The sequence below is a fragment of the Bradyrhizobium sp. SZCCHNRI1009 genome (assembly GCF_032487575.1).
GTDB lineage: Bacteria > Pseudomonadota > Alphaproteobacteria > Rhizobiales > Xanthobacteraceae > Bradyrhizobium.
The window spans coordinates 114,568-169,964 of sequence record NZ_JAUEUL010000007.1 but is presented as its reverse complement, the minus strand read 5'-3'; the positions used below and the strand labels follow the sequence as shown (position 1 = coordinate 169,964).

Here is a 55,397-nt window from a genome sequence, read left to right as displayed (position 1 = left end):
GAGGACTGCGCGATGTCGAGCGCCTTGCCCTGTGGAACGCCTTCGGCAATGTCGAACATCACGACGTCGCCGAGCTCCTTGAGGCCGACGAGGTGAGCCAGCGTTCCGCCGATCTGACCGGAGCCAATCAAAGCAATCTTGTCGCGCGCCATGGCAAATTTTCCTTTGAACCCGAAGGGGTGAGGGAGGTTGAAAAGTCGAGTGGGTGGTTATCCCTTTCGCCCGGGCCGTTCAAGTCACGCTATGGCCAATTGGCGGGCGTGCCTTGATTTCGATCAGGACCGGGCGACGGCCGCTGATGATCCTTTCAGCATGATTGGCGTGGCCTTTTCGCGGCTGTGTGCCCGGCGGCAGGCGCTCGCCAAAACTCCGGTATTTGTCAGGTTTCGACCAACCCCGTGGAAGTCCCGGATGCCGCCGAGTCCTTCCGCCCGTGCGGCAGGGCCAGGTAGGAGTCCGAGCCCATCTCGATCAGGCGCGAGGTGGTCCGCTTGAACTCCATGGCCTCGATGCCCTCGGTCGCGACGTAGAGCGAAATCGGGTCGGCTTCGGCGGAGGCGATCAGCTTCACGGCGTTGTCGTAGAGCGTATCGATCAGGGTGATGAACCGCTTGGCGGCATTACGCTCGGCCAGATCCATGACCGGAACGTGATCGATCAGGATCGTATGATAGTCGTGCGCGAGCCGCAGATAGTCCGAGGCTGCCAGCGGCTTCTCGCAGAGATCGGTAAAACCGAAGCGGGCGACGCCGTTGGCGGAGCACGGGACATGCAGGATACGCCCCTTGATCGTCATGTCGCGCGGCTTGCACTTGGCATGCCCCGTGAGCCGCGCCCAGGCCTCGTCGAGCGCCGCTCGCGCGTCGACATCGGCCGGCACCAGCCACATCTTCACGCCGGCCAGCTTCTCCAGCCGGAAATCGGTGCGCGCATCCAGCCGCATCACGTCCATATGGTCGGCGATCTGCTTGATGAAGGGCAGGAACAGCGCGCGGTTGAGGCCGCCTTTGTAGAGGTCTTCGGGCGCGACGTTCGAGGTCGCCACCACCACGGTGCCGAGCTCGAACAGCCTGGCGAACAGACGTCCCAGGATCATCGCGTCGGCGATGTCGGTGACATGGAATTCGTCGAAGCAGAGCAGCCAGGCCTGATCGAAGATCGCCTGTGCCGTGAGCCCGATCACGTCGGCATCGGCGAGCTCGCCGCGCGCGATGTTCTGGCGGTAGCCGTAGATGCGCTCGTGCACCTCGGCCATGAATTCGTGAAAATGGGCGCGGCGCTTGTGCTCGACGGGACAGTTCTGGAAGAACAGGTCCATCAGCATGGTCTTGCCGCGCCCGACCTCGCCGTGGACATAGAGGCCGTTCGGCGGCTCGCTCTTGTCGGCAAAAAGGCGGCCGAACAAGCCTTGCTTGCGCGTCGGCTTGTAGGTCGAGAGGCGGCGCTCCAGCGCCGCCAGGGCGTCGGCGACCTCGGCCTGGGCGAGGTCGGCCTCGATCGCACCGGTATCGACCAAAGACTGATATTGCGCGCGGAACGCGTCTGACGGAGTGGACAGCATGAGCCCACTCTAGGTCACGAGACTTACGGAAAATGCAATCCGCAAATGGTGGAAGCCGCCATGCGTCGGAGCCGTGAGGTCGTGGTATATGGCACGCAAACGCCGCCGTGACCGTTAGTCCGGGGCTAACGACGTTAGTCTTCGCTCCCGACCTCAGCGAGCGGCTGGCTTGAACGACCGCGCTCCAGACCTCACCCCGGGGAAAGGTCGTAGGCGTCCTCGACCACGTAGGGGCCACCGCCGGTCGAGGCGCGCGACGAGAACAGCACGAAGCGCTCGGCCGTGAACACGCGGCTCGGGAAATAGCCGCGGACGGAGAGATAGTCGGCGACGTCCTGGCTCGACGCATCGTGCAGCCGCGCCAGCGTGACGTGGGGCACGAATTTACGACCTTCCGGATCGAGCCCGATCCGCTGCATGAGCCGCTCGAGCTCGGCCTGCAGCTCGATCAGGGGGCGGCTCGGCGCGACGTTGGCAACGACGGCGCGCGGCTTGCGGCCGCCGAAGCTGGAGAGACCCTGCACCGTCACTTCGAACGGCTTGCGGTTCACCCGCCACAGCATCGAGGCGATCTCGTTGGCGGAGGCGCCGTCGATGTCACCTATGAAGCGCAACGTCACATGGTAATTTTCGGGATCGATCCAGCGGGCGCCGGGGAGGCCACCCCGCAAACCGGAAAGCGTGTGGCCAACCTCGGCCGGGATTTCCAGTCCAGTAAACAGACGCGGCATCGTTTCAGGACTCCCGATGCTGGAGGCTGATCTCGAAAATTGACGAGATCATGCCTTCGAGAAATGATCGACGACGAATCGCCAATGCATCATTCCTACCGAACTTATATGACTCCGCGACGGAAGGCGGGTTAACGCCGGTAAAAGCTGCGGAAAACCCGGCCCTTAAGGTTATCGCAAATGATCGACGCGGCGCTTCGTTCCGTCATTGCCCACGAAGTGGACGCAGGAATGCTTCCGCCGTAGGCAACATCCGGGACACGATGATGTCGACGCCGGCTGCGGTGGGGTGGATGCCGTCGGCCTGGTTCAGCTTGGGGTCGGCGGCGACACCGTCGAGAAAGAACGGATACAGCGGGACGCCGAATTCCTTGGCCAGATCGGGATAGATCGCGTTGAATTTCGCGGCATAGTCGCTGCCGTAGTTCGGCGGCGCCAGCATGCCGCACAGCATGACGGCGATGCCCCGCGCCTTCAGCCGGGTCACGATCTCGGTCAAGGCCTTGCGCGTCACCGCGGGATCGATGCCGCGCAGCGCATCGTTGGCGCCGAGCTCGACGATGACGGCCTCGGTCCCGTCAGGCACCGACCAGTCGAGCCGATCGCGGCCGCCGGACGAAGTATCCCCGGATACGCCGGCATTGGTGAGGTCGATCGGCAGGCCCTGGGCCTGCAACGCCTTCTGCAGCTTGGCTGGAAACGCATCCGAGGCGGACAGGCCAAGACCCGCGCTCAAGGAATCGCCGAGCACGACCAGCTTGATCGGCTTGACGTCGTCAGCGCCCGCAAACGCGGGGCCGACTGTCATCAAGGCGAGCATCAACACGAGTATGTGCACGAAGATATGTCCGCGCCTCTCGACCCGGCTTGCGGAGTTGCCATATGACCGAGCCATGGACAGTCTCATCGAAACCTCGCGTTTGGCCGGCCTTGCGCCGGACACCATTACCATCTCCAACGTCAACCTCTCGCTCGGCACCGGAGCGGCACGTGTTCATATCCTCAAGGACATCAGCCTGCGGGTGGGACAGGGCGAGACGATCGGCCTGATCGGCCCCTCGGGATCGGGGAAGTCCACGCTGCTGATGGTGATGGCGGGGTTGGAACGTCCTGACAGTGGTGAGGTGGTGGTCGGCGGCACCGCTTTCAATGCCCTGGACGAGGACGCCCTGGCCCGGTTCCGGGGTCGCCAGGTCGGCATCGTCTTCCAGTCCTTCCACCTGATCCCGACCATGACCGCGCTGGAGAATGTGGCAGTGCCGCTCGAGCTGGCCGGCCATGCCGGCGCCGCGGAGCGTGCCGCCCGCGAGCTCGAGCAGGTCGGGCTCGGCCACCGTCTGCATCACTATCCGACGCAGCTCTCCGGCGGTGAGCAGCAGCGCGTGGCATTGGCCCGCGCTCTCGCTCCCGACCCCGCAATTCTCGTGGCCGACGAGCCGACCGGCAATCTCGACGAGACCACCGGCCAGCAGATCGTCGACCTGCTGTTCACCAAGCATGCCGAGCGCGGCATGACGCTGGTGCTGGTGACCCATGACAGCGGCCTCGCGCATCGGTGCGACCGGGTGGTGCGGCTGCGCTCGGGACGGATCGAAGCCGAGAGCGACGCACACGAGCAAGCCGACGCATGAGCACGGTGTCCGAACCGATCGCGGGCGGCCGCATGGCCGCGTTGCCGGTGCGCTACGCGCTGCGCGAGCTGCGCGGCGGCTTGCGCGGCTTCTACGTCTTCATCGCTTGCATCGCGCTCGGCGTGCTCGCCATCGCCGGTGTCGGCTCGGTGGCGGCCAGCCTCAATGACGGGCTGGTCCGCGAGGGCCGGACCTTGCTCGGCGGCGACGTCGCTTTCTCGCTGTTTCAGCGCGAGGCCAAGCCCGAGGAGATCGCCTTCCTGCGGACGCGCGGCCAGGTCTCGCTGGCGGCAACCTTGCGGGCGATGGTGCGCGCCGGTGACGCCAAGCTGGCCTTGGTCGAGCTCAAGGCGGTCGACGGCGCCTATCCGCTGCTGGGCAAGGCCGAGCTGCAGCCCAACCTGCCGCTACCGGACATTCTCGCCGAACGCGACGGCGTGTTCGGCGCGGCGGCCGATCCGGCACTGCTGGCGCGGCTCGACCTCAAGGTCGGCGACACCGTCAGCATCGACACCGTCCGCTTCCAGATCCGCAGCGCGCTCCAGGCCGAGCCAGATAAATTGTCCGGCGGCATCGGCCTTGGGCCGCGTTTCCTGATCAGCGAGGCCGGCCTGCGCGCCACGTCGCTGCTGCAGCCGGGCAGCCTGGTGCGCTGGACCTACCGGGTCCGGCTGCCCGACAATGCCAAGGACGACCACGCCGCAGCGTCCTTCATCGCCGACACCCGCCTGACCTTGCCGTCGGCCGGGTGGGAGATCCGCAGCCGCAGCAATGCCTCGCCGCAGCTCGAGCGGACGATCGGCCGCTTCACCCAGTTCCTCACCCTGGTCGGTCTCGCCGCGCTGCTGGTCGGCGGCGTCGGCGTCGCCAACGCGGTCAAGAGCCATGTCGACCGCCGCACCGAGGTGATCGCGGCGTTCAAGGCCCTCGGCGCCACCAGCCGCGACGTGTTCGGCATCTACCTCGTGCAGGTGATGGTGCTCGCCACGATCGGTTCGATCATCGGACTCTGCGCCGGCGCGGCCCTGCCCTTCGCCATCGTCGGGCTGTTCGGCAACATCCTGCCGCTGCCCGTGATCCCGGCTATTCATTCCGACGAGCTGGCGCTGTCCTTCGTCTATGGCCTGCTCACCGCACTGGCGTTCGGTCTGTGGCCGCTCGGGCGCGTACGCGACGTGCCGGTGGCGGCGTTGTTCCGCGAGGCGGTCATCGCCGAGTGGCACCGGCCGCGCTGGAGCTATCTGGTGCTGATCGCGGGCACCGTCGCGCTGCTGATCGCGGTCGTGATCGGCTTGTCCTACGACAAGCGCATCGCCGCGGTGTTCGTCGTCGCCGCTGCGCTGGTGTTCGTGCTGTTGCGCGGCATTGCCGCCGCGGTGATGGCAATTGCGCGCGCCCTGCCGCGCAGCCGCTTCCCGATGCTGCGGCTGGCGGTCAGCAACATCTACCGCCCGGGCGCGCTGACACCGTCCGTGGTGCTGTCGCTCGGACTGGGTCTCGCGGTGCTGGTCACAATCACCCAGATCGACGGCAATCTGCGGCGCCAATTCCTGGCGCAACTGCCGGAGCAGGCGCCGTCGTTTTTCTTCATCGACGTCCCCTCCGGCGAGGCCGACCGCTTCCGCGGCTTCCTCAAGGACCTCGCCCCTCAATCCGCTGTCGAAGACGTGCCGATGCTGCGCGGGCGCATCGTCGCCGCCCGCGGCGTCCGCGCCGAGGACCTCAAGGCGACGACGGACACCGAATGGGTGCTGCAGAGCGATCGCGGCCTGACCTATACCGCCGAGATTCCCAAGGGCTCGAAGGTGGTCGAGGGCGAGTGGTGGAGCAAGACCTACAGCGGACCGCCGCTGGTCTCGATCGAGAAGCGCATCGCCGACGGCCTCGGCCTCAAGCTCGGTGACGACATCGTCGTCAACGTGCTCGGACGCGATATCACGGCGCGGATCGGCAACATGCGCACCATCGACTGGCAGGGGCTCGGCATCAACTTCGTGCTGGTGTTCTCCCCGAATGCCTTCAAGGGCGCGCCGCACACCCATGTCGCGACCCTGACCGAAGCGCGCTCCGATGCCGCCGAGGATGCCCGTGTCATCCGCAAGGTGGCCGACGCCTTCCCGATGGTGACCAGCGTGCGGGTCCGAGAGGTGATGGAGACCGTGGGCTCGGTGGTCTCCAACCTCGCGCTTGCCATCCGCGGCGCCAGCGCGGTGACCTTGATCTCGGCCATCCTGGTGCTCGGCGGCGCGCTGGCCGCCGGCCACCGCCACCGGGTCTACGACGCGGTCATCCTGAAGACCCTGGGCGCGACGCGGCTGCGGCTGCTCGGCGCCTACGCGCTCGAATATCTGATGATCGGGTTTGCCACCGCCGCGTTCGGCGTCATCGCCGGCTCGGTCTCCGCTTGGCTGATCGTGACCCGGCTGATGACCTTGAGCTTCGCCTGGCAGGCGGGCAGCGCCGCGCTGGTCGTCTTGGCGGCGCTGATCGTGACCGTCGGCCTCGGACTGGCCGGCACCCTGCTCGCGCTGAACCAGAAGCCGGCGACGGTTCTTCGGAATCTCTAGCGGCTTGATCGAGCGGCTTGCGCGCTCATGCCGCACGGTTAACGCGATTTATACGGCTGGGACGCGTTCGGAGCGACATTCAGCCGCGCGTGGAAGCTTGCGGCGGATATGCTAGTTTCCCATGTAGGGAATGGGCTCAGAGACCTGCCAAAGATGGCGAATTTGCCGATGACGCAAATTTAATATCGATGGCAGCGGGTATGAGATAGGGTTTTTCGAGAACCGGCTGAAGGTCCTGCCAGGATCGGGCTGCCGGGCAACCAACGGGAATTCGACCATGTCGGACCTCAACCGCAACTATGCTTCACCCTTTGGCCGGGTGGCCGGGCGCGCCGATGCCGCGACCGTCGACGCCGGTCTGCGCGCCTACATGCTGCGCATCTACAATTACATGAGCATCGGCCTGGCCATCACCGGCCTCGCGGCGCTCGGCGTCTACATGGCGTCGGTGACCGGCGATCCGGCGGCCGGCGTGTTCAAGTTCGGCAACGCCTATCTGACGCAGTTCGGCTACGCGATGTTCGTGAGCCCGCTGAAGTGGCTGTTCATCCTGGCCCCTCTGGTCATGGTGTTCGCGATCTCGGCCGGCATCAACCGCCTCGCGCCGTCGACCGCGCAACTCCTGTTCTGGGTGTTTTCGGCCTTGATGGGCATCTCGCTGTCGTCGATCTTCCTGGTGTACACCCACACCTCGATCGTGCGGGTGTTCTTCATCACCGCGGCGACGTTCGGCGCGCTGAGCCTCTACGGCTACACGACCAAGCGTGACATGACGGGCATGGGCTCGTTCCTGTTCATGGGCCTGATCGGCATCGTGCTGGCGAGCCTGGTGAACCTGTTCCTGGCGAGCTCGATGCTGCAGTTCATCGTCTCGGTGATCGGCGTGTTCGTGTTCGCCGGCCTGACCGCCTGGGATACGCAGCGCCTGAAGAACGAGTACATCTACGGCTACGCCTCCGCGGGCGGCGACATCGCCGAGCGCGCAGCGATCACCGGCGCGCTGTCGCTGTACCTGAACTTCATCAACCTGTTCACGCTGCTGCTGCAGCTGCTCGGACAGCGCGACTGATCCAACCGCTCGAACGAGCGACCTTCGAAGCCCCGGCCTCACCGCCGGGGCTTTTCGTTTTTACAAACCCGATTGCGACCGGCGCAAAGCGGCAGCGACAGCCATGCCGCGAGGCCGGATTGATCGCCGCGTCCGCATGGGTATGCTTGCACCCCATGTCGAACATTGAAATCCGGCCCACCCAGGAGGCCGACCTCCCGGCCATCACCGCCATCTACGGCCAGGCCGTCCGCGAGGGCACGGCCACCTTCGAGCTCGACCCTCCGGATCTGGCGGAGATGACGCGCCGCTTCCGGGCGCTCCGCGACGGCGGCTTCCCCTATTTCGCCGCCCTGCTGGACGGAGAGGTGGTGGGCTATGCCTATGCCGGGCCCTACCGGCCCCGCCCTGCCTATCGCTTCACGGTGGAGAACTCGGTCTATCTCGCTCCCGCCAGCCAGCGTCGCGGCATCGGGATGCGACTGATGCGGCGGCTGATCGACGCCTGTGAGGAGGGAGGCTTTCGCCAGATGATCGCCGTCATCGGCGACTCCGCCAATGCCGGCTCGGTCGGGCTGCATACCGCCTGCGGCTTCCAGATGATCGGCACCCACCCCAGCGTCGGCCTGAAATTCGGCCGCTGGCTCGATACCGTCATGATGCAGCGCCCGCTCGGGGCCGGGAGCAGCGACGTCCCGGCGTAAGCGACGCCGGTCGAAATGTCGTGATCACCCGGCGGGTCGGATCAGACCAGCGCCGGCTTCGGCGCGATCGCCAGCAACACGCGCTCAAGCTCGTGGCCGCGGCGCAGGATCAGCCCGGTGGCCGAGATCACGCTGTACATGCCCTGCTTGCGTGCGAGACGCGGATCCTTCTCGATGCGGTAGATCGGCACCTCGGACGCCCGGCGAAACACGGAGAAGACGGCCCGGTCACGCAGGAAGTCGATCGAATAGTCGCGCCACTCACCGTCGGCGACCATGCGACCGTAGAGGTTCAGGATGCGGTTCAGCTCCAGGCGGTCGAACGTCACCCGGTTCGGCGCTGCGGCCGCACTGCGCGCCGCCGCGCGGTTCTCGCTGGGGTCGGCGTCCTCCGGCGTGAGGTTCATTGGCGTCCTCCTGTCATCTGTGTGACATGATCGCGCCATCCGGCAGAAGCCGCAAGGGGCCGTTTTCGTTGTTGAAGTTCGACCGAGCCTGCGAGGTCATCAGTTCCGCGAACACGCAAGCGTCACGGGATCGTTAGCGGAATCATAATCGCGCCGTCTTTCCGCCCACCGACCGCCCCCGACCTTCGGCATAAGATTCGTGTGCGTTGGCCCGGTCCTTTCGGTTCCGGATTCCTCAGCCCCCAGCCCCCCGGGGTCGTCAGGATCGGGTCTATTCACAAGTAAGGCAAAGGGCCAACGCAAGTTGGTCCTTTTGCTTTTCTGGCGTGAGCTGCCGGAAGATGTCGCGGCGCGCCGTCGCACGGACGTGACGCGCCTCACGCAGGTCAGCGGAAACGAAGATCGGGACGACGGAAGATCAGCGCTCGGGACCACGCGCCGTTGCTGAAGCCCGTCCGCCCAACGGCAACTCGGAAAAGGCGGCGCCGAGCATTGGCCCAGGGCGGTCGCGACTGCCGTCCTGCACATAGACGACGGTGCCATCGACGCCCTCGCGGGCGATCTTCTCCAGCGGCACGCTCCAGCTGACCGGCGACCCGTTCCAGTCACCCAGCTTCTGGAGACCGCGAACGACGTTGTAATAGGTCAGGTCGCGGCCGCTGTTCTCGCCGCGCCCGACCGAGATCGGGACCACCCGCGAGATCGAGCAGACCCAGACCTCGCCGTGCCGGCGCGGCGCATGCTCGCTGGCCGCGGCGACCGAGACGGAGAGCTCCTGGCCGTCGACCGACAGCCTCACCGGCACCGACATCACCGCGCCGCCCTGGACGGTTTCCTCGATCGCGCCTTCGATGGCCTCACGGTCGCTGCCGATCACATGCACAGAGCCGTTGATCACCGCCTGCGGCGTATAGACCTCGCGGTCCCCGCGCGCACGAGAATAGGCCCGCTGCCGGGCCGTGAAGCGGGAGTCGGCCAGCGTGTCCTTCCAGCCGAGATAGTCCCAGTAGTCGATCGGCAGCGACAACGCGATGACCGAAGGATCTCTGGCGAGCTCGCCGAGGATCTTGTCAGCCGGCGGGCAGGACGAACAGCCTTGAGAGGTGAAGAGTTCGATCACCGCACGGGGATCGGACGCGGCTGGCCGGACGAAAGCGATGACCGCACAGACACTCAGCGCTGCGCGCGACCACCACGACATCTGTCCACTCATCGCCACTGTCCCGTCTGGACCACCGTCCGCTGCGCCCTGCGCATCACTGCATCCGCGATGCCGTCCTCGTAGTTAACAAACCGAAAATGCAAAGGAGGCGGCCCTTGTCATAGGCCGCCTCCTTCATCACCCGCTACTCACTTCAGAGTGAGCCAAACTGTCGCATCGCGCTTTGGTTAAGCGGCGAGCTTGCGCAGCACGTAGTGTAGGATGCCGCCGTTGCGGTAGTAGTCGAGCTCGTCGAGCGTATCGATCCGGCAGAGCAGCGGCACCTGCTGCGCCGCACCGTCGGCCGAGACGATCTCGGCGGTCAGGGTTTGGCGCGGCTTCAGGTCGCCCTGCAGGCCCTTGATGGTAACCTTCTCGTCGCCCTTGAGGCCGAGCGAGGACCAGGACGTGCCTTCCTGGAAGGTGAGCGGCAGCACGCCCATACCGACCAGGTTGGAGCGATGGATGCGCTCGAAGCTCTGGCAGATCACGGCGCGGACGCCGAGCAGCCGGGTACCTTTGGCGGCCCAGTCGCGCGATGAGCCGTTGCCGTATTCGGCGCCGGCGAACACCACCAGCGGCACACCCTCTTCCTGATACTTCATCGCGGCGTCGTAGATCGACATCTGCTCGCCGTCGGGCCAATGCTTGGTCAGACCGCCCTCTGGGATGTTGCCGTCGGCGCCCTTGAGCATGAAGTTCTTGATGCGGATGTTGGCGAAGGTGCCGCGCATCATGATCTCGTGATTGCCGCGGCGGGTGCCGTACTGGTTGAAGTCGGCCGGGCGAACCTGGTGCTCGCTGAGGAACTTGCCGGCGGGCGAGGTCAGCTTGATCGAACCGGCCGGCGAGATGTGATCGGTCGTGATCTTGTCGCCGAACAGCGCCAGCACGCGGGCCTCGACGATGTCCTTGATCGGCTCCGGCTCCTTCTTCATGCCTTCGAAATACGGCGGGTTCTGCACGTAGGTCGACGACATGTTCCAGCGATAGGTTTCGCTCTCGACGGTCTTGATCTTGCGCCAGTTGGTGTCGCCCTTGAACACGTCGGCATAGCGCTTCTTGAAGATCGACGCCTTGACGAACTTCTTGACGAAGTCGTTGACCTCCTTCGTCGTCGGCCAGATGTCCTTCAGGTAGACCGGCTTCTTGTCCTTGCCGATACCGATCGGCTCGACGGCGAGGTCCTTGGTCACGGTGCCGGCGAGCGCATAGGCGACGACCAGCGGCGGCGAGGCCAGGTAGTTGGCCTGCACGTCCGGCGAGACGCGGCCTTCGAAGTTGCGGTTGCCCGACAGCACCGCCGCCGCGACGACGCCATTGTCGTTGATCGACTTCGAGATCTCTTCCGGCAGCGGGCCTGAGTTGCCGATGCAGGTGGTGCAGCCGAAGCCGACCAGGTTGAAGCCGACCTTGTCGAGATCCTTCTGCAGGCCGGAGTTCGCGAGGTATTCAGCAACCACCTGACTGCCCGGGGCGAGCGAGGTCTTCACCCACGGCTTGGCCTTGAGGCCCTTGGCGGCGGCGTTGCGGGCCAAGAGGCCGGCGCCGATCAGCACGCTCGGGTTCGAGGTGTTGGTGCAGGAGGTGATGGCGGCGATGACGACGTCGCCATGGCCGATATCGAAGTCTTTGCCCTCGACCGGGAAGCGCTGCTCGGCCGCATCGGGCTTCTTGTACTCGCCGGCCAGCGCGGTCGCGAAGCCTTCGGCGACTGCGGGGAGCGCGATGCGGCCCTCGGGACGCTTCGGACCGGCCATCGACGGCACGACGTCGGCGAGATCGAGCGTCAGCGTCTCCGTGAACACCGGGTCGGCCGACTTGGCGGTGCGGAACAGGCCCTGCGCCTTGGCATAGGCCTCGACCAGCGCGACGCGCGGCGCCTTGCGGCCGGAGGTCTTGAGATAATCGATCGTCGCGGTGTCGACCGGGAAGAAGCCGCAGGTCGCGCCGTATTCTGGAGCCATGTTGGCGATGGTCGACTTGTCGGCGACCGAGAGATGGTCGAGGCCGGGGCCGAAGAACTCGACGAACTTGCCGACCACGCCGAGCTTGCGCAGCATCTGGGTGACGGTCAGCACGAGGTCGGTCGCGGTGACGCCTTCCTTCAGCGCGCCGGTCAGCTTGAAGCCGACGACGTCGGGCAGCAGCATCGACAGCGGCTGGCCGAGCATGCAGGCCTCGGCCTCGATGCCGCCGACGCCCCAGCCGAGCACGGCCAGACCGTTGACCATGGTGGTGTGCGAATCGGTGCCGACCAGCGAATCCGGATAGGCGACCTCGAAGGTGCCCTTGGTGCGGCCGATCGTCATCTTCTCCTTCTTGGTCCAGACCGTCTGCGCCAGATACTCGAGATTGACCTGGTGGCAGATGCCGGTGCCGGGCGGCACGACGGAGAAGTTCGAGAAGGCCTTCTGGCCCCACTTCAGGAATTCGTAGCGCTCCTGGTTCTGCTTGTATTCCTCGGCGACGTTCTTGCCGAACGCCTTGTTGTCACCGAAGTAGTTCACGATCACCGAATGGTCGATGACGAGATCGACAGGCACCAGCGGGTTGATCTTCTCGGCATCGCCGCCGAGCGCCTGCATCGCGTTGCGCATCGCCGCGAGGTCGACGACAGCCGGGACGCCGGTGAAATCCTGCATCAGCACGCGCGCCGGGCGGAAGGCGATCTCGTGCTCCAGCGACTTCTTGCGCAGCCATTTCGATACCGCGACGATGTCGTCCTTGGTGACGGTACGGCCATCCTCGTTGCGCAGCAGATTCTCGAGCAGCACCTTCATCGAGTACGGCAGCTTCGAGATGTCCTTGAGACCGTTCTTCTCGGCTGTGGGCAAGCTGTAATAGATGTAGCTCTTCGTTCCGACCTTGAGGGTCTTGCGACACTTGAAGCTGTCGAGCGAGGTCATGCGTGGAAATCCCAATTGATCTGCATACCCGGAGGGGGTATTTAAGAACCGTCAGCGCGAGGCGCCGGATGGCTTGCAGCGGACGATTGTGTGCTGCATCAAGGTCGGGCTTATAGAAGCTTTCTAACTGCGCCGCCACAGAGACAAGCAAGTCCCGACGTGGCATCACCCACAAATTCTCACGCGCTAGCCATCAATTTCGTAAGGGCGCTCACGACAGGCCATGCAGGCGACTTCAACACTGTCTCCGAAGCTGTTCGGCCGCGACGTCAGATGCGTGCGCGGCGGCCGCGAGGTGTTCGCAGGACTGGCCTTCGAAGCAGTCGCGGGCGAGGCGCTGGCAGTGACCGGACACAATGGTGCGGGCAAGACATCGCTGCTGCGGCTGATTGCCGGCCTGCTGCTCCCGGCGGGCGGCTCCATCGCCATCGAGGGCGGTGAGAGCGAGCTGACGGTGCCCGAGCAGGCGCATTATCTCGGCCACCGCGACGCGCTGAAGCCGTCGCTCAGCGTGCGCGAAAACCTGACCTTCTGGGCCGACTTCCTCGGCGGCGGGGTCACGCGGCCGATCTCCGACTGCCTCGCGGCCGTCGGCATCGCCCACGCCATCGACCTGCCCGCCGCCTATCTGTCGGCCGGCCAGCGCCGCCGTCTGTCGCTGGCCCGCCTGCTCGCGGTGCCCCGCCTGCTGTGGCTGCTCGACGAGCCGACCGCCGCGCTCGACGTCGCCGGACAGGCGATGTTCGCCGGGCTGATGCGGGAGCATCTCGCCGGGGGTGGGCTGATCGTCGCGGCGACGCACGGCCCGCTCGGCATCGACACGCGCGAGTTGCGGATCGGAACGATCGGATGATGCCCCCCTTCTTCACGACGCCCGCCGGCCCCTCCATTCCCTCCCTCCTTGTGGGGGAGGGTCAGGGAGGGGGGTGCCATACGACGTGGCCTATCGAACTGAGCGCAACCCCATCGCTCCACCCATCCTATCGATGCGCGCCCCCCTCCCCCTTGCAGGGAGGGGTCGGGGGTGGGGGTCCCCACGGGCGGTCTCGCCCGGAGCCACCCCCCTCCCCAGCCCTCCCCCACAAGGGGGGAGGGAGCGAAGTGTGCCAGCGGTCGGAGCACGGCTCACTCCCGCGCAATGCGCCATCAGCCCAGGCCCTCCCCGCATGACCGCCCTCGGTGCCCTCATCCGCCGCGACATCCGGATTGCGCTGCGCATCGGCGGCGGCGCGTTGATCGGCGTGCTGTTCTTTCTCACCGTCGTGGTGCTGATGCCGTTCGCGGTAGGGCCCGACCTGGCGCTGCTGACCCGGCTCGGCCCCGCCATCCTCTGGCTCGGCGCCCTGCTCTCCAGCCTGCTCACCCTGGACCGGCTGTTCACCGCCGACCACGAGGACGGCTCGCTCGACCTGGTCGTGATGAGCCGGACACCGCTGGAGCTGGCCTGCGCCGCCAAGGCGCTGGCGCACTGGCTCGCCGCCGGCCTGCCGCTGGTGATCGCGACGCCCGTGCTCGGCCTGCTGCTCAACCTCGACGCCACGGCGACTGGCGCCGTCGCGCTGACGTTATTGGCGGGCACGCCTGCCCTGACCTTCATCGGCATGATCGGTGCCGCGCTGGCGGTGACCATGCACCGCGGCGGGCTGCTGCTGGCGGTCTTGGTGCTGCCACTTTCGATCCCCGTGCTGATCTTCGGCGTCGCGGCGTCGCAGGCGGCCATCGTCGGCCCGCTGCCGTTCGGGGCGCCGTTCTCGATCCTGTGCGCATTGTCGCTGGTGAGTTTCGTGATCGGCCCGTTCGCCGCTGCGACAAGCTTGCGGAACGGGCTGGATTGACCCACCGCCCGCCGGGGTTTGACCATGATCAACTCTTACCTAGCGACGCCGTGCTGATTGCCTGCAACCGCGTCCGCCGTTAACAAGGGTCTCATGTCGCTGATCGACCTCGCCAATCCCACTCGGTTCCTTGCGCTGGCGGCGCGGCTGCTGCCGTGGCTGGCGCTGGTCACGGCCGCGCTGCTGGCTGCCGGCCTGTACCTCTCCGCAGTGGCGCCCGACGACTATCAGCAGGGCGCGACCGTCAAGATCATGTTCATCCACGTGCCCAATGCCTGGCTGTCGATGTTCGTCTGGAGCATCATGAGCATCGCCTCGCTCGGCACCCTGGTGTGGCGGCATCCGCTCGCTGACGTCGCCGCCAAGGCCGCCGCCCCGATCGGCGCCAGCTTCACGTTCCTCGCGCTCCTCACCGGCTCGCTGTGGGGCCGGCCGATGTGGGGCACCTATTGGGAATGGGACGCGCGGCTGACCTCGGTGCTGATCCTGTTCCTGATGTATCTCGGCCTGATGGCGCTGTGGCGCGCGGTCGAGGATCCCACGCGCGCGGCACGCGCCGCCGCGGTGCTGACGCTGGTCGGCGCGATCAATCTGCCGATCATCAAGTTCTCAGTCGACTGGTGGAACACGCTGCATCAACCGGCGTCGGTGATGCGGATGGGCGGTCCGGCGCTCGACAAGGCCTTCCTGATCCCGCTGCTGGTGATGGCCGTCGGCTTCACCTTCCTGTTCGTGACGCTGCACGTCGCCGCGATGCGCAACGAGATCCTGCGCCGGCGTGTCCGCAGCCTGCAGATGATGCAGGCCCGCACCTACACAACGACCGCACCAGCCGACGATGCGGCAGGCCGGATCGCGGGAGCGGCTTGACATGGACCTTGGCCCCTATACCTCCTTCATCGCCACCTCCTATCTTGCGGCGGCGCTGGTCGTGATGCTGCTGATCGGCTGGATCGCCATCGACTACCGCACCCAGAAGGCGCGCCTGCGCGCGCTCGAGGACAGCGGCATCAGCCGCCGTTCCGGCCGCGCCGCGACGGACATCCAATGACCGAACCGACAGAGCCGGCGCCGCGGCGCCGCTCATTCCTCATGCTGCTGCCGCTGGCGGTGTTCCTCGGGCTGGCGGCGCTGTTCTGGTCGCGCCTCGGCAACGGCGATCCGTCGCAGATTCCCTCCGCGCTGATCGGCCGCCCTGCGCCGGCCACACCGCTGCCGGCGCTGCCAGAGCTGGCGAAGGACGGCACGCCGGTGCCCGGCCTCGACCCGGCTGCGCTCAAGGGCAAGGTCAGCATCGTCAATGTCTGGGCATCGTGGTGCGTGCCCTGCCACGACGAGGCGCCGCTGCTGGTCGAACTCGGCCGCGACAAGCGCTTCCAGATCATCGGCATCAACTACAAGGACGGCGCTGACAACGCCCGCCGCTTCCTCGGCCGCTACGGCAACCCTTACGACGTCGTCGGCGTCGACGGCAACGGCCGCGCCGGCATCGAATGGGGCGTCTACGGCGTGCCCGAGACCTTTGTCGTCGGCCGCGAAGGCACCATCGTCTACAAGCTGGTCGGCCCGATCACGGCGCAGAACATCGATGCGGTGCTGAAGCCGGAAATCGAGAAGGCGCTGAAGGCAGGGAGTTAGTTCGCGGTCGGCAAGTCGTTAGTTTCTCGTCGTTGCAAGTGGACGTGACTGCCGAGCTCGCGCAACGACCCACGGTGTCGTCCCGGCCTTGAGCCGGGACCCATACTCCGCGGCCGTCGTGGTGGGCAAGATGTTAACGACGCGCCTGCCCCAAACTCAAGCCTGTGGTTCTGGGTCCCGGCTCAAGGCCGGGACGACAGCAGAGTTTGCCGCAACTACCCCTTGCTCACATCCCCTTCCGCGGCGTCGCTGGCTTCCAACGAGGCCGGGTCGAGGTGGTAGCGCTTGATCAGCGGCATCTGGGCGATGGCGAAGATCATGGTCAGCGGCACGACACCGAACGCCTTGAAGCCGACCCAGAAATCGGTGCTCTGCGTGCGCCAGACGATCTCGTTCAGCACCGCCATCGCGGCGAAGAACAGCGCCCAGCGAAACGTCAGGATGCGCCAGCCCGCGGGTGTCAGATTGAACATCTGATCGAACATGATCGCGATGAAGGAGCGATTGAACAAGAGCCCGCCACCGAGCACGGCCGCGAACAGCCCGTAGATGATGGTCGGCTTGACCTTGATGAAGGTCTCGTCGTGCAGCACCAGGGTCAGCGTGCCGAACACGATGACGACGACGGCGGTCACCAGCGCCATCAGCGGGACGTGCCGCGTCACCACGTAGGACGCGATCAGCGCCGCAATGATCGCGACCATGAACGCGCCGGTCGCCGCGAACAGGTTGAACTTGGCATTGACCACGAAGAAGATGATCAGCGGACCGAGCTCGGTCGCGAGCTTGAACAGCGGGTGCGGCTGGGTCTTGTCCATTCCATATCCTGTTGGCTGCAGCCACGGCAGCGGTTGATCCGGTCGTCTCGATCTGGCGGTGGGCCGGAGCCCGGGCGTGGCGACGTCAATCCTCGATGCCGGCGATCGCCCGCGCAAAATCTCTCGCGGCGAACGGTGAGAGATCCTCGACCCCCTCGCCGACGCCGATGAAGTGCACCGGCAGCTTGAACTTCTCCGACAGCGCCACGAGGATGCCGCCGCGCGCCGTGCCGTCGAGCTTGGTCATCACGAGGCCGGTGACGCCTGCCGTACGATGAAACGCCTCGACCTGCGACAGCGCATTTTGTCCCACCGTCGCGTCGAGCACGAGCAGCACCGCATGCGGCGCCGAGGTGTCGACCTTGCGAATGACACGCACCACCTTCTCGAGCTCGTTCATCAGCTCGGCCTTGTTCTGCAGCCGGCCGGCGGTGTCGATCAGCAGGATGTCGCGGCCCTGCTCCTTGGCCGCGGTGATGGCGTTGAACGCCAGGCTCGCGGAATCAGAGCCTTGCGCGCCGGCGACGACCGGCGCCCTGGTGCGCTCGCCCCACACCTTGAGCTGCTCGATCGCGGCGGCGCGGAAGGTATCGCCCGCGGCCAGCATCACCTGCTTGCCTTCGGAGGCAAATTTCTGCGCCAGCTTGCCGATCGTGGTCGTCTTGCCGGAGCCGTTGACGCCGACGACGAGAATGACGAACGGCTTGTGGCCAGCGTCGATCGTGAGCGGCTTCGCCACCGGCGACAGCACCTTCTCGACCTCGGTCGCGACCACCGCCTTGACCTCGTCGGCACTGATCGCCTTGTCGTAGCGGCCGTGGCCTACGGCTTCGGCGATCCGCGCCGCCACCTGGGTGCCGAGATCGGCGCGCAGCAGCACGTCCTCGATGTCGTCGAGCATCGCGCGGTCGAGCTTGCGCTTGGTGACGAGATCGGCGACGGCGGTGCCGAGCGCGCCGGAGGTGCGCTTCAGGCCGGCCGACAGACGCCGCCACCACGACAGCTTGGGTGTTTCGGAGGTGGTATCGTTCATGGCGTGGTGTTAGCCCTTTCCATTCGCAAACGAAAGCTCACACCCGCGTTACGGTTTCCATGGACATTAACCAACCCACCGACGAGGAGATGCTCGCCCGCGTGCTCCACCGCGACGGGCTGATGCTGGTGATCGACAAGCCGGCCGGCATTCCCGTGCACAAGGGGCCGAAGGGCGGGCCGAACCTCGAAGCCTCGTTCGACGCGCTGCGCTTCGGCCTGCCGCGCCCGCCGGTGCTCGCGCATCGGCTCGACAAGGAAACCTCCGGATGTCTGGTGCTCGGCCGTCATCGCAAGGCAACGGCGTCGCTCGGGCTTTTGTTCAAGCATGGCAAGATTTCGAAAACCTATTGGGCTGTCGTCGAAGGCGGGCCCGACGCTGACGAGGGCGTGATCGAGCTCCCGCTCGGCAAGCTCAACGCCGAACGCGGCTGGTGGCAGAAACCGGATCCGCAGGGGCAGCCGGCGGTGACGAAATGGCGGGTGTTGGGGAGGTCATATTCTCTCACTCCCCCACCTCAGATCTCGATCTCGACTTGCGACACCGACTCCCCACCCCCTCGCGGGGAGGGGTCGGGGGCGGGGGTCCCCACGGGCAGTGTCGCCCGGAGCCACCCCCCTCCCCAACCCTCCCCCACAAGGGGGGAGGGAGCGCAGGGTGCCGGGGGAGAGAGCGAACCTCAATCCACCAAGACACCCAAGCTCACTTGGCTCGCCATGGAACCGGTCACCGGCCGCACGCATCAACTGCGCGTGCACTCCGCCGCATCCGGCTGGCCGATCGTCGGCGACAACATCTACGGCAACGGGCCGCGCTTCGGCGAGCCGCGGCTGCATCTGCATGCGCGGGAGATTTCGATCCCGCTGTCGAAGAACAAGCCCCCGGTGCAGGTCGTCGCACCAGCGCCGCTGCACATGCATGAGCGGCTGCGGCTGTGCGGGTGGAACGGGGAGTGAGCCCGTCTCTCTCCACTCGTCATGGCCGGGCTTGTCCCGGCCATCCACGTCTCAGTTGCCCAAGGCGGCGTGGATGTCCGGGCCTTCGCCGCCCCCGAAGCGGCTACGGCCGCGCAGGCGGGTCAAGCCCGGGCATGACGGAGTCCTGGACTAACAGCCTCGCGCCATCATGCGCGGCGATCATCAACCGCTGCACCGTCCCCGGCACAGCGCCGCGGACGGCCGCCGGCAGATAGTGCTCCGTCCGCCCCAGCGTCTCGCTCTCGATCAGCACCTCGCGCTCGCTGCCGATCTCGGCATCCAGACGCCGCAGCAACGCCGCCTCTCCCGCGGCCCGCAGCCTCTTGGCGCGATCGCGGATGACGGCGCCATCCACCTGCGGCATGCGCGCCGCCGGCGTGCCCGGGCGCAGCGAATACGGAAACACGTGCAGAAACGTCAGGCCGCATTCCTCGACCAGGTCGATCGAGCGCGAGAACATCTCCTCGGTCTCGGTCGGAAATCCCGCAATCAGATCGGCGCCGAGCGAGATATCCGGACGCAGCCGCCGCACTTGGTCACAGAACGCGATCGCGTCGGCGCGCGAATGTCGCCGCTTCATGCGCTTCAGGAGCAGATCGTCGCCGGCCTGCAGCGACAGATGCAGATGCGGCATCAGCCTGGCATCATCCGCGAGCGCATCGAGCAGGTCGGCATCGGCCTCGATCGAATCGATCGAGGAGATGCGTAGACGCTGCAGCTCCGGAACGTGGCGCAAGATCTGCTTGACCAATCTGCCGAGCTTCGGCGTCGCCGGCAGATCCGCGCCGTAGCTCGTCAGGTCGACGCCGGTGAGCACGATCTCGGCATGGCCGCGCTCGACAAGCGTCCGCACCTGATCCACCACGGCGCCCATCGGCACCGAGCGCGAATTGCCGCGGCCGAACGGGATGATGCAGAAGGTGCAGCGATGGTCGCAGCCGTTCTGCACCTGGACGAACACCCGCGGCAGGCCGCGCTGGAAGCCGTCGACCAGATGCGGCGCCATCTCCGTCACCGCCATGATGTCGGAGACAGCGACCTTCTCGAAAGCCTCGATGCCGAATCGTGGCGAGGCCAGCGCCTGCGCCGTCGCGCGCCACGCATCGGGCCGCAGCTTGTCGTCATTGCCGATGACGCGGTCGACCTCGGGCATGGCAGCGAACATGCCAGCCTGCGTCTGCGCCGCACAGCCGGTCACGACGATGCGCGCCGCGGGGCGCTCGCGCTTCAGCTTGCGGATCGATTGTCGCGCCTGCGCCACGGCTTCGTTGGTGACGGCGCAGCTGTTGACGACGATGGTGTCGTCGGCGCCGGCCGCTTCGGCATGCTTCGCGATCAGCTCGGATTCGAACGCGTTGAGCCGGCAGCCGAAGGTGACGACATCGACGCTCATGCGACGCTGGCGAACAGCTCTGGCTCGAACCGCCCCTCATATTCGAAGGTCGCGGTCCCGGTCATCAGCACGTGATCGTCGCGCTCGCGCCACTCGATCGTCAGCTCGCCGCCGGGCAGCGTCATCTGCACGATCCGGTTGGCGCGCTTCAGACGGGCCGCCGCGACCGCGGTCGCGCACGCCGCCGAGCCGCAGGCCCTGGTCAGCCCGGCGCCACGCTCCCAGGTCCGCATCGTGATGTGGTCGCGGTCGACGATGTGGGCCAGCGTGATGTTGGCGCGCTCGGGGAAGATCGGGTGGTTTTCCAGCAGCGGCCCGAAGCGCTCCAGATCATAGGCGTTGATGTCCTCGACCCAGAACACCGCGTGCGGGTTGCCCATGTTGACGACCGACGGCGAATGCAGGATCGGGGCGTCGATCGGGCCGATCTGCAGCTCGATGTAGCGGGTGTCGCGGAATTCCTCGGCGAGAGGAATCTCCTGCCAGCCGAACTTCGGCACGCCCATGTCGACGGTGTAGAGGTCGGGCGCCGGGCCCTGCCAGCAGTTCAGCAGTCCGGCGCGGGTCTCGAACGTCGCACTGGTCTGGCCGGTCTTGCCGAACACCTGGCGTACCACGCAGCGCATGCCGTTGCCGCAGGCGCCGGACTCCGAGCCGTCATTGTTGTAGATGCGGATGAACGCTTCGGTGCCGTCGAGCCGCGGCGGCTGCAGCACCATCAGCTGATCGTACGGCACCCGGGATGCCACCGCCCGCGCCTCGTCCGGCGTGACGACATGCTTCACGTCGCGCAGATCGACCACGACGATCTCGTTGCCGATCCCGTTCATCTTGACGAAGCTGCGGTTGGCCAGCGCGCTCATGAAAATATCCAAATTGTGTCCGCCTTATATGGCGAATGGCGCGGCATTGACCAGCCTGCAGAGCGACATGACGCATCTGTCATGGGACGCCGCGCCGCCGAGCATGTTAGGACCGGTTCATTCGCCGGCACGAACCGGGCAAAGCAGCACGGCCACTGGAGAATAGTCGAATGAATCTCAGCACTTTCCGCCTCGTTCTGGCCGTGAGCTCGGTCGCGCTCCTGCTCGGCGGCACGCCCGCCCGGGCCCAGGCGCCGTCGGCCTCGCCGGCTCCGGCGGCATCGGCCACGCCTGCGCCAGCCCCGAGCGCGCTACCGGCTCCCTCGGCACCGGCCTCTCCTGCACCTGCCGCGTCGGCCAGTCCCGCGCCCGCGACCAGCCCGACGCCGGCCGCCAGCGCGAGCCCCGCGCCGTCGTCATCTCCGACCGCGGCCCAGTCCCCCGCCACGCCGCCGCCGGCCGCGGCGCCGGCCCAGGCGGGCGACGCCTTCGGTGACGAGATCAAGCTCGAGGCGAAGAAGGTTGTCCTCGTCAAGGGCACCGCCAATTGGGACAACGCATTCGATACGCTGATCGACTCCTTCAAGTCGCTGTCGGCCACGCTGGACAAGCAGGGCATCAAGCCCGCCGGCAACGGCATGATCGTCTACACCTCGACCGACGACACCGGCTTCACCTTCCTGGCCGAGATGCCGATCGAGCAGGAGCCGAAGACGCTCGGCAAGGGCATGAGCATCGGCCAGTCGCCCGAGGGCAAAGCGCTGAAGTTCGTCCATCGCGGCTCCTACGACAACATGGACAACACCTACGAGGCGATCACCAACCACCTTGATGAGCGCCGGCTGGAGGCCAAGGACACCTTCATCGAGGAGTATTTGACCGACCCCTTGAAGACGGCCGAGGACAAGCTCGTCATCAACGTCTACGTGCCGCTGAAGTGAGCACCATGATGATCAGATCGATGTTTGTTGCCGCACTGGCGGCCGCTACGACACTGCCGGCGCTGGCGGACGATATCGCCCGCCAGGACACCCCGGCGATCACCGTCAGCGGCGAGGCCAGCGTGACGGCGCCGCCGGATCTGGCGCAGATCGACGCCGGGGTGGCGTCGGATGCGAAGACCGCGCGCGAGGCCGCCGAGGCCAACAATGCCGCGATGGCCAAGGTGCTCCAGGCACTGAAGGGCGCGGGGATCGCCGACAAGGACTATCAGACGTCGCGGCTGTCGATTCAGCCGCAATATGCGCAGAACCGACCGGGCCAGCCGACCGTGACCGGCTATCGCGCCAGCAATCGCGTCACCATCAAGGTGCACGATGTCAGCAAGGTCGCCAGCGTCATCGACACGCTGGTCGGCGCCGGCGCCAACGACGTCGGCAACATCTATTTCAGCGTCGCCGAGCCGTCCAAGCTGCTCGACCAGGCGCGCGAGAAAGCCGTCGCCGACGCGCGCCGCAAGGCCGAGATCTACGCCAAGGCCGCTGGCGTGACGCTCGGCCAGCCGCTCAACATCGCCGAGGACGGCGCTCCGGCGCCGGTGTTCCGCGCCAAGACCTTCGCCGCGCCGATGGCCGCGACGCCGACACCGGTGGCACAGGGCGAGGAGACGCTGTCGATCACGGTCAACGTGACCTGGGCGATCAAGCCGGCGCAGTAGGTATAAGTCTGTCTCATACTGTGAGACGCGGCGGCCACGACAAACTCAGTGTCGTCCCGGCCTTGAGCCGGGACCCATACGCCGCGGCGGATGTTATCGCGCGAGATGGAGCTGCCGGCCTTCGCAAAACTTGATTCGGTGGTTATGGGTCCCGGCTCAAGGCCGGGACGATACCATTGTTGTTGCGGCAGCGGACTAAATCTCCACCACTTGCCCCGGCTTCAACACGCCAAAACGCTCGCGTGGGATGCCGGCCTGGTCGAGCGCCGTGTGCAGCGCGTGCACCGGCGCATCGATCGCCTCATCGGTCAGCTGGAACGTGCCGTGGTGATGCGCCAGCGCGGCCTCCGCGCCGCAATCCTGCAGCGCCTGCACGGCATCCTCCGGGTTCATGTGCTGGTCGCGCATGAACCAGCGCGGCTCGTAGGCGCCGATCGGCAGGATCGCCAGCCTGATCGGCGCGTGCTGCTCCGCAACGCGGCGGAAATGCTTGCCCGTGCCGTAACCGGAATCGCAGACGATGTAGAGCCGGCCGCGCGGCGTCTCCAGCACGAAGCTTGCCCACAATGCCTTGTTGCGGTCGAACAGGCCGCGCGCCGTCCAGTGCCGCGTCGGCACCAGCGTCACCGCGACCTCCTCGTTCAAGGTCACGCGATCGTGCCAATCATAGGCCTCTGCGCGGATCTTGGAGTCGGCGTCGATCATCGTGAGGTCGTTGCCGAGCGGTGTGACCACCCGCGGCGAAAATCGCGCGGTCAGCTTCGACAAGGTCCGGATATCGAGATGGTCGTAGTGCCCATGCGAGACCAGCACGACATCGATGTGCGGCAACGCCTCGAAGGCGATGCCGGGATCATTGTGGCGTCGCGGGCCGGCGAAGGACAACGGCGAGACCCGCTCCGACCAGACAGGATCGACCAGGATGTTGAGCCCGCCCGTCTGGACCAGCCAGCTGGCATGGCCGATGAAGGACAGCCGCACCGCCTCGCCGTCGATCCGGTGCGGCGGCGCGTCGGCATGCGGGCTCGGCGCCCAGGCCGGCCAGCGGGAACGCTTGCCGTTGCGGTCGAACTGCCAGCGCAGCACCTGGGAGAGGGATTTGGGCGGAACGCCGTCGGGATCGTAGAAGCGCTTGCCGTCGAAATGGTCGGTGACGGGGCCGGAATAGGTCCTGGAACGGCGCAACAAGGTCGTCCTCGCGAAGGCAAAGCTGAACTGGCTGAAGAGGTAAGCGGCCGCACAGGGTCCGGCAACGGGACGGCGCGAAGCAAGTTTCCTTGACTTTTGCGGCTGCGGAGGGTTTAACCCGGCCGAATTTCGGAAAGTTTCGTCTTTTCGAGCCACCGCCCGGCCCTGGAGGCCGGAGGTCACCGCCCGACAGCGCTGTGCGCCCTCGGGCGCAAACGTGTTTGGACTGACGGTTTCGGCCGATCTGCCGAGGCCTATATGGTCGTCATAGGCCGCAGCACGCGGCGATGACGGGCGGCAATGAAGCGAGCGCCCTGCAAGGGCAAAGGATACGGCATTGTTCGACAATCTGTCGGAAAGGCTTGGCGGCATTCTCGATCGGCTGACGGGGCGTGGTTCGCTCTCGGAAGCCGATGTCGACGCCGCGATGCGCGAGGTCCGCCGGGCGCTGCTCGAGGCCGACGTCGCACTGGAGGTTGTCCGCAGCTTCACCGAGCGCGTGCGCGAGCAGGCGATCGGCGCCACCGTGGTCAAGTCGGTCACCCCCGGCCAGATGGTCGTCAAGATCGTCCATGACGAGCTGGTCAAGACGCTCGGCGACGACGGCCAGACCATCGACCTCAACGCCGTGCCGCCGGTGCCGATCATGATGGTCGGCCTGCAGGGCTCGGGCAAGACCACCACCACCGCCAAGCTCGCGCGCCGCATGGTCCAGCGCGACAAGCGCAAGGTGCTGATGGCCTCGCTCGACGTCTACCGTCCGGCCGCCATGGAGCAGCTCGCGGTGCTCGGCCGCGACCTCGACATTCCCACCCTGCCGATCGTCGCCGGCCAGATGCCGCCGCAGATCGCGCGCCGCGCCATCGAGGCCGCCAAGCTCGGCGGCTATGACGTGGTGCTGCTCGACACCGCCGGCCGCACCACTCTCGACGAGGACATGATGAAGGAGGCCGCCGAGATCAAGGCGGTCGCCAACCCGCACGAGATCCTGCTGGTCGCGGATTCGCTGACCGGCCAGGACGCCGTCAATCTCGCCCGCTCGTTCGACCAGCGCGTCGGCCTCACCGGCATCGCGCTGACCCGTATCGACGGCGACGGCCGCGGCGGCGCCGCGCTGTCGATGCGCGCGGTCACCGGCAAGCCGATCAAGCTGCTCGGCACCGGCGAAAAGACCGACGCGCTGGAGGACTTCTATCCCTCGCGCATCGCCGGCCGCATCCTCGGCATGGGCGACATCGTCTCGCTGGTCGAGAAAGCCGCGGCGAACATCGACGCCGAGAAGGCCGCGCGCGCCGCCGAGAAGATGCGCAAGGGTCAGTTCGACCTCAACGACATGCGCGAGCAGCTCTTGCAGATGTCGCAGATGGGCGGCATCAGCGGGCTCATGGGCATGATGCCCGGCATCTCCAAGATGAAGAACCAGATCGCGGCCGCCGGGATCGACGACAAGATCCTCAAGCGGCAGGTCGCGATCATCGATTCGATGACCCGCGAGGAACGCAAGCATCCCGACCTGCTGAAGGCGAGCCGCAAGAAGCGCATCGCCGCGGGCTCCGGCCAGAGCGTCGAGCACGTCAACAAGCTCTTGAAGATGCACCGGAACATGGCCGACGTGATGAAGGCTATGGGCTCGGGCAAGCGCGGCCCGCTCGCCGGCATCGCCCAGGCGATGGGTTTTGGCGGCGGTGGCGGCATGCCCTCGCCGGAGCAGCTCAAGGCGATGGCCGAGAAGATGCCGGGCGGCATGCCCGGCGGCCTGCCGAATTTGCCGAAGGATCTTCCCGCTGGCCTGCGCGGCGGCTTGCCCAATCTTCCGGGCCTCACCGGTCTCAGCGGCAAGCCGACCCTGCCGGGTCTCGGCCTGCCTCCGGGGAAGAAGAAATGACCTCACTCCCGTCATTGCGAGGAGCGAAGCGACGAAGCAATCCAGAGTCGCGCACGCCGCTCTGGATTGCTTCGCTTCGCTCGCAATGACGACCCATCCAACTTCGTATCAAGACATCGACACCTAAGGAGAACTTTCATGTCCGTCGTCATTCGTCTCGCCCGTGCCGGCACCAAGAAGCGCCCGGTCTATCACGTCGTCGTCGCCGACTCGCGCTTCCCGCGTGACGGCCGTTTCATCGAGCGCCTCGGCTACTTCAATCCGCTGATGCCGAAGGACAACGAGGCGCGCCTCAAGCTCGACATGGAGAAGGTAAAGGGCTGGCTCGCCAAGGGCGCGCAGCCGTCCGACCGCGTCGCCCGCTTCCTCGATGCCGCCGGCGTCAAGAAGCGCGAAGCCCGCCAGAACCCGATCAAGGCCGTGCCGCGCAAGGAGCGCAAGGCCCAGGCCGAAGCCGCCGCCAAGGGCTAAGGTCCCTTGACGAGCGAGGCCTCATGCTTCGAGACGCACGGCTTGCGCCGTGCTCTTCAGCATGAGGTGATCGCTCCTCGTCCTGAGGAGCGCGCCGTTGCGCGCGTCTCGAAGGACGAGGCCCGCTGATGTCCAAGCTGATCTGTGTCGCCAGGATCGGCGCCGCGCACGGCGTGCGCGGCGAGGTCCGCTTATGGACCTTCACCGAGGATCCGCTGGCCGTGCTGCACTACGGCCCGCTGACGACCAAGGACGGCAGTCGTTCGCTCGAAGTCGCGAAGGCGCGCGAGGCGAAGGATCGCCTCGTCGCCAGCTTCAAGGGCGTCACCGACCGCAACGCCGCCGAGCGGCTCAACGGGCTCGAGCTCTACGTGCCGCGCGACCGCCTGCCTGAGACGGATGACGACGAATACTACCACGCCGACCTGATCGGGCTTGCCGCCGAGACTACGGCGGGCGCACCCCTCGGCTGTGTGCTCGCCATCCATAATTTCGGCGCCGGCGACATCATCGAGATCGCCCCGCCCTCCGGCAGCACCTTGATGCTGCCGTTCACCAATGCCGTGGTGCCGACGGTCGATCTGGCAGGCGGCCGGGTGATCATCGAGTTGCCGGCCGAGATTGACGGCGAGGATCGAGCTTCGGCCGATGAAACGGCGTCGGCTGAGGACGATGCTGCCGCCCAAAACTCAGCTCGTCATCCCCGCGAAAGCGGGGATCCATAGCCACCGCAGCCGATTGGCTTGCGCGGAACTGGCCGCGTGCCACTTTCCAACATCACGCGGTATGGGTCCCGGATCGGCGCCGCGACGCGCTGATGCGCGTCACGGCTTGTCCGGGACGACACCGGTGGTGGAGCATCAGCCGCGAGATGACGGCGCCGCATTGAGCGATCGGGGCTCGATCTTGCTTCGCCGCTGCCGTAACAGAGCGCCATGACCACTTCGCCCTCTCCGACCGCGCCCTGGCGCGCGACTGTGCTGACGCTGTTTCCGGAGATGTTTCCCGGGCCGCTGGGCGTGAGCCTCGCCGGCCGGGCGCTGGCATCAGGCATTTGGGCGCTGGAGGCGCGCGACATCCGGGCCTCGGCGACCGACAAGCACCGGAGTGTCGATGATACGCCGGCTGGAGGCGGCCCGGGAATGGTGCTGCGCGCGGACGTGCTGGCCGCCGCGATCGATGCCGCCGCCGTTGCACCCGAACGGCCGAAGCTGCTGATGAGCCCGCGCGGTCGGCCCTTGACCCAGGCCTTCGTCCGCGAGCTTGCCGACGGTCCCGGCCCGCTGATCGTTTGCGGCCGTTTCGAAGGCATCGACCAGCGCGTCATCGACGCGCGCGAGCTGATCGAGGTCTCGATCGGAGATTATGTGCTGTCGGGCGGCGAGATCGCCGCGCTGGTGCTGATCGACGCCTGCGTGCGACTGCTGCCCGGTGTGATGGGCAAGCTCGAATCCGCCACTGACGAGAGCTTCTCCGACGGCCTACTGGAGTACCCGCAATACACTCGCCCGCAGCTGTTCGAGGGCCGTCCCATTCCGGATGTGCTCACCTCGGGCGATCACGCCAAGGTCGCGGCGTGGCGGCGCGCGCAGGCCGAGGCGCTCACGCAAGCGCGGCGGCCGGATCTGTGGGCCGAATGGCAGGTGCGCCAGACCCTGGAACAAAGCAGGACCAGCCAAAAAGCGCCAAAAAGCACGACAGACGGGTGACAAGCCTCGCGCTTTGGCTTATAGGAGCGCCCAATTCCGCAAGTGACGGCAGGAACAAGCGCAGCCCCCGCGTGACCCGGCTGGGCGCGCCGCCGATGGAGATTTACCCGTGAACCTGATTCAGCAGCTCGAAAAAGAGCAGTTCGACAAGCTGTCCGCCAACAAGACCATTCCGGAGTTCGGCCCGGGCGACACCGTGATCGTCAACGTGAAGGTGGTCGAAGGCGAGCGCACGCGCGTGCAGGCCTATGAAGGCGTCTGCATCGGCCGGTCCGGCGGCGGCATCAACGAGAGCTTCACCGTCCGCAAGATCTCCTACGGCGAGGGCGTGGAGCGCGTGTTCCCGATCCTCTCCCCGATGATCGACTCGATCAAGGTCGTGCGCCGCGGCAAAGTGCGTCGCGCCAAGCTGTATTACCTGCGCCAGCTGCGCGGCAAGTCGGCCCGCATCGTCGAGAAGCAGGACCGCCAGCAGGCCGCGGTGAACGAGTAATCGTTGCTTCCCATGGATTGACGAAGAGCGCGGGCTGGTCCCGCGCTTTTTTGTTTTGGGCACCGTCATTGCGAGGAGCGGAGCGACGAAGCAATCCAGAGTCCTCGCTCAGCCCTGGATTGCTTCGCTTCGCTCGCAATGACGGCGGGCGCAAACGCATCTCGCACTCCCTTGCCCGCGTGCTATATATCGCCCTGAAATGGTTCTAGATCGCACCAGCATGGCCTGCCGCCGCGTCGTCATCGACGATCATAGCCGGCTGCCCGGGCGGTTCTTCGGAAGGTTCGCGACGTCTGCGACGTCCGAGCTTAGGCGCGCGCTGTAAGCCGCAGCGCCTCTTCCTGATTGTTCGCGCGTGCCCGTCACGCGTCGTGTCTCAAACCTTAAATTCCCGGGAGCATTCGCTCATGTCGAAGCCGACCACCCTGTACGACAAGATCTGGAACGACCATCTGGTGTACGAAGCCGAGGACGGCACCTGCCTGCTCTACATCGACCGCCACCTGGTGCACGAGGTGACGTCGCCGCAAGCGTTCGAAGGCCTGCGCGCCACCGGGCGCAAGGTGCATGCGCCGGAGAAGACGCTGGCCGTGGTTGATCACAACGTGCCGACCACCGACCGTTCCAAGCCGAATCCGGATCCGGAGAGCATCGAGCAGATCAAGGCGCTGGCCGAGAACGCCAAGGAATTCGGCATCGAATATTACAACGAATTCGACCGCCGCCAGGGCATCGTCCACGTCATCGGCCCCGAGCAGGGTTTTACGCTGCCCGGCACCACGATCGTCTGCGGTGACAGCCACACCTCGACGCATGGCGCGTTCGGCGCGCTGGCGCACGGCATCGGCACCTCCGAGGTCGAGCACGTGCTGGCGACACAGACGCTGATCCAGAAGAAGGCGAAGAACATGCGCGTCACCGTCGACGGCGTGCTGCCAGACGGCGTGACGGGCAAGGACATCATCCTCGCCATCATCGGCGAGATCGGCACCGCGGGAGGTACCGGCTACGTGCTGGAATACGCTGGCGAGGCGATCCGCGCGCTGTCGATGGAAGGCCGCATGACCGTCTGCAACATGTCGATCGAGGGCGGCGCGCGCGCCGGTCTGGTCGCGCCCGACCAGAAGGCGTTCGACTTCCTGCGCGGCCGTCCCAAGGCGCCGCAGGGCGCCGCCTGGGACGCAGCGATGCGCTACTGGGAGACGCTGCGCTCCGACGACGGTGCGCATTTCGACCACGAGCTCCGGCTCGACGCCGCCAAGCTGCCGCCGATCGTGACCTGGGGTACCTCGCCCGAGGACGTGATCTCGGTGACCGGCGTGGTGCCCGATCCGGACAAGATCGCAGACGAGGCCAAGCGCATCTCCAAGCATCGCGCGCTGAAGTACATGGGCCTGACCGCGGGCACGAAGATCACCGACATCAAGCTCGACCGCGTTTTCATCGGCTCCTGCACCAACGGCCGCATCGAGGATCTCCGCGCCGCAGCCAAGATCGCCGAAGGCAAGACCGTCAGCGGCCACGTCAACGCGATGGTCGTCCCGGGCTCGGGCATCGTCAAGGAGCAGGCCGAGGCCGAGGGCCTCGACAAGATCTTCATCAAGGCCGGCTTCGAATGGCGCGAGCCGGGCTGCTCGATGTGCCTTGCCATGAACCCGGACAAGCTGGCGCCGGAAGAGCGCTGCGCCTCGACCTCGAACCGCAACTTCGAAGGCCGCCAGGGCTTCAAGGGCCGCACCCACCTGGTGTCACCCGCGATGGCCGCGGCGGCTGCGATCGCCGGACACTTCGTCGACGTGCGCGACTGGCGCTGATCAAGCCGCCCGGTCATCGCTTTCTGCGTTGCTCGACTTCAAAAGGCGACGTTCGTGTCAACGAACGTCGCCTTTGTATGCCTGCCGACGCCTTCAACTTTGCGCCGGAAACGTCGGGATGTCCGGCCATTTATTTCGAACTGATCGTCGACCTGCTGCGGTGCGAGCGGTTTACTGACTGCACTCTTCAAGGTTGCAATTCGAAGACAGGTCTCTTATGATTTGATCGGTCAGGCGCCGTCGGGCGGGAGAATCGTATGATTCATCCATTCAATGTCGATCCTCAAAATCCTTACGACGGCCCTGACTTCGACGAGTTCTGCATCGCAGAGAAGAGCTATTTGAGCGCGCGACGGGATCGCAGCGATTGCATCACCTGCGCGCTTTCCAAGCTCTGCCAGGCTGGCTTTGAACATCAAGTCGACCTTGCTGCACAAGGCAAGGACCCCAGCCTTACCAAGGATTGCCAACTCACGGCCGAAGACCTGACCGCCGAACGTCTTTTCGATGGGCTTACGGATGAACAAGTCGACTTCGTAAAAATTCATATCCCCGGACTTGCGAAGGAGCACGACAATGTCTGATCCCGCATCAATGCAACTTGAGGCCAAGAAGCAGCTTGCGAGCAAAGCCGAAGCCGTTGCGAAACATCAGTTGGAAGCCAAGCGCCAACTCAGCGAGAAGGCAGCGCTCGCGAGCAAGACTCAATTGGAAGCCAAGAAGCAGCTGATGGAGAAAGCCGATCTGACCAGCCGGATGCAACTGGCCTCGAAGAAAGCAAAGTCCTGACATTCGCAGTGATCGTGAGGTCGGTTGCTTCTGACGATCCGCTCTGGCGCACGACGTGATGATCGGTACGAATCTTCAGTGAAGTCTTGGCAGTTCGGCAATACTTTCTTAGGACCGCGGGCGCAAAATCCTACCACCGGACGCGCCGCGTCTGCAGAGGAACGTGCCGAGGAGCCTGACATGGCCGACAAGCCGGAATACGTCGACCTCATCCGCGATGCGACACGCCAGCGCCGCAAGACGCCGCCCGCCAAGATCATCGCCCAGCCGGAGGCTCCGAAGGAGGAGCGGCGGTTGTCGAACTGGCCGCCCGGCCGCTTTGCCAAATGGCGCATCGAGACGCTGGTGCCGTGGAAGCTGAGCGTGAAGAACTGGCAGTTCAAGGACTGGCTCTGACTGTCGCGCCTCACTCCATCCCCCTGAAATGAGAGAAGGGCGCCGTTGGGCGCCCTTCCTGTTTTGTCGAACTTCAAGCACGATCAGTAGTAGCGCCAGTGGTGGCGGTGGCGATGATGCCATCGGTGATGATGGCGCCAGTGATGACCCCGCCAATGCCGGTAGTGGCAGATGCGGCGTGGCCCGTAATGGGTCCAGACGACGCGGCAGCGACGGTAGGGATAGTAGTAGCCCGTCGTATAAATCGGCGTGTAGTAGCTGCGGTAGCCGTAGAAATGACGGCGGTGATGGTGGAAGTACGGCCGGTAGGCGTAGTGCGGACGATAATGATAGCCACCGCCATGGAACACCGGCCGCGGACCGAATCCGCCATGGAATGCCGGGCCACCACCGTGGAAGGCCGGACGCGGGCCACCACCGCCGAAGGCATGTCCTCCCCCATGAAACGCGGGACTGCCGCCGCCACCCCTGAACATGGCGCCGCCGCCATGGAACGCCGGGCCACCGCCTCCGCCGTGGAACGCCGGACCGCCGTGGAAGCCGCCACCGCCCCCACCGTGGAATCCACCACCGCCGGGATGCCCGCCGCCACCGCCACCGGGGCCTCGGACCTGAACGGCCAACACGTCCGAAGGTGTCTGCGTGGCGGAGCCGGCACCGGGACTCACCGGCGACATCGCAAGCGCAGGCCGTCCGGACGCGCCCGCCAAGACAAACAGTGTGGCCGCCGCAAGACTGAGGCGACGAGCAAGACCAGCACGCTGGTCCTTCATCCTCATCATGGTCCCTTCTCCCTGAATGCTGTGCAACGATGGACCCATGCAGCGCCGATGCTGGTCGTCCGATCGGTGGATTCGCGCACCCCCATCATGAACGTAGAGATAGCGACGTGAATGCGGCATGAATGATGCACGTTGCACGCGTATCTGCGGCGTGGCGTCGCGGCGAAGGAGATGCACGGGAGCCTCTACGTCGTCCTGCAACTCAGGATCACGGATGACGGCACAACGGCTCACGTGCTGCTCGTGCGGGGACTTCGAAACTAACCACACGCAGGAAACGCAACGCGCCTTGCGGACACGGCCTCAATCGTAGAACGGCGTGAACAGAACCAAGGGTCCCGGCGGATAGGCTGGCGTGTAGTCCGTGGGACGGTCGAGATAATGCGGCACCTCTGCCGTCGCCACCACGGGCTTCGATCGGCGACCCTGCCGGCGCGGGCCAGCATCCGTGACGGTCTGACGCGCCTGCGTAACGGCGGGAGCTGCGGCGACAGGAGAGGTGGCGGCGGAACTTGCGAGCAGCATCGCCACCGTGACAATGCCGATCCCGAACCAGGTTCTGTCGACTGATGGTTTCACGGCGAATCTCGTTGCCAGCCCCATCAACATGCAGGCCCGCAAAGCGGGCCTGCATGTTTTCGGTCATTGTCTCGATCGGACGGAAAGCGCGACTTACCAGCGGCCGTGATGGCGATGTCCGTAGTGATGCGGCCGCCAGTGATGACGCGGATGGTAGTAATGCCGAGGATAATAGTGGCGCCGGGGATGCCAATGCCGGCGGCCGTGCCAATGCGCCTGAGTGGTCTCCTGCGCCGTGCCCTGCTGCACCGCGGTCGCGGCGCCCGGATTGATCAGCGACAGCGCCTGCGCGCGTTCGGCGGGGGCAGCCATCACGAGAACGGCGCCAACCGCCGCGATGCCCAACAGTTTCATCACAGTCATGAACTTCTCCCTCGATCGCCTGACATCACGTCCGGCTCCGTACATTCCGCCTTGTCAGTTGCCTGAATGGCGGCCGCAGCAGCGCGACGCAGATCAGTCTCGAACGAGCGACGTGAATGGGACATGAAGATCTGCGCAGGAGCAGAATGCCGAATGTCGCGCGTGGTTCCGCCGCAGTGCGCGACATATCGGCACTGTCCGGACGGTAACATCAGGGCAACGTCGCGATCGATCGCGACCAGATCATGTGCGCGCCTGCCGAGCCGATCAGTGCGGGGGACCCAGGAGTCAGCCGCGTCGCCAGATGCAACTCATATGCGGGACGATCACGGTGCCGCTCGGCCGATGCTCCGGAACATAGGTGGCATCGCATACCCGAACTGCGTTCGGCCCCGGATTGAAGCGCGGCACCACGTCGGGCTGCCAATGACCCTCGTAGCGCGGATAGATCTGGATTCGTCGTTGCCTGCGCTGCGCGGAGAGATCGGTGCTCACCTCACTCTGCACGGCGCCGCGCGCGCCGGCGGCCTGCTCCGCTTGCGCTGCCGCCGAGATCGAGACCACGACCGCCGCAGCCAGCGCCGCTCCGGCCAGCACCATCGACATCTGCCTCATCTGTCCCCCAACCCCCAGTTCGCGCGTCACGGTCGCCGGTTTCATCCCCTGCGTCAACCAGCTCCGCCACACATGTCATAGAACCAAGATGCAAGATGATCAAAGCCGGGCTAGAAGGCGGCAATGTGGACAGATCTGAAAGCCCCCTCGCTCGCCGACATGGAAGTCATGGCGCACGAGATGTTCGAGCGTCTGCCCGAGCATTTTCGCAGGATGTGCGAGGGCGTCGTCATCCGGGTCGACGACTTTCCGACCGAGGAGGTGCTCGACGAGATGCAGGCCGAAAGCGAGTTCGACCTGCTCGGCCTGTTTCAGGGCACGGGACTGCCGTTTCGCAGCAATGACGACCTGCCGCGCCTGCCCAACATGATCTGGCTCTATCGCCGACCGATCCTCGACTACTGGGCCGAGCACGACGAGAGCCTCGGCCACATCGTCCGCCATGTCCTGATCCACGAGATCGGCCATCATTTCGGAATGTCCGACGACGACATGGAGGCGATCGAGGCGTCCGTCGACTGACGATCCCGCCGATAGCACCGGGATTTTGACTTTATCCGTCCTGCCGTTCGGGCTAAACAGCGGCCTGCCCGTATTCTCGAAGGTGCCCCGATGGACAAGTTCACCACGCTGGAAGGCGTCGCCGCGCCGCTGAAGATCATCAATGTCGACACCGACATGATCATCCCCAAGCAGTACCTGAAGACCATCAAGCGCACCGGCCTCGGCAAGGGCCTGTTCTCGGAGCAGCGCTACAAGGACGACGGCAGCGAGAACCCGGATTTCGTGCTCAACCAGCCGGCGTACCGCAACGCCAAGATCCTGGTCGCCGGCGACAATTTCGGCTGCGGCTCGAGCCGTGAGCACGCCCCCTGGGCGCTGCTCGATTTCGGCATCCGCTGCGTGATCTCGACCTCGTTCGGCGACATCTTCTACAACAACTGCTTCAAGAACGGCATTCTGCCGATCCGCGTGTCGCAGGCCGATCTCGACAAGCTGTTCGACGACGCCGAGCGTGGTGCCAACGCGACCCTGACGGTCGACCTCGCCAAGCAGGAGATCCGCGGCCCCGACGGCGGCACCGTCAAGTTTGACATCGACCCGTTCCGCAAGCATTGCCTGCTCAACGGGCTCGACGACATCGGCCTGACGCTGGAAAAGAAGGCCTCGATCGACAGCTATGAGGCCAAGCTGGCCGAGCGCGCCTGGGCCTGAGGCCCGCTGAGGGATGGTGAGTTCACGGGCCCCGGACCTCGTCCGGGGCCTTGTTTCGAGAGCAGCCCAGCAGGTCCGCCGTTGACGCGTGTAGTGCCCGAGGTCGTGACCTTCTGGCGGGGGCCGCTCGACCGGCTGCGCCAGACCTGCCTGCGGTCGCAGCTCGCGGCCGGCCACAAGGTCACGGTCTACAGCTTCGATCCGCTGCCCGGCCTGCCCGACGGGGTCGGCAATGCCGAGGCCGAGGCGATCCTTCCTTACGCATTCTCCGAACGTCTCAGGCCGCCGCAGCCCGACGGCAGCTGGCGCGATTGGACCACCTTGCAGTTCAGCGACTTCTTCCGGATGCGGCTGATGGCACAGCGCGCCGGCCTCTGGCTCGATGCCGACGTGCTGCTGCTCAGGCCGGTCGAGATCGATCCGGCTCTGCCCTACTTCGCCTGGGAGCGGCCGCGGCAGCTCGGCAACTCCGTGCTCTACCTGCCGCCGGAGGATCCGATCGTCGCCGAATTCACCGCGCTGATGGCGCAGGACGAGCTGACGCCGAACTGGCTGTCGCTGCGTCACCGCCTCACCTATGCGCTGCGCCGCCTGCGCGGCGGCTCCGACCGCCTGTCGGACATCCGCGTCGCCATCTTCGGCCCGGCCGCGCTGACGGCGCTGGCCCGCCGCCATGGCTCGCTGCGCCATGCGCTGCCGAAGCGCAGCTTCTACGCGGTGCATGCCGAGCCGAAGGCGTTCTTCGATCCGTCCGACTTCTCCGGGTTGATCGCCGATCCCCAGATCATCGGCCTGCACATCTCGCCGAAGGGTCGCGGCGGCGAGGCGCCGATCCCCGGCAGCCTGTATGCGTGGGCAGCCGAGCGATTTGCCCCGCGCTGACCGTCGCCGCGCAGCTTTGCGGCCGGCGCAGGGCCGATTTGCTGCTTGATCTACCGCAACGTCCGCGCGTCCACCCGGTGATTGATTGCGGTCAATCATCGGAGACGTGTCATGACCGTAGACGCCAAGCCCTATCCGCGGGTTCAGTTCCTGATCGATACGTTCGCGCAATGGCTCCGGCACCGGCGTGAGCTGAGCGAGCTCCGGCAGCTCGACCGCGACGATTTCGAGCGCATCGCGATGGACCTGCAGGTCACGCCGGCCGATCTCGACGAGCTGGTCCGCCAAGGCGAGCACGCCGCCGACGAGCTGCCGCAGATGCTGAAGGCGCTCGGCATCGACGAGGCCGCGCTGGGGCGCGCCGAGCCGCTGGTGCTGCGCGACATGGAGCGCGTCTGCGCCATGTGCAAGGACAAGCCGCGCTGCCATCGCGATCTCGCCGCCGGCACGAGCGCCGAGCACTACGAGGAGTACTGCCTCAACGCCCCGACCATCGACCGTCTGGGCGCCGCCGCGGTCAAGCACTGATCGCCATCTCCCTCCCGCCCAGCGGAGCTACGCGATGAGCCTGCCGAATCTGCACCGCAACACCTGGCTCCATGTCGGCGCGGCGATCCTGCTCGCGCTCGGCGCGATGCTGCTGATCCGGCTGCACAATGCCGGCGGCGTAACGCCGGCCGCCGACAGCGTGCAGGCGGGGCGCAAGCTGGCGGAGGCCTGGTGCAGCACCTGCCACGCCATCGACGCCAGCGGAGCGAGAGCCCAGACCACGACCGCCCCCGATTTCGTGGCGGTCGCCAACATGCCGTCGACGACCGAGCTGTCGCTCAAGGTGTTCCTGCAGAGCAGCCATCCGACGATGCCGAACGTCATCCTGACGGCCGAGCAGCGCGGCGACCTCGTCAACTACATCCTCAGTCTCCGCCGCATCTGACGCCTACTTCGCCGCCGCCGCGATCGCGTCGGCGATCGCGATCGTGCGCCGCGCCATCTCGGCATGCAGCCGCTCGACCATGCGGCCGTCGATCTGGATGGCGCCGCGCGAGGCATTCTCCGGCAGCGCGAACGCGGCAATGATCTTGCGTGCCGCGGCGACCTCGTCGGCCGGCGGGGTGAAGATCGCGTTGCACGCATCGATCTGGCCGGGATGGATCAGCGTCTTGCCATCGAAGCCGAGATCGCGGGCCTGGATGCATTCCTGCGCGAAGCCGTCGGTGTTGGCGAAATCGCTGTAAGGCCCGTCCAGAATCTCCAGCCCATGGGCGCGCGTCGCCAGGATGCAGTGGCTGATCATCGGCAGCATCGTGGAGCGGCCCGGCAGCATGCGGATGCGGGTCTCGCGCGAGATGTCGTTGGGCCCGAACACGAAGCCAGCGAGCCGCGAGCCTTCCTCGTGCACGGTGGCCGCGAGCAGATCGGCATCGAGCACGGCACGCGCCGTCTCGATCATCGCCCATACCTTCAGCGCCGGATCAGCCCCGACCTCGGCCAGACGATCCGTGACCAGGCGGAGGTCCTGGACGGTCGACACCTTGGGAACCAGGATGCCGTCGGTCGCCGCCTGTCCGGCCATGGCGACGTCGTCGCTCCACCACGCCGTATCCAGGCTGTTGATCCGGATCAGCAGTTCCCGCTTGCCGTAGCCGTCGGCCGCCACCGCTTTGGCGATCTGGTCGCGGGCGGCGGCCTTGGCGTCCGGCGCCACCGAATCCTCGAGATCGAGGATCAGCCCGTCGGCCGGCAGGTTCCGCCCCTTCTCCAGCGCGCGCGCATTGGAGCCGGGCATGAACAAAAGACTGCGGCGCGGGCGGATCATTTCGGCGTTTCCCTTGGTTTATCGGCGCGGCCCGCGATACCATTTCGGGAGCCGGCCCGAAAGGCTTGTTCCCGGAAGCCGCATGTGTTTAGGCAGGGTCCATGATCTCGTTTCCGCAACGTCTGCTCGAAGGCTATCGCGCCTTCACGACCCAACGCCTGCCGACCGAACAGAGCCGTTACCTCGAGCTCTCGGAGCGCGGCCAGTCGCCCGAAGTGATGGTGATCGGCTGCTGCGACTCGCGCGTCTCGCCCGAGGTGATCTTCGACGTCGGCCCCGGCGAATTGTTCGTGCTGCGCAACATCGCCAACTTGGTGCCGATCTATCAGCCGGACGCCAACGCGCACGGCGTGTCGGCGGCGCTGGAATATGCCGTCACCGTGCTGCAGGTGAAGCACATCGTCATCCTCGGCCATGCCCAGTGCGGCGGCATCCGCGCCTTCGTCGACAAGGCCGCGCCGCTGTCGCCGGGCGACTTCATCGGCCGCTGGATGTCGATGTTCATCAAGCCCGGCGAGGTCGTCGAGCAGCGCACGCATGAGAGTTTCCAGGACTTCGTCACCCGGATCGAGAAGGCCGCGGTGTTCCGCAGCCTCGAGAACCTGATGACCTTCCCGTTCGTGCGCAGCCGCGTCGAGGCGGGAGACCTTCAGCTCCATGGCGCCTATTTCGGCGTCGCCGAGGGATCGCTGTTCGTGCTGGACAGGGCGACCAAGGAATTCAAGAGCGCGCGCGCTGGCCAATAGCGAAGGGGGAACAGCGAGTAGCTCACCTGCCCTATTCGCCATTCGCGCCTCGCTATTCGCCGCCCATCAATGGTCGCCCGACCAGCGGTCCGACAGCGCCAGCATCAGGGTCGACACCACGAAGGTCATGTGCACGCCGACCAGCCAGGCGAGCTTGGTCGAGTCGTAGCCGGCGTCGAGATTCATGAACGCCTTCAAGAGCTGGATCGCCGAGATCGCGACGATCGAGGCGAGCAGCTTCTGCTTCAGGCCGGCGAAGTCGACCTTGGTCATCCATTCCGGCCAGTCGGGATGGCCGCCGGGATCGATACGCGAGACGAAGTTCTCATAGCCGGAGAACACCACGATCAGCACCAGATTGCCGGTCAGGCAGACGTCGATCAAGCTGAGCACGCCGAGGATGATGTCGCTCTCCTTGGCGGACGGCAGATGAACGATATTCTCCCACAGCAGCAGCACGAACTTGAACAGCAGCACGACGAGGCTGACGACGAGGCCGACATAGAACGGCGCCATCAGCCAGCGGCTCTTGAACAGGAAGCCTTCGAGCCCGCGCTCGAGCGGACCCGGCGCGTGCTTGGCAGGCACGGGCGCTTGCGCCGCTGACTCGGTCTTGCTGCTCTCAGCCAATTTCGACCCCACCCCGAATCCGCTCGGTCATCCCACCAGGTCTCGCCCGCGAACGACCCTTCTGATTAGTGACTCCGTCATGCCCGGGCTTGTCCCGGGCATCCACGTGGTCCTCAACATGCCGAACGACGTGGATGGCCGGGACAAGCCCGGCCATGACGACTTAGAGACAGACGATCCCCAGACTTCCATTGTCATATGCGACGGCCATGACGCTTACCGGGGCGACGGCGCACCGTGCGTCTATTAGGCCGCCTTCTTCTTGGCGGTGATCAGCTTGCGGTTGATCAGCACTTCCGCGATCTGGATCGCGTTCAGCGCCGCGCCCTTGCGCAGATTGTCGGACACGCACCAGAAGGCGAGGCCGTTCTCGACCGTGCCGTCCTCGCGGATGCGGCTGATATAGGTCGCGTCCTCGCCGGCCGCCTCATAAGGCGTCACGTAGCCGCCCGGCTCGTGCTTGTCGATCACGAGACAGCCCGGCGCGTTGCGCAGGATGTTGCGGGCCTCGTCGGCGCTGATCGGATTCTCGAACTCGACGTTGACGGCTTCGGAGTGGCCGACGAACACCGGCACGCGCACGCAGGTCGCGGTCAGCTTGATCTTCGGATCGAGGATCTTCTTGGTCTCCGCCATCATCTTCCACTCTTCCTTGGTAAAGCCGTCTTCCATGAAGACGTCGATCTGCGGAATGACGTTGAAGGCGATGCGCTTGGGGAACTTGTTGTTGACCAGCTCATCATTGGTGTAGACGGCCTTGGTCTGCGAGAACAATTCGTCCATCGCATCCTTGCCGGCGCCGGACACCGACTGATAGGTCGACACCACGACGCGCGTGATCTTCGCCTTGTCATGCAGCGGCTTCAGCGCGACCACGAGCTGGGCGGTCGAGCAGTTCGGATTGGCGATGATGTTCTTCTTGTTGAAGCCGGCGGCGGCGTCGGCATTCACCTCCGGCACGATCAGCGGCACGTCGGGATCCATGCGCCAGGCCGACGAGTTGTCGATGACGACCGCGCCGGCGGCGCCGATCTTGGGCGACCACTCCTTCGACACCGAGCCACCGGCCGACATCAGGCAGATGTCGACATCGGCAAAATCGTAGTGCTCGAGCGCTTTGACCTTCAGCGTGCGGTCGCCATAGGACACCTCGACGCCGACGCTGCGGCGTGAGGCCAGCGCCACGACCTCGTCGGCGGGGAATTGGCGCTCGTCGAGAATATTGAGCATTTCCCGTCCGACATTGCCGGTCGCGCCGACCACTGCGACTTTGTAACCCATCGTTCACTCTCCGAAGAAATAAGGCCGGCCGCGTATGTCAGCGGAAACCGAAGCGGCAGCGCTTCTATGCGAGAAACGTCCCTGACACAACGTTACCACGACGTCTCGCATTCGATGCAGTCCAATTCGGCCAGAACAGCCGCAGTGCCCCGATCCGGGTCCGTCCTGCAAGGGCTCAAGAGCTTCGCGGACGAGGTCTGCGGCACGTTTGCGCGCCTGTTCGCCTATGTGGGGGCTCTGGCGCTGATCGCCATGCTCGGCGTGGCCGGCTGGAACCATCTCGACCACGGCGATGACACGCCCGGCCGCGCCGGCTGGACCTTGGCCGACGCCGCAGTGCCGGCGTTCTCGCTCCGCCTCACCGACCAGCCCGACAGGACCGCCACCTATACCGTGCTCACCCACCCCGAAGGCGGCCGCAAGGACGTGCTGCGCTGGGGCGAGCCCGCCGATCGGCCGACTGCCGAGCTCGAGGTCTACCGGTTCGGATCGGAGCGCGATGCCAGGCGTGATCCGCGGGCCGATCTCGCGGTCCGGATGGGGCGCAGCACCGCCTCCGAACTCGAGACCGCGGGCGTGATCGACAGCCGGTTCGGTCCAGTCGGCCTGGTGCGCCGGGCCGGGGCGCCCGAGGGCGCCGGGGCCTGCCTCGGCTTTCTCAAGACCATCGCCGAGCCGAGCTTGCGGATCTCCGGCTGGTCGTGCCAGGGCGTGACGATACCGGCGCGCCGCGCCATGGTCGGCTGCATGCTCAACCGGCTGACCCTGCTGGCGCCCGACCGGCACCGGGCCCTGAGCCAGCTGTTCACGGGGTCCGATCAGCGGCGCGGCGGCTGCGACGAACCCGCCGTCGCCACCGGCAGCGCCGATTGGGTGACGTCGACCGCCAATCCGAGGCTGCGCGGCGCGCTGTGAATGTCCGCCTGCGTCCGGATGTTGCTGGGCGTGACCGCGCCCCATTCGGGCGTCCGCATCGGCAGCCAAGTGACGGATTTTGATGCAACTTTCCCGCCACAGCGGGAATTTATCTTCGGTGCGGCCGCGGGAATGACCTTGTGATGCCACAGCCGACCCAGATATTGTGCGAGCTAAATCATGCGCATGGCGAGCGCCCGCCCCTTTTGGCGCGAGGAAGAGGACGTGATGATTGAATTTTCTGCTGCGACCCGGGTCATGGCCTTGGCGGTGATCGCCGCGACCGGTCTTGCCGTCACGTCTCTTGCCGTCACCTCGGCCGATGCCGCTCCCGCCAAGCGCCGCGTCACGACCACCTATAGCAGCGGCAATCCGAACTACTCCTACCAGTCCGGCCCGCGCACCCGCATCTACATCACCCGCCGCTCCTTCCTAGACGGCGGCACCGAGGTTCTCCCCGGCGACCGCAAGTTCTCGGATTACGCCTTCCCGCCGGCCGTCGGCTATCCGTCGTTCGCCCGCGAGAACCTGAACCGCCCGATCGACCGCCAGCCGCTGATGGCGCCGTCCGATCTGGGTGGCTACCCGACCCGGATTCCGATCCCCTACTGAGGACGGCAGCATCATCCGATGATCAAGGCCGGGCCCCGCCCGGCCTTTTTGGTTTCCGGGGTGGTCGCCATGAACCTCTCTCCGTCATGCGCCGCTGGCGACCGTTGGACAGATGGCTCACGGGCGTTCGGGGACATGGCTGACACATTGAACGCCATCCGCGAGCCCGCATCTACCACCTCCCGTTCGGTGTCATCCCGGCGAACGCCGGGATCCATAGCCACCGCGGGATCCATCGCCACCGGCGGCCGTTGGCGCATCATCGCGTCGCTCCAGCGTGCCTCGCATCGGCGTCGGCAAGGATGGCTCCCCGCCTTCGCGCGGACGACAACCGAATTTTTGGCACGATGATTCATCCTCGCGCCCGCTTTCGCGTCCGAGCGTTGCGATCAATTCCGCCCTCTTCCGAGGCGAGGGCGCAGGGAAGGCCGAGCCTCGGCTGAGGCCCGTGGCCCCCGTGCGGAAAGAATGCACGGGGCAGGAACCACAGGTACAGCCGGACCGACCCGGCCTTCCCTGCGCGATGGTTTTCACGCTTACTCTGCGCTCTCCCCGGTGTCCGGCCTGTTAGCCACCGTCGTCGTCGGGATCATCGCCCTTCCGACTTGGCGCCAGCATCGGGGCGCCAGGACCACGCAGCTTCACGTCCGCAAGAGCCTCGTTCGTCCGCATGCCCAAAGGACATGTTGCGGGCCCTCGCGGCCACCGCATCCCCGCCTCACGCCTCGTGACGATCGCGAAACGCCCCTCGCTGCGAGACGGGATGGAGATGAGAAAACATGTATTCTGGAAAAACGAAAGCGAAATCTTTGGCGCGCGGCGGACGGATCTTGCGATGCATCTGACGACGCTGGCGAAATGAGTCTTTCGACGCAGCCGAATCCGGGCTGAAAAATGTGCGCTCAAGCGTGAGAGGCCACGTCGATCGCGCGAACGACAAACTGATTTGCCCGACGAGCAGGCGGGCTACGCCGGGCGCGACGGCGATTCGAGCCCGCGCTGATGAGTTGATCGAGCTATATCAGCAACGACGGTGCCCTCCCCTCCCCGCGAGGGGGAGGGGAGCAGACTGTCAGCGTGGCGAGAGCCCGGCTGAAATGAGCACTCGCTCCAACTATGCCGCGAGCTTCTCCAGCTCCTTGATGATCGCCTCGCCCATCTGCGTAGTCGAAGCGGGCGTCGAGCCCTCGGCCTTGATGTCGGCGGTGCGCAGACCCGAGGCCAGCACGGCGGCGATGGCGGCGTCGAGCTTGTCGGCGAGCGCGCCCATGTCGAAGGAGTAGCGCAGCGCCATGCCGAACGAGGTCAGCATCGCGATCGGGTTGGCGAGACCCTTGCCGGCGATATCCGGCGCCGAGCCGTGCACCGGCTCGTACAGCGCGCGGCGCTTGTGGGTCTTGGCGTCGACCTCGCCGAGCGAGGCGGACGGCAGCATGCCGAGCGATCCGGTCAGCATCGCCGCGATGTCCGACAGCATGTCGCCGAACAGATTGTCGGTGACGATGACGTCGAACATCTTCGGGTATTTCACCAGGTTCATGCCGCCGGAATCGGCGAGCTGGTGCTCGAGCGTGACGTCCTTGTACTCGCGATTGTGGACCGCGGTGACGACCTCGTTCCAGAGCACGCCAGACTTCATGACGTTGCGCTTCTCCATCGACGTCACCTTGTTCTTGCGCTTGCGCGCGAGGTCGAAGGCGACGCGGGCGATGCGCTCGATCTCATAGGTGTCGTAGACCTGGGTATCGATCGCGCGCTTCTGGCCGTTTCCGAGATCGGTGATGGTCTTTGGCTCGCCGAAATACACGCCGCCGGTGAGCTCGCGCACGATCATGATGTCGAGGCCCTCGACGATCTCGCGCTTCAGGCTGGAGGCATCGGCGAGCGCCGGATAGCACACGGCGGGACGCAGATTGGCGAACAGGCCGAGATCCTTGCGCAGGCGGAGCAGGCCCGCCTCGGGACGCACCTCGTAGGGAACGCCATCCCATTTCGGACCGCCGACGGCGCCGAAGATGATGGCGTCGGCCGCCTTGGCCTTGTCCATGTCGGCTTCGGAGATCGAGGCGCCATGAGCGTCATAGGCGGCGCCGCCGACCAGGCCGTCCTCGGTCTCGAACGAGGCCAGTCCCTTGGCGTTGAGCCAGCCGATCAGGCGCTTCACCTCGGCCATCACTTCGGGGCCGATGCCGTCGCCGGGCAGCAAAAGGAGCTTCTGGGTCGCCATGGTCGTTGTCCTCACGGGGCTTGTCATGCCGGGGCATTGCGCGGGCATCCATCCTTGGGATGGCTGGATTGCCGGTCTGCCTCGAGCGGATCGAAAGCAGGCGCCCGGCAATGACGGGATCTCTCAAAACGGCGGAGTGCTAAAGCCCTCCTGCGCCGTTGGCAAGCCACCATTGCCGGCGCACCACTTCTGTCGCGGCGAGGTGGGCGGTAATGTGCGCGAAAATCGCGGCCGAATAGCATGAATTGCCGGCCGATCGCCGCGCCGGAGCATGTCTTGCCAGCCTCCCCATCCGACCCGACACCGGCCCACCCGGCGTTGACCAACCTCACGCTGTCGCTGGGTCCGATCATCGGTCTCGGCATCGGCCGCTTCGCCTACGCGCTGGTGCTGCCGGACATGCGGGACAGCCTGCATTGGTCATACTCGGCGGCCGGCTTCATGAACACGGTCAACGCCGCCGGCTATCTCATCGGCGCGCTGATCGCCGCGCAGCTGGCCCGGCGCTACGGCGGCCTGGCCGCAGTGCGCGGCGGAACGCTGGCGGCGCTGGCCTCGCTCGTGGTGTGCGCCATGACCGGTGACTTCATCGCGCTCAGCCTGGCGCGGCTCGTGACCGGCATCGGCGCCGGCGTCGCGCTGGTGGCCGGCGGCGCGCTGGCGGCGCGGGTCGCCCTGGCGCGGCCGGCGCAGGCGAGCTTCGTGCTGAGCCTGTTCTATGCCGGGCCGCCGCTCGGCATCGTCATCTCCGGCCTGATCGCCCCCTTCGTGCTGCAGGCCTTCGGGCCCGGCTCATGGTGGATCGTATGGGCCGTGCTCGCCGCGGTCGGCGCGGTGCTGATCGGGCCGCTGCTCGCGATGCGGCTCCCGGCGAACGCCGCCACGGCGGAGACCCGCACCGACCGCGTCTCGCTGCGGCCGATGGCGATCTATCTGTTCGGCTACTTCCTCTACGGCGCCGGCTATATCGCCTATCTCACCTTCATGATCGCGTATGTGCGCGATCTCGGCGGCGGCGCCGCGGCGCAATCAGGCTTCTGGTGTCTCATTGGCCTCGCCGGCTTCACCACGCCCTGGGTGTGGCGGCGCGTGCTGGCGCTCGACCGCGGCGGCTGGCCCACCGCCCTCATCCTCACCATCAACGCGATCGGCGCCGCCCTGCCCTCGCTCAGCCATTCGCCTGTCATGCTGACGCTGTCGGCCGCTGTGTTCGGCATCGCCTTTTCGACCGTGACCACGGCCACCACCGCCTTCGTGCGCTTCAACCTGCCGCAGAGCGCCTGGCCGGGCGCGATCGCCGCGCTGACCATCTCGTTCGGCGTCGGCCAGACGCTCGGACCCTTCGCCGTCGGCGCGATCACCGATGCGATGGGAAGCCTGACCTACGCGTTGAACGTTTCAGCCGCGCTGCTGCTGCTGGGCGCGGTGATGGCGGCGATGCAAGGCAAGCTGAAGCGCTCCGACCGCACCTAGCTCACGGTGTCGTCCCGGCGAACGCCGGGACCCATACCGCGGAAGCTATCGAGGGATGCGGCTGCCAGTTGCCTGCCTCATACCCCCCTGTGGTTATGGGTCCCGGCGTTCGCCGGGACGACAGCGGAGTGTGTCGCGCGCAGCTCGGCCTCAAGCGGACCGACGCTCAGCTCCCGCTGAACGAATTGTACCCCTGGTCCTCCCAATAGCCGCCCTTGTAGTCGTTGGTGATTTCCATCGCGACGACGTATTTCGGGTTCTTGAAGCCGAGCTTGGTGGGGACGCGGATCTTCATCGGGTAGCCATAGGCGCGCGGCAGGATCTGGTCGGCGAATTTGAAGGTCATCTGGGTCTGCGGATGCAGCGCGGTGCGCATGTCCAGCGGCGAATTGTAGCCTTGCGCATCGGCGCAATTGAACCAGACATATTTGGCGCGGGTGTCGGCGCCGACCAGCTTGAGGAAATCGCGCAGCGGCGTGCCGGTCCAGGAGCCGATCGCGCTCCAGCCCTCGACGCAGATGTGGCGGGTGATCTGCGTGACCTGCGGCAGCGCATGCAGCTCGTCCAGCGTCCACGACTTCTTGTTGTCGACGAGGCCGCGCACCTCGAGCTTCCAGTCGGCGGCATCGATCTCCGGCGCCTCGTCGAGCGTGTAGTAGGCGTTGAACGGGAACGGCTTTGTAATTGCGCTCTCCGGAAAGGTCGGCGCCAGCGCGTCCGGGTTGAAGATCCAGGACTGCACGGCGTCGTTGAACTTGGAGACCTTCTTGAGCAGCTCTTCGGCGCTGTCACTGTCGACGACGTCGCAGCCGGTGAGCAGGGTCAGCGCGCCCAGGCTGGCGCCGCCGGTGAGGAAGCGGCGCCGGGTGAGGTCGGGCATCACCTTGAGCGAGTCCTTGATCAGGAGCCGCTTGTCGACGCCGGGAATGAGGAACGGACGCTTGGCCATGATACTCTCTCCTCTCAGCGACCGATGATCATCGCGCGCAGGCTCTTCGGCACCAGCAGCGCGAGCAGGATATGGATCACCAGGAAGGCGCAGATCAGCGCCATGCAGACGAAATGGACGTAGCGCGCCGCCGGATAGTCGCCGAACAGGCTGACCAGCCAGTGCAGCTGGACCGGCTTCCACATCGACAGGCCGGTGAGCACGACGACGATGCCGACGCCGATGATGCCGAGATAGAGCAGCTTCTGCACCGCGTTGTAGGCGGTGAGGTCGTCATGGGCGAGCTTGAAGGTCAGCGCGGCCTTGAGGTCGGCGATGACGGACGCCGGCGAGACCGGCAGCAGCTTGCGGCGGAACCGGCCGGTGGCGAGACCGGTCACCAGATAAGCGAGGCCATTGAGCATCAGCAGCCACATCGCCGCGAAGTGCCACAGCAGCGCGCCGCCGAGCCAGCCGCCGAGCGTGAAGCTGCGGTCGAAGCGGAAGTCGAACAGCGGCGAGGCGTTGTAGATCTGCCAGCCCGACATGATCATCATGATCATCGCGACGGCGTTGATCCAATGCATGACGCGCACCCAGGCCGGCTGAATGACCTTGGTCGCGACTCCAGTTGCTGGTCCCCCGGTCGCCGCGAGGGTCGAGGGGGCGCTGGTGGTGGCGCTCGTCATGGCGGTCGGCTCCGTCGCTTGCATTCGTCACGGTCATTATACGCCGGCTCGGCGGGCCCCGTTACGCTCCGGCACCGATCAAATCGATACGTGAAAACTATGGCGTTCACAAAAAAGCGAGCCGGGGTGGGCCCGGCTCGCTCCTGGTCACATCCGCGAGGAGGAGGAAGAAACGGATGTGTCCGGTGTCGCGCCGGGCCTCACGACGCCGGCATCAGCACAGTGTCGACCACGTGGATGACGCCGTTCGACTGGTTCACGTTGGGGATCGTGACCATCGAGGTGCCGCCCTTGGCGTCGACGATCATGACGTTCTTGCCCTCGCGCTTGACCGTGAGCTGCTCGCCCTCGACCGTCTTCAGCATCTGGCCGTCCTTCAGGTCGGACGCCTCGAGCTTGCCGGGCACGACGTGATAGGTGAGGATCTTGGTCAGCGTCGCCTTGTTCTCCGGCTTGACGAGGCTGTCGACGGTGCCGGCCGGCAGCTTGCCGAACGCGGTGTTGGTCGGCGCGAACACCGTGAACGGTCCCTTGCCTTCCAGCGTCTGCACGAGGCCCGCGGCCTTCACCGCGGCGACCAGCGTCGTATGATCCTTCGAGTTGACCGCGTTCTGCACGATGTTCTTCGACGGGTACATCGCCGCGCCTCCGACCATCACGGTCTTCTCCTCGGCGTGCGCGGGTGCGACGACGATCGAGGTCAGCGACAGCGCGCTGAAGGCGGCGGCAGCGAGGAAGGCAATGCGCTTGGACATGGGTAGCTCCCTAATGAAGACGGCGGCAGCGCCGCACGATGAGTTCGACTGCGACATCGATGCGTTGGAGAGCGCTGTTGCTCTCGCGTCGTGTCGGGCCGAGCTACGCCGCGTTCGGAAGCGAGTTTCGGCGCATAATTTAACGTGATCCGTGAAACCTGCGGCGATCGAGATCGTCTCGCCGACTCATTGAACGAGATCTGCGCCGCAATGTCGCAGCCTGCTGCGAACTGATCAGCTCTCTGTCGGTCATTGGCCGAGGCCGATGACCGATCATCGCCGCCATTAACTACAATGCGAGCCGAGCCCGGCCGAACCTGCCGAAAATATTGCGAGTAAGACTTTCTTAAGGTTGATTGGTCGGCACGGCGCCGGCTGCGGGAAGGGGATGTCCCGCACTGTCCGGCGCGATCGGCGGGGGTTTCCTACAGTGAACAGAACGATCTGGATTGCGGGGTTCTGCCTCGTGATAATCTGCTGCTTGCTTGCAACGAAGATGGTGCTCGCCGCGGCGACGCCCGGCGACATGAGCGACACGACCTCGTCGCTGATCCGCGAGCCCATTCCGGGCGTTGATACGCTGAGCGAGACGGATCGCAGCTTCGCGACACAGCCGATCGAGTACAACGAGGACGTCTATCTGCCACTGGTCTCGCGGGCCGTGCGGGCGGAAGGGCGTAGCGGGTCGCCGGCGCGCCGGGCGAAGGCGTCCGGCAAAGCCGCTGTGCTGCGGCCGGCCAAGCGCAATCCGCAGCCCGTGAAGACGTCGGCGACGGCGTGCAAGCAGCTCGACCCGATCGCGCGCTTCCTCGCCTCGGCGAAGATCGGGCCGCGGTGCCAGGCTTGATCGTTTGAGGCGTCAGGCCGAGACCGCCGTCACCACTTGCGCCAGCAATTGCTCGCGCCGCGTCTGCGAGCGCTGGCCCTTCATGGTGGCGGCGAAGCGTTCGAGGATGCCGTCCTCGAACGCCGTGACGATGGTGTCGTGCACGTAGCTCTTGCGGCAGATCGCCGGCGTGTTGGTGAGCTCGTCGGCGGCGGCGCGGATCGCTTCCAGGATCTGCTTCTTGCGGCCGCGCGCGCTCGCCGCGGGCGTGATTCGCGACAAGGTCTCCAGGGCGACGGCCGAGGCCATCAGCGTGCGGAAATCCTTCAGCGAGATCTTGATGCCGGCGATCTCGCGCAGGAACGCGTTGACCTGGGTGGTCGAGACCGCGCGCACCACGCCCTGGGCGTCGCGGTATTGGAACATGCGGCGGCCAGGCACGCCGCGCAGGATGCCGACGGCCCGCACCAGCTTGGCGGCGTCGCATTCCTTGCGCACCGCCTTGCCGCCCTTGGCCTTGAAGGTCAGCACCAGGGAGTCATCCTCGAGCGTGACGTTCGACTTCAACAATGTGGTGGCGCCGCGCGTGCCGTTCAGCCGCGCATAGGACTCGTTGCCGGGACGGATCGCGGTGCGCGCGATCAGCTCGATCACGGCGGACAGCGCGAACTCGCGCGTCGGCTCGTCGCCGGCGAGATGTTTCGACACCGCGCGGCGGATGCGCGGCAGCGCGCCGACCAGCTTGGCGAGACGATGCGCCTTGCGATGCTCGCGCACCTTCTCCCAATCGGCGTGATAGCGGTATTGCAGCCGGCCGGCGGCGTCGACACCCACCGCCTGCAGATGCAGGTTCGGATCGGGGGCGTAGCGCACCTCGCGATAGGCCGGCGGCACCGCCATTGCATGCAGGCGGCGAATGGTGCCGGCGTGGCGGATCGGGGTGCCGTTGGCGCGGATGAAGGTGTAGCTCTTGCCCCGCCTGATGCGGCGGATGGTCAGCGCGGTCTGGTCGCCGAGCTTCAGCCCGATGCGCCTGGCGAGTTCCTCGACCGAGGTCTTGGCGTTGCCTTGCGCGTCGGCGGTCTTGGCGTGGGCGAGATCCTTCAAGGTCAGCTTGCGGCGCGGCGGCTTGGGCGGCCACTGGCCCAGCGCCTTCGCGAGCGCGACATCGGCATCGGCCGGGCCGACCCGCGGGCTCTCGAAATTCTGCTGGTCCATCATTGCTTTAGACGCCCTGCCGTCGTTTTCATCCGCTCAATGCCCCGGAGTCCGGTTTGGTTCCGGCCGGGTTATCCACAGCTTCAAGGCGATTTAGGGCGAGACGGGCCAGATAGCGAGTCCCTAATTTTGGGCAGAACGGTTGCAAAATACCGGTGCGCGCCCCGATTCCGGGTAACCTTGATGCTGCAGACTGTAGCGACCTCCGAAGTGTGACCGGCGCGCTCAACCTCCGCGCACAATTCTTTGATCCTGCGCAGACCGCCTCCCCGCCGAAGGTCCTACTTGTCTTGCCTTGTCGCCGCCGGTTACGCGGACGCATAGTGGGAACAACGATGGCCTGCGCCGGACCACGGCGGGCCGCATGTGGAGGGTGTGAAATGTCCGAGAAGATCTACGACGTTCCGGCCGAATGGGCGAAACGCGCCTTTGTCGACGACGCGAAGTACCAGGAGATGTACGCGCGCTCGATCAAGGACCCCAACGGCTTCTGGGCCGAGCAGGCCAGGCGCGTCGACTGGGTCAAGGCACCGACGAAGATCGAGAACGTCTCCTACGCCCCCGGCAACATCTCGATCAAATGGTTCGAGGACGGCGTCCTCAACGCCGCCTACAACTGCGTCGACCGCCATCTCGCCACCCGCGGCGACCAGACCGCGATCATCTGGGAAGGCGACGACCCCTCGCAGTCCAAGCACATCACCTATCGCGAGCTGCACGACGAGGTGTGCCGGATGGCCAACATCCTGCGAAACCGCAACGTCAAGAAGGGCGACCGCGTCACCATCTATCTGCCGATGATCCCGGAGGCCGCCTATGCGATGCTGGCCTGCGCCCGCATCGGCGCCATCCACTCGGTGGTGTTCGCCGGCTTCTCGCCGGACTCGCTGGCCCAGCGCATCAAGGACTGCGATTCCAAGATCATCATCACCGCCGACGAGGGCCTGCGCGGCGGCCGCAAGGTGCCGCTCAAGGCCAATGTCGACGCGGCGCTGAACAAGGTCGACAATGTCGACTGGGTCGTCGTGGTCAAGCGCACCGGCGGCAAGATCGAGATGAATCCGAGCCGCGACCTCTGGTACCACGAGGCTGCGGAGATGGTGACCACCGAATGCCCGTGCGAGCCGATGAATGCGGAGGATCCGCTGTTCATCCTCTACACCTCGGGCTCGACCGGCCAGCCCAAGGGCGTGCTGCACACCACCGGCGGCTATCTCGTCTACGCCGCGATGACGCACCAATACGTGTTCGACTATCACGAGGGCGACGTCTACTGGTGCACCGCCGACGTCGGCTGGGTCACCGGCCACAGCTACATTCTCTATGGACCGCTGGCCAACGGCGCCATCTCGCTGATGTTCGAAGGCGTGCCGAACTATCCGGACAATTCGCGGTTCTGGAACGTCATCGACAAGCACAAGGTCAACATCTTCTACACCGCGCCGACCGCGATCCGCGCGCTGATGCAGGGCGGCGACGCGCCGGTGAAGAAGACCTCGCGCGCGTCTCTGCGCCTGCTCGGCTCGGTCGGCGAGCCGATCAATCCGGAAGCCTGGGAGTGGTATCACCGCGTCGTCGGCGACGACCGCTGCCCGATCGTCGACACCTGGTGGCAGACCGAGACCGGCGGCATCCTGATCACGCCGCTGCCGGGCGCGACCAAGCTCAAGCCGGGCTCGGCGACGCGGCCGTTCTTCGGCGTCGTGCCGGAGATCGTCGATGCCGATGGCAAGACGCTGGAAGGCGCGACCGAGGGCAATCTCTGCCTCACCCGCTCCTGGCCGGGCCAGATGCGCACGGTGTATGGCGATCACGCCCGGTTCGAGATGACCTACTTCTCGACCTACAAGGGCAAGTACTTCACCGGCGACGGCTGCCGCCGCGACGCCGATGGCTATTACTGGATCACCGGCCGCGTCGATGACGTCATCAACGTCTCCGGCCACCGCATGGGCACCGCCGAGGTGGAGAGCGCGCTGGTCGCGCACGCCAAGGTCTCGGAAGCGGCCGTGGTCGGCTATCCGCACGACATCAAGGGCCAGGGCATCTACGCCTATGTCACCCTGATGGCCGGCGAGCAGCCGAGCGAGGAGCTGCGCAAGGAGCTCGTCGCCTGGGTGCGCAAGGAGATCGGCCCGATCGCCTCGCCCGACCAGATCCAGTTCGCCCCCGGCCTGCCCAAGACCCGCTCCGGCAAGATCATGCGCCGCATCCTGCGCAAGATCGCCGAGGACGAGCCGGGCGCGCTCGGCGACACCTCGACCCTTGCCGATCCCGGCGTGGTCGATGATCTCGTCCAGCACCGGCAGAACCGCAAGGAGAAGCAGGCCTAGCGCATGTCCGCTGGACCTCTCAGGAGACGGTTGGAGAACGCGGCCCGGCTGGGCTGCGTTCTCCTCGCTTTGGCGGGCGGGATCGGTCCTTCGACGGCGCAGCTCATGCCGCAGTCGCCGGAACTGAAGACCTCGGTCGCGTTCTTCTACCGGGATCCGCGCATCGAGGGCCTGGTCCACGTGTTCGCGACCCTGAAGTCGGAAGGGCGGGATTGGACCGCCTACCCGCCGGTGACCGGGCTGTTGGCGCGGTCCTTCGCGCTGCATCCGGACTGGATCGATCGGCTGGCGCCGCCCGAGGGAGACGGCAAGGCGGCTTCGGCCTTCCTGGCCGCGGTCCGGCTCTCGGGACATGCCGCTGAGGCTGGCAGGTTTCGCGGCCGTTTCGGCGCCAGCGCCCTCGACGCCACGCTGGAGGATCAGTTCGGCAGCGCTCCCGCCCGGCTCGAGGACATCACGATCAGGACCCCGACCGACCTGGACCTGCTGTGGGGCGCCTCGTTCGCTGAAGGCGACGGCCGCTATGTGCGCATGATCCTCGACTTCTTCGCCTCCATCACCAATCAGTCCGAGCTCATCGCGCTCGACACCGCCCGTCTCACGGTGGCCATGGTCGGCGGTCCGAAGGACATCTACGACACGCTGGAGCAGCGCTACGACGCGGCCCAGCGCGGCCGGATGGTGGTTGCGGCCGCAGCCCTGTGGGCCATCGGATCGAACGTGCGCCAGCACGACTACGTCCGCCAGGCGACGTCCGACTACATCCACGATCATCCGCGCACATTCGCCGTCCGGGCGCTGTCGGCGATCACCCGCCTCAAATAGATTGCACGTGCCCGGCCGGGTTCGCTCCGCTGGCCCCGCCGGCGAATCCGTGTTGCGGGCCGGATTCCGGCCGAGTGTTGTTTTCAGGTCATTTACTTGCAGAAGAAGTTTTCATTTCCTCCAGCCATCCGAGTGCTCCCGCAAGAGCGGAGGTCGCAGCGATGGGGCGAAGAGGAATGGCGAGGCCGATTGGAGCGATCGGGCCGGCCGTGAAGGCGGCGATGATGGCCGCGTCGGTGGTCGGAGCCATGGTCACGACGGCCGACTCTGCGTCCGCCCGTCCCGAGCTGGTCAGCATCGCCGGCGACTATTCGCCCGGCACGATCGTGGTGAAGACCGGCGAGCGCAAGCTCTACCTCGTGCTCGATGGCAGCCACGCCATGCGCTACACGGTCGGCGTCGGCAAGGCCGGTCGGCAATGGGCCGGCACCACCAAGATCGACGGCAAGTACAGGAATCCGGCCTGGGCGCCGCCGGCCGACGTCAAGCGCGACAAGCCCAACATCCCCGACGTGATCCCCGGTGGCTCGCCGCAGAATCCGATGGGCGTCGCCGCCATGACGCTCGCGGGCGGCGAATATGCCATCCACGGCACCAATGTGCCGAACTCGGTCGGCGGCTACGTCTCCTACGGCTGCATCCGCATGCTGAACAGCGATATCACCGACCTCTACGAGCGCGTGTCGATCGGCACCACGGTGGTCGTGACCCGCTGAAGCCGAAGCGGCCGAACTGATTCTCCGTCCCCCGCGCCATCACCATGCCTGACGGCGCGCGCCCGGCGGATGTATCAGAAGTCCGAGATGATTCCCTTTTTCTCCCAGTCGCCGTAGCGGGTCGGCTCCGGTCCCTTCGGACCCTGCAGCTCCCTCGGCATCGGCGTCGCCTGCTCGGCCGCGAGACGACGCCGCTCCTCCGCCTCGGCCAGCGCACGCTGCGCGGCCGGAGTGAGCGGCTTGCGCGGATTGTCGTTGCTGGCGACCACCGACAATGCGGGCTTGCGCTCGTTGTTGGGTTCGTTGCTCATCGTACCATTCCACCGTTGCACCGGATCCTTCCCGACATCATCAGATCGTGTGAGCACGCCGGGGAAAACAGGTCTAAAAAAAGCGGAGCCGATTCTTACATTTGGCATATTCCGGTGACAGAGGACCCGCAAGCTGATGGCATGCACCCGATGGTCGCGGAACTGCCTTTCTTCTTTCGCGAGTAATTCCCAGGCATGCCTCCGCCGCGTTTTGCGACCCCTTCCGAAGTCCCAGGCCTGGCGGCACGACGCATCGCCGCCGACGTGGTCGACGGCGTGCTGCACAAGCATCGCACCCTCGACGATCAGCTCGACGGAACCGGCGCGCATCCCGGACTGAAGCATCTCGCCGACCGCGACCGCGCGCTGATGCGCCGGCTGGTCGCCACGACATTGCGGCGGCTCGGAACGCTCGGCCACGTGCTGTCGCGGCTGCTGGATCGTGGCGTGCCGACCGACGCGCCGCGGGCGCAGAGCGCGCTGCTGATCGGCGCCGCCCAGATCCTCTGGATGGACGTTCCCGACCACGCCGCCGTCGACCTTTCCGTCCGCCTGGTGCAGGCCGACCGCCGCGCGGCGAAATATGCCGGACTCGTCAACGCGGTGCTGCGGCGCTGCGCCCGCGAGGGCGCCAGCCTGCTCGACGATGCCACCGGTCAGCCGCTTGATATCGCGCCCTGGCTGCTCAAGCGCTGGATCGATCATTACGGCGAAGCGACCGCCAGGGACATCGCCGCGGCGCTCGGCCAGGAGCCGTCGCTCGACCTCACGGTGAAGTCGGACCCGGCGCAATGGGCGTCGCGGCTGCACGGCGAGGTGCTGCCGACCGGCACCGTGCGCACCGTGCTGCATGGCTCGGTGACGGTGCTGCCGGGCTTTGCCGAGGGACAATGGTGGGTCCAGGACGCCGCTGCCGCCCTGCCGGCGCGCCTGCTCGGCGAT

Annotated in this window: 60 protein-coding genes (2 of these 60 only partly in view); 35 read left to right on the top strand and 25 right to left on the bottom strand. The window is 66.1% G+C overall.

Annotated features, from left to right (window positions below; genetic code table 11):
* The 4 genes from mdh to QX010_RS15330 form a co-directional block, all read right to left on the bottom strand.
* Positions 1–152: the 5' portion of a malate dehydrogenase gene (mdh, locus tag QX010_RS15345; protein ID WP_315800703.1), read on the bottom strand. 817 nt of this gene lie to the left of the window's left edge; 152 of the gene's 969 nt are visible here — the first part of the coding sequence; the start codon lies at positions 150–152; its stop codon lies off the left edge, out of view.
* Positions 153–379: 227 nt separating this feature from the next.
* Positions 380–1,561, bottom strand: a complete 1,182-nt coding sequence (gene zapE, locus QX010_RS15340; RefSeq protein WP_316180316.1) for a cell division protein ZapE — start codon at positions 1,559–1,561, stop codon at positions 380–382.
* Positions 1,562–1,752: 191 nt separating this feature from the next.
* Positions 1,753–2,292 (bottom strand): RNA 2',3'-cyclic phosphodiesterase, encoded by a 540-nt coding sequence (thpR, locus tag QX010_RS15335; RefSeq protein WP_315800705.1) that lies wholly within the window; start codon positions 2,290–2,292, stop codon positions 1,753–1,755.
* A gap of 205 nt (positions 2,293–2,497) precedes the next feature.
* Complete coding sequence (locus QX010_RS15330; protein ID WP_315800706.1) at positions 2,498–3,130, bottom strand: arylesterase; 633 nt, start codon at positions 3,128–3,130, stop codon at positions 2,498–2,500.
* Positions 3,131–3,185: 55 nt separating this feature from the next.
* On the opposite strand from QX010_RS15330, the gene QX010_RS15325 reads away from it, so the two are divergent.
* The 4 genes from QX010_RS15325 (at position 3,186) to QX010_RS15310 (ending at position 8,242) form a co-directional block, all read left to right on the top strand.
* Entirely contained in the window at positions 3,186–3,923 is a 738-nt protein-coding gene (locus QX010_RS15325) for an ABC transporter ATP-binding protein (protein ID WP_315800707.1), read from the top strand.
* Positions 3,920–6,490 (top strand): ABC transporter permease, encoded by a 2,571-nt coding sequence (locus QX010_RS15320; RefSeq protein WP_316180314.1) that lies wholly within the window; start codon positions 3,920–3,922, stop codon positions 6,488–6,490. Before QX010_RS15325 ends, QX010_RS15320 begins: the two co-directional genes overlap by 4 nt.
* A gap of 277 nt (positions 6,491–6,767) precedes the next feature.
* Positions 6,768–7,559 carry a Bax inhibitor-1/YccA family protein gene (locus QX010_RS15315; protein WP_315800709.1) on the top strand — a complete coding sequence of 264 codons (792 nt, stop codon included), beginning with the start codon at positions 6,768–6,770 and terminating at the stop codon, positions 7,557–7,559.
* 155 nt (positions 7,560–7,714) lie between these two features.
* On the top strand, positions 7,715–8,242 hold the full coding sequence (locus QX010_RS15310; protein ID WP_316180312.1) for an N-acetyltransferase family protein: 528 nt from the start codon (positions 7,715–7,717) through the stop codon (positions 8,240–8,242).
* A gap of 41 nt (positions 8,243–8,283) precedes the next feature.
* Here the strand turns inward: QX010_RS15310 and QX010_RS15305 are convergent, their stop codons facing one another.
* The 3 genes from QX010_RS15305 to acnA all read right to left on the bottom strand — a co-directional run bounded on the left by QX010_RS15305 (position 8,284) and on the right by acnA (position 12,759).
* Positions 8,284–8,649, bottom strand: a complete 366-nt coding sequence (locus QX010_RS15305) for a DUF2794 domain-containing protein (protein WP_315800711.1) — start codon at positions 8,647–8,649, stop codon at positions 8,284–8,286.
* A 418-nt stretch (positions 8,650–9,067) separates the two neighbouring features.
* The gene (locus tag QX010_RS15300; RefSeq protein WP_316180458.1) at positions 9,068–9,850 is read right to left on the bottom strand and encodes a DUF1223 domain-containing protein; all 783 of its coding nucleotides are present in this window, start codon (positions 9,848–9,850) and stop codon (positions 9,068–9,070) included.
* 188 nt (positions 9,851–10,038) lie between these two features.
* Positions 10,039–12,759 (bottom strand): aconitate hydratase AcnA, encoded by a 2,721-nt coding sequence (acnA, locus tag QX010_RS15295; protein ID WP_316180311.1) that lies wholly within the window; start codon positions 12,757–12,759, stop codon positions 10,039–10,041.
* A 223-nt stretch (positions 12,760–12,982) separates the two neighbouring features.
* Between acnA and ccmA the strand changes: the two genes are divergently transcribed.
* The 5 genes from ccmA to QX010_RS15270 all read left to right on the top strand — a co-directional run bounded on the left by ccmA (position 12,983) and on the right by QX010_RS15270 (position 16,232).
* Positions 12,983–13,612 (top strand): heme ABC exporter ATP-binding protein CcmA, encoded by a 630-nt coding sequence (gene ccmA / locus QX010_RS15290; protein ID WP_316180309.1) that lies wholly within the window; start codon positions 12,983–12,985, stop codon positions 13,610–13,612.
* A 313-nt stretch (positions 13,613–13,925) separates the two neighbouring features.
* The gene (gene ccmB / locus QX010_RS15285; RefSeq protein WP_315740697.1) at positions 13,926–14,594 is read left to right on the top strand and encodes a heme exporter protein CcmB; all 669 of its coding nucleotides are present in this window, start codon (positions 13,926–13,928) and stop codon (positions 14,592–14,594) included.
* A 93-nt stretch (positions 14,595–14,687) separates the two neighbouring features.
* On the top strand, positions 14,688–15,464 hold the full coding sequence (locus tag QX010_RS15280) for a heme ABC transporter permease (protein ID WP_315800714.1): 777 nt from the start codon (positions 14,688–14,690) through the stop codon (positions 15,462–15,464).
* Between the two features lies 1 nt (position 15,465).
* Complete coding sequence (ccmD, locus tag QX010_RS15275; protein WP_315715913.1) at positions 15,466–15,645, top strand: heme exporter protein CcmD; 180 nt, start codon at positions 15,466–15,468, stop codon at positions 15,643–15,645.
* The gene (locus QX010_RS15270) at positions 15,642–16,232 is read left to right on the top strand and encodes a DsbE family thiol:disulfide interchange protein (RefSeq protein ID WP_315800715.1); all 591 of its coding nucleotides are present in this window, start codon (positions 15,642–15,644) and stop codon (positions 16,230–16,232) included. Before ccmD ends, QX010_RS15270 begins: the two co-directional genes overlap by 4 nt.
* Before the next feature lie 215 nt (positions 16,233–16,447).
* Here QX010_RS15270 and QX010_RS15265 read toward each other — a convergent pair whose 3' ends face one another.
* Together QX010_RS15265 and ftsY are read right to left on the bottom strand one after the other, a co-directional pair.
* Entirely contained in the window at positions 16,448–17,050 is a 603-nt protein-coding gene (locus tag QX010_RS15265) for a septation protein A (protein WP_315800716.1), read from the bottom strand.
* A gap of 85 nt (positions 17,051–17,135) precedes the next feature.
* On the bottom strand, positions 17,136–18,083 hold the full coding sequence (gene ftsY / locus QX010_RS15260; protein ID WP_315800717.1) for a signal recognition particle-docking protein FtsY: 948 nt from the start codon (positions 18,081–18,083) through the stop codon (positions 17,136–17,138).
* Between the two features lie 59 nt (positions 18,084–18,142).
* Between ftsY and QX010_RS15255 the strand changes: the two genes are divergently transcribed.
* Positions 18,143–19,039, top strand: a complete 897-nt coding sequence (locus QX010_RS15255; protein WP_316180306.1) for an RNA pseudouridine synthase — start codon at positions 18,143–18,145, stop codon at positions 19,037–19,039.
* 103 nt (positions 19,040–19,142) lie between these two features.
* On the opposite strand, the gene mtaB is transcribed toward QX010_RS15255, so the two are convergent.
* Together mtaB and dapF are read right to left on the bottom strand one after the other, a co-directional pair.
* Positions 19,143–20,453: a tRNA (N(6)-L-threonylcarbamoyladenosine(37)-C(2))-methylthiotransferase MtaB gene (gene mtaB / locus QX010_RS15250; RefSeq protein ID WP_316180305.1), complete on the bottom strand. Its 1,311-nt coding sequence runs from the start codon at positions 20,451–20,453 to the stop codon at positions 19,143–19,145.
* Positions 20,450–21,316: a diaminopimelate epimerase gene (dapF, locus tag QX010_RS15245; RefSeq protein ID WP_316180303.1), complete on the bottom strand. Its 867-nt coding sequence runs from the start codon at positions 21,314–21,316 to the stop codon at positions 20,450–20,452. The genes mtaB and dapF overlap by 4 nt, the downstream gene beginning before the upstream one ends.
* 170 nt (positions 21,317–21,486) lie before the next feature.
* Here dapF and QX010_RS15240 point away from each other — a divergent pair, with 170 nt between their 5' ends.
* Both QX010_RS15240 and QX010_RS15235 read left to right on the top strand, forming a co-directional pair.
* Positions 21,487–22,257 carry a GyrI-like domain-containing protein gene (locus QX010_RS15240; protein ID WP_316180301.1) on the top strand — a complete coding sequence of 257 codons (771 nt, stop codon included), beginning with the start codon at positions 21,487–21,489 and terminating at the stop codon, positions 22,255–22,257.
* 5 nt (positions 22,258–22,262) lie between these two features.
* Positions 22,263–22,973: an SIMPL domain-containing protein gene (locus QX010_RS15235; protein WP_316180299.1), complete on the top strand. Its 711-nt coding sequence runs from the start codon at positions 22,263–22,265 to the stop codon at positions 22,971–22,973.
* Between the two features lie 195 nt (positions 22,974–23,168).
* Here the strand turns inward: QX010_RS15235 and QX010_RS15230 are convergent, their stop codons facing one another.
* A complete protein-coding gene (locus QX010_RS15230; protein ID WP_315800723.1) occupies positions 23,169–24,161 on the bottom strand; it encodes an MBL fold metallo-hydrolase in 993 nt (330 codons plus the stop codon).
* A gap of 337 nt (positions 24,162–24,498) precedes the next feature.
* On the opposite strand from QX010_RS15230, the gene ffh reads away from it, so the two are divergent.
* From ffh to QX010_RS15185, 9 genes are all read left to right on the top strand, one after another.
* Positions 24,499–26,046: a signal recognition particle protein gene (gene ffh, locus QX010_RS15225; RefSeq protein ID WP_315800724.1), complete on the top strand. Its 1,548-nt coding sequence runs from the start codon at positions 24,499–24,501 to the stop codon at positions 26,044–26,046.
* A 138-nt stretch (positions 26,047–26,184) separates the two neighbouring features.
* Positions 26,185–26,517, top strand: coding sequence for a 30S ribosomal protein S16 (gene rpsP, locus QX010_RS15220; protein WP_008964221.1), 333 nt, complete (start codon positions 26,185–26,187; stop codon positions 26,515–26,517).
* Positions 26,518–26,645: 128 nt separating this feature from the next.
* Positions 26,646–27,242 (top strand): ribosome maturation factor RimM, encoded by a 597-nt coding sequence (rimM, locus tag QX010_RS15215; RefSeq protein WP_316180297.1) that lies wholly within the window; start codon positions 26,646–26,648, stop codon positions 27,240–27,242.
* A gap of 210 nt (positions 27,243–27,452) precedes the next feature.
* A complete protein-coding gene (gene trmD / locus QX010_RS15210) occupies positions 27,453–28,226 on the top strand; it encodes a tRNA (guanosine(37)-N1)-methyltransferase TrmD (protein ID WP_316180295.1) in 774 nt (257 codons plus the stop codon).
* A gap of 109 nt (positions 28,227–28,335) precedes the next feature.
* Positions 28,336–28,719, top strand: coding sequence for a 50S ribosomal protein L19 (gene rplS, locus QX010_RS15205; protein ID WP_315800727.1), 384 nt, complete (start codon positions 28,336–28,338; stop codon positions 28,717–28,719).
* A gap of 407 nt (positions 28,720–29,126) precedes the next feature.
* The gene (gene leuC / locus QX010_RS15200; RefSeq protein ID WP_316180293.1) at positions 29,127–30,533 is read left to right on the top strand and encodes a 3-isopropylmalate dehydratase large subunit; all 1,407 of its coding nucleotides are present in this window, start codon (positions 29,127–29,129) and stop codon (positions 30,531–30,533) included.
* A 257-nt stretch (positions 30,534–30,790) separates the two neighbouring features.
* Entirely contained in the window at positions 30,791–31,117 is a 327-nt protein-coding gene (locus tag QX010_RS15195) for a hypothetical protein (protein WP_315800729.1), read from the top strand.
* Positions 31,110–31,322: a hypothetical protein gene (locus tag QX010_RS15190; protein ID WP_316180291.1), complete on the top strand. Its 213-nt coding sequence runs from the start codon at positions 31,110–31,112 to the stop codon at positions 31,320–31,322. Before QX010_RS15195 ends, QX010_RS15190 begins: the two co-directional genes overlap by 8 nt.
* A gap of 180 nt (positions 31,323–31,502) precedes the next feature.
* Positions 31,503–31,718: a hypothetical protein gene (locus QX010_RS15185; protein ID WP_315800731.1), complete on the top strand. Its 216-nt coding sequence runs from the start codon at positions 31,503–31,505 to the stop codon at positions 31,716–31,718.
* A gap of 83 nt (positions 31,719–31,801) precedes the next feature.
* On the opposite strand, the gene QX010_RS15180 is transcribed toward QX010_RS15185, so the two are convergent.
* From QX010_RS15180 to QX010_RS15165, 4 genes are all read right to left on the bottom strand, one after another.
* Entirely contained in the window at positions 31,802–32,500 is a 699-nt protein-coding gene (locus tag QX010_RS15180; RefSeq protein WP_315800732.1) for a hypothetical protein, read from the bottom strand.
* A 303-nt stretch (positions 32,501–32,803) separates the two neighbouring features.
* The gene (locus QX010_RS15175) at positions 32,804–33,079 is read right to left on the bottom strand and encodes a hypothetical protein (protein WP_315800733.1); all 276 of its coding nucleotides are present in this window, start codon (positions 33,077–33,079) and stop codon (positions 32,804–32,806) included.
* Positions 33,080–33,172: 93 nt separating this feature from the next.
* Positions 33,173–33,442, bottom strand: a complete 270-nt coding sequence (locus QX010_RS15170) for a hypothetical protein (RefSeq protein ID WP_315800734.1) — start codon at positions 33,440–33,442, stop codon at positions 33,173–33,175.
* A gap of 288 nt (positions 33,443–33,730) precedes the next feature.
* A complete protein-coding gene (locus QX010_RS15165; RefSeq protein ID WP_410051388.1) occupies positions 33,731–34,039 on the bottom strand; it encodes a hypothetical protein in 309 nt (102 codons plus the stop codon).
* Positions 34,040–34,180: 141 nt separating this feature from the next.
* On the opposite strand from QX010_RS15165, the gene QX010_RS15160 reads away from it, so the two are divergent.
* The 5 genes from QX010_RS15160 (at position 34,181) to QX010_RS15140 (ending at position 37,088) form a co-directional block, all read left to right on the top strand.
* A complete protein-coding gene (locus tag QX010_RS15160) occupies positions 34,181–34,579 on the top strand; it encodes a metallopeptidase family protein (RefSeq protein ID WP_315800736.1) in 399 nt (132 codons plus the stop codon).
* Between the two features lie 90 nt (positions 34,580–34,669).
* Complete coding sequence (gene leuD / locus QX010_RS15155; protein WP_315800737.1) at positions 34,670–35,272, top strand: 3-isopropylmalate dehydratase small subunit; 603 nt, start codon at positions 34,670–34,672, stop codon at positions 35,270–35,272.
* An 81-nt stretch (positions 35,273–35,353) separates the two neighbouring features.
* The gene (locus tag QX010_RS15150; RefSeq protein ID WP_316180286.1) at positions 35,354–36,154 is read left to right on the top strand and encodes a hypothetical protein; all 801 of its coding nucleotides are present in this window, start codon (positions 35,354–35,356) and stop codon (positions 36,152–36,154) included.
* Between the two features lie 111 nt (positions 36,155–36,265).
* Positions 36,266–36,682: a DUF6455 family protein gene (locus QX010_RS15145; RefSeq protein ID WP_315800739.1), complete on the top strand. Its 417-nt coding sequence runs from the start codon at positions 36,266–36,268 to the stop codon at positions 36,680–36,682.
* Positions 36,683–36,716: 34 nt separating this feature from the next.
* Positions 36,717–37,088, top strand: coding sequence for a cytochrome c (locus QX010_RS15140; RefSeq protein ID WP_315800740.1), 372 nt, complete (start codon positions 36,717–36,719; stop codon positions 37,086–37,088).
* A 3-nt stretch (positions 37,089–37,091) separates the two neighbouring features.
* Here QX010_RS15140 and QX010_RS15135 read toward each other — a convergent pair whose 3' ends face one another.
* Positions 37,092–37,970, bottom strand: coding sequence for a CoA ester lyase (locus QX010_RS15135; protein ID WP_316180284.1), 879 nt, complete (start codon positions 37,968–37,970; stop codon positions 37,092–37,094).
* A gap of 101 nt (positions 37,971–38,071) precedes the next feature.
* Between QX010_RS15135 and QX010_RS15130 the strand changes: the two genes are divergently transcribed.
* Positions 38,072–38,716 carry a carbonic anhydrase gene (locus QX010_RS15130; RefSeq protein ID WP_315800742.1) on the top strand — a complete coding sequence of 215 codons (645 nt, stop codon included), beginning with the start codon at positions 38,072–38,074 and terminating at the stop codon, positions 38,714–38,716.
* Positions 38,717–38,782: 66 nt separating this feature from the next.
* On the opposite strand, the gene QX010_RS15125 is transcribed toward QX010_RS15130, so the two are convergent.
* The gene (locus QX010_RS15125) at positions 38,783–39,304 is read right to left on the bottom strand and encodes a TIGR00645 family protein (protein WP_315800743.1); all 522 of its coding nucleotides are present in this window, start codon (positions 39,302–39,304) and stop codon (positions 38,783–38,785) included.
* A gap of 288 nt (positions 39,305–39,592) precedes the next feature.
* The gene (locus QX010_RS15120; RefSeq protein WP_316180281.1) at positions 39,593–40,627 is read right to left on the bottom strand and encodes an aspartate-semialdehyde dehydrogenase; all 1,035 of its coding nucleotides are present in this window, start codon (positions 40,625–40,627) and stop codon (positions 39,593–39,595) included.
* 114 nt (positions 40,628–40,741) lie between these two features.
* Between QX010_RS15120 and QX010_RS15115 the strand changes: the two genes are divergently transcribed.
* Together QX010_RS15115 and QX010_RS15110 are read left to right on the top strand one after the other, a co-directional pair.
* Positions 40,742–41,542: a hypothetical protein gene (locus QX010_RS15115; protein WP_316180279.1), complete on the top strand. Its 801-nt coding sequence runs from the start codon at positions 40,742–40,744 to the stop codon at positions 41,540–41,542.
* 228 nt (positions 41,543–41,770) lie between these two features.
* Complete coding sequence (locus tag QX010_RS15110; RefSeq protein WP_316180278.1) at positions 41,771–42,154, top strand: hypothetical protein; 384 nt, start codon at positions 41,771–41,773, stop codon at positions 42,152–42,154.
* A 1,114-nt stretch (positions 42,155–43,268) separates the two neighbouring features.
* Here the strand turns inward: QX010_RS15110 and leuB are convergent.
* On the bottom strand, positions 43,269–44,381 hold the full coding sequence (gene leuB / locus QX010_RS15105) for a 3-isopropylmalate dehydrogenase (protein WP_315800747.1): 1,113 nt from the start codon (positions 44,379–44,381) through the stop codon (positions 43,269–43,271).
* A 276-nt stretch (positions 44,382–44,657) separates the two neighbouring features.
* Here leuB and QX010_RS15100 point away from each other — a divergent pair, with 276 nt between their 5' ends.
* On the top strand, positions 44,658–45,854 hold the full coding sequence (locus QX010_RS15100; protein WP_315800748.1) for a YbfB/YjiJ family MFS transporter: 1,197 nt from the start codon (positions 44,658–44,660) through the stop codon (positions 45,852–45,854).
* 166 nt (positions 45,855–46,020) lie between these two features.
* Here QX010_RS15100 and QX010_RS15095 read toward each other — a convergent pair whose 3' ends face one another.
* From QX010_RS15095 to QX010_RS15085, 3 genes are all read right to left on the bottom strand, one after another.
* Positions 46,021–46,803: a molybdopterin-dependent oxidoreductase gene (locus QX010_RS15095; RefSeq protein WP_316180277.1), complete on the bottom strand. Its 783-nt coding sequence runs from the start codon at positions 46,801–46,803 to the stop codon at positions 46,021–46,023.
* 14 nt (positions 46,804–46,817) lie between these two features.
* Positions 46,818–47,471 carry a cytochrome b/b6 domain-containing protein gene (locus tag QX010_RS15090; RefSeq protein WP_316180275.1) on the bottom strand — a complete coding sequence of 218 codons (654 nt, stop codon included), beginning with the start codon at positions 47,469–47,471 and terminating at the stop codon, positions 46,818–46,820.
* Positions 47,472–47,671: 200 nt separating this feature from the next.
* Positions 47,672–48,226, bottom strand: coding sequence for a fasciclin domain-containing protein (locus QX010_RS15085; protein ID WP_316180273.1), 555 nt, complete (start codon positions 48,224–48,226; stop codon positions 47,672–47,674).
* Between the two features lie 481 nt (positions 48,227–48,707).
* On the opposite strand from QX010_RS15085, the gene QX010_RS15080 reads away from it, so the two are divergent.
* Positions 48,708–49,073: a hypothetical protein gene (locus QX010_RS15080; RefSeq protein WP_316180272.1), complete on the top strand. Its 366-nt coding sequence runs from the start codon at positions 48,708–48,710 to the stop codon at positions 49,071–49,073.
* Positions 49,074–49,085: 12 nt separating this feature from the next.
* On the opposite strand, the gene QX010_RS15075 is transcribed toward QX010_RS15080, so the two are convergent.
* Positions 49,086–50,273: a DNA topoisomerase IB gene (locus tag QX010_RS15075; RefSeq protein ID WP_316180270.1), complete on the bottom strand. Its 1,188-nt coding sequence runs from the start codon at positions 50,271–50,273 to the stop codon at positions 49,086–49,088.
* Positions 50,274–50,650: 377 nt separating this feature from the next.
* Between QX010_RS15075 and acs the strand changes: the two genes are divergently transcribed.
* The 3 genes from acs to QX010_RS15060 all read left to right on the top strand — a co-directional run bounded on the left by acs (position 50,651) and on the right by QX010_RS15060 (position 54,144).
* Positions 50,651–52,603, top strand: a complete 1,953-nt coding sequence (gene acs / locus QX010_RS15070) for an acetate--CoA ligase (protein ID WP_316180269.1) — start codon at positions 50,651–50,653, stop codon at positions 52,601–52,603.
* A 105-nt stretch (positions 52,604–52,708) separates the two neighbouring features.
* The gene (locus QX010_RS15065; protein WP_316180267.1) at positions 52,709–53,428 is read left to right on the top strand and encodes a hypothetical protein; all 720 of its coding nucleotides are present in this window, start codon (positions 52,709–52,711) and stop codon (positions 53,426–53,428) included.
* 221 nt (positions 53,429–53,649) lie between these two features.
* A complete protein-coding gene (locus tag QX010_RS15060; RefSeq protein ID WP_315800926.1) occupies positions 53,650–54,144 on the top strand; it encodes a L,D-transpeptidase in 495 nt (164 codons plus the stop codon).
* 74 nt (positions 54,145–54,218) lie between these two features.
* Here QX010_RS15060 and QX010_RS15055 read toward each other — a convergent pair whose 3' ends face one another.
* Positions 54,219–54,455, bottom strand: a complete 237-nt coding sequence (locus QX010_RS15055) for a DUF1674 domain-containing protein (RefSeq protein ID WP_316180265.1) — start codon at positions 54,453–54,455, stop codon at positions 54,219–54,221.
* A gap of 195 nt (positions 54,456–54,650) precedes the next feature.
* Between QX010_RS15055 and QX010_RS15050 the strand changes: the two genes are divergently transcribed.
* Positions 54,651–55,397, top strand: partial view of an RsmB/NOP family class I SAM-dependent RNA methyltransferase gene (locus QX010_RS15050; protein WP_316180263.1) — the 5' portion only. Its footprint extends 606 nt past the window's final position; the window shows 747 of its 1,353 coding nt (coding positions 1–747); its start codon is at positions 54,651–54,653; the stop codon falls past the right edge of the window.

Coding starts and splice junctions, on each gene's coding strand:
- ftsY (WP_315800717.1), bottom strand. CDS start 18,083: ATGAACGATACCACCTCCGAAACACCCAAGCTGTCGTGGTGGCGGCGT.
- ccmB (WP_315740697.1), top strand. CDS start 13,926: ATGACCGCCCTCGGTGCCCTCATCCGCCGCGACATCCGGATTGCGCTG.
- QX010_RS15090 (WP_316180275.1), bottom strand. CDS start 47,471: ATGACGAGCGCCACCACCAGCGCCCCCTCGACCCTCGCGGCGACCGGG.
- leuC (WP_316180293.1), top strand. CDS start 29,127: ATGTCGAAGCCGACCACCCTGTACGACAAGATCTGGAACGACCATCTG.
- QX010_RS15315 (WP_315800709.1), top strand. CDS start 6,768: ATGTCGGACCTCAACCGCAACTATGCTTCACCCTTTGGCCGGGTGGCC.
- QX010_RS15195 (WP_315800729.1), top strand. CDS start 30,791: ATGATTCATCCATTCAATGTCGATCCTCAAAATCCTTACGACGGCCCT.
- rpsP (WP_008964221.1), top strand. CDS start 26,185: ATGTCCGTCGTCATTCGTCTCGCCCGTGCCGGCACCAAGAAGCGCCCG.
- QX010_RS15060 (WP_315800926.1), top strand. CDS start 53,650: ATGATGGCCGCGTCGGTGGTCGGAGCCATGGTCACGACGGCCGACTCT.
- QX010_RS15305 (WP_315800711.1), bottom strand. CDS start 8,649: ATGAACCTCACGCCGGAGGACGCCGACCCCAGCGAGAACCGCGCGGCG.
- QX010_RS15235 (WP_316180299.1), top strand. CDS start 22,263: ATGATGATCAGATCGATGTTTGTTGCCGCACTGGCGGCCGCTACGACA.
- QX010_RS15255 (WP_316180306.1), top strand. CDS start 18,143: ATGGACATTAACCAACCCACCGACGAGGAGATGCTCGCCCGCGTGCTC.
- QX010_RS15095 (WP_316180277.1), bottom strand. CDS start 46,803: ATGGCCAAGCGTCCGTTCCTCATTCCCGGCGTCGACAAGCGGCTCCTG.
- trmD (WP_316180295.1), top strand. CDS start 27,453: ATGACCACTTCGCCCTCTCCGACCGCGCCCTGGCGCGCGACTGTGCTG.
- zapE (WP_316180316.1), bottom strand. CDS start 1,561: ATGCTGTCCACTCCGTCAGACGCGTTCCGCGCGCAATATCAGTCTTTG.
- rimM (WP_316180297.1), top strand. CDS start 26,646: ATGTCCAAGCTGATCTGTGTCGCCAGGATCGGCGCCGCGCACGGCGTG.
- mtaB (WP_316180305.1), bottom strand. CDS start 20,453: ATGAGCGTCGATGTCGTCACCTTCGGCTGCCGGCTCAACGCGTTCGAA.
- acnA (WP_316180311.1), bottom strand. CDS start 12,759: ATGACCTCGCTCGACAGCTTCAAGTGTCGCAAGACCCTCAAGGTCGGA.
- QX010_RS15145 (WP_315800739.1), top strand. CDS start 36,266: ATGACCGTAGACGCCAAGCCCTATCCGCGGGTTCAGTTCCTGATCGAT.
- QX010_RS15180 (WP_315800732.1), bottom strand. CDS start 32,500: ATGATGAGGATGAAGGACCAGCGTGCTGGTCTTGCTCGTCGCCTCAGT.
- QX010_RS15055 (WP_316180265.1), bottom strand. CDS start 54,455: ATGAGCAACGAACCCAACAACGAGCGCAAGCCCGCATTGTCGGTGGTC.
- QX010_RS15110 (WP_316180278.1), top strand. CDS start 41,771: ATGATTGAATTTTCTGCTGCGACCCGGGTCATGGCCTTGGCGGTGATC.
- QX010_RS15270 (WP_315800715.1), top strand. CDS start 15,642: ATGACCGAACCGACAGAGCCGGCGCCGCGGCGCCGCTCATTCCTCATG.
- QX010_RS15120 (WP_316180281.1), bottom strand. CDS start 40,627: ATGGGTTACAAAGTCGCAGTGGTCGGCGCGACCGGCAATGTCGGACGG.
- QX010_RS15320 (WP_316180314.1), top strand. CDS start 3,920: ATGAGCACGGTGTCCGAACCGATCGCGGGCGGCCGCATGGCCGCGTTG.
- QX010_RS15280 (WP_315800714.1), top strand. CDS start 14,688: ATGTCGCTGATCGACCTCGCCAATCCCACTCGGTTCCTTGCGCTGGCG.
- QX010_RS15130 (WP_315800742.1), top strand. CDS start 38,072: ATGATCTCGTTTCCGCAACGTCTGCTCGAAGGCTATCGCGCCTTCACG.
- ccmA (WP_316180309.1), top strand. CDS start 12,983: ATGCAGGCGACTTCAACACTGTCTCCGAAGCTGTTCGGCCGCGACGTC.
- ccmD (WP_315715913.1), top strand. CDS start 15,466: ATGGACCTTGGCCCCTATACCTCCTTCATCGCCACCTCCTATCTTGCG.
- acs (WP_316180269.1), top strand. CDS start 50,651: ATGTCCGAGAAGATCTACGACGTTCCGGCCGAATGGGCGAAACGCGCC.
- QX010_RS15310 (WP_316180312.1), top strand. CDS start 7,715: ATGTCGAACATTGAAATCCGGCCCACCCAGGAGGCCGACCTCCCGGCC.
- QX010_RS15325 (WP_315800707.1), top strand. CDS start 3,186: ATGGACAGTCTCATCGAAACCTCGCGTTTGGCCGGCCTTGCGCCGGAC.
- QX010_RS15065 (WP_316180267.1), top strand. CDS start 52,709: ATGCCGCAGTCGCCGGAACTGAAGACCTCGGTCGCGTTCTTCTACCGG.
- QX010_RS15160 (WP_315800736.1), top strand. CDS start 34,181: ATGTGGACAGATCTGAAAGCCCCCTCGCTCGCCGACATGGAAGTCATG.
- dapF (WP_316180303.1), bottom strand. CDS start 21,316: ATGAGCGCGCTGGCCAACCGCAGCTTCGTCAAGATGAACGGGATCGGC.
- QX010_RS15075 (WP_316180270.1), bottom strand. CDS start 50,273: ATGATGGACCAGCAGAATTTCGAGAGCCCGCGGGTCGGCCCGGCCGAT.
- QX010_RS15115 (WP_316180279.1), top strand. CDS start 40,742: ATGCAGTCCAATTCGGCCAGAACAGCCGCAGTGCCCCGATCCGGGTCC.
- leuD (WP_315800737.1), top strand. CDS start 34,670: ATGGACAAGTTCACCACGCTGGAAGGCGTCGCCGCGCCGCTGAAGATC.
- QX010_RS15265 (WP_315800716.1), bottom strand. CDS start 17,050: ATGGACAAGACCCAGCCGCACCCGCTGTTCAAGCTCGCGACCGAGCTC.
- leuB (WP_315800747.1), bottom strand. CDS start 44,381: ATGGCGACCCAGAAGCTCCTTTTGCTGCCCGGCGACGGCATCGGCCCC.
- QX010_RS15085 (WP_316180273.1), bottom strand. CDS start 48,226: ATGTCCAAGCGCATTGCCTTCCTCGCTGCCGCCGCCTTCAGCGCGCTG.
- QX010_RS15185 (WP_315800731.1), top strand. CDS start 31,503: ATGGCCGACAAGCCGGAATACGTCGACCTCATCCGCGATGCGACACGC.
- QX010_RS15240 (WP_316180301.1), top strand. CDS start 21,487: ATGAATCTCAGCACTTTCCGCCTCGTTCTGGCCGTGAGCTCGGTCGCG.
- QX010_RS15140 (WP_315800740.1), top strand. CDS start 36,717: ATGAGCCTGCCGAATCTGCACCGCAACACCTGGCTCCATGTCGGCGCG.
- QX010_RS15170 (WP_315800734.1), bottom strand. CDS start 33,442: ATGACTGTGATGAAACTGTTGGGCATCGCGGCGGTTGGCGCCGTTCTC.
- QX010_RS15300 (WP_316180458.1), bottom strand. CDS start 9,850: ATGTCGTGGTGGTCGCGCGCAGCGCTGAGTGTCTGTGCGGTCATCGCT.
- QX010_RS15135 (WP_316180284.1), bottom strand. CDS start 37,970: ATGATCCGCCCGCGCCGCAGTCTTTTGTTCATGCCCGGCTCCAATGCG.
- QX010_RS15190 (WP_316180291.1), top strand. CDS start 31,110: ATGTCTGATCCCGCATCAATGCAACTTGAGGCCAAGAAGCAGCTTGCG.
- thpR (WP_315800705.1), bottom strand. CDS start 2,292: ATGCCGCGTCTGTTTACTGGACTGGAAATCCCGGCCGAGGTTGGCCAC.